Genomic DNA, 57,671 nt, shown 5'->3' with positions numbered 1-57,671 from the left:
CGCTCTTTTGACAGTATCCGAACGCCTTGCCCTTTACTGGCCCTGTCGGGAGATTGCAGCCCTGACGGGTTTGACCCTCGGGACCGGCTATGTGTTGCTGACTGGTGCTCATCTTCCAAGTGTTCGAGCTTTGGGCATGGCGGTTCTGGTCACGCTGGCCCTGCTGACGGGGCGGCGCGTTCTGTCCATGCGGTCTCTGGCCATTATCGCGCTCGCCATTCTGCTGGTCTCGCCGGTATCGGTGCTGGATGTGTCCTTCCAGATGTCCTTCGCTGCCGTGATGGGTCTGATTGCGGGGTACGAAGCTCTTCGCGACCCCCTCACGAGGCTAAGAGGCGAGGGAGGAACAGGGCGTGTCATCCTGTCACACCTGACTGCTCTGTCCTTGACAAGTCTGCTCGCAGGGTTGGCAACGCTCCCAGTCAGCATGGCGCATTTTGGGGCATTTCAGCCGTGGTTCGTTCTGGCAAATCTTCTTGCGGTCCCAATGGCGGCCGTTTGGATCATGCCTGCCGGACTGATCTCCCTGCTGCTCATGCCGATCCATGCCTCCGCGCTTCCATTGACCATCATGGGATGGGGCATCCGGATCGTTCAAACCATCGCCAGAACCGTCGCTGCGTTTCCGATGGCGCATGAGCCCGTGCCTTACATGCCGGGCGGGGGACTCCTCATTATTCTTCTGGGTCTGTGCCTGCTCTGCCTGTGGAAAGGACGCGCGCGCCTCGCCGGACTTGTGCCAATTACAATAGGATTGCTTTCAATCTGGCTGGCCCCACGACCGGATATTCTGGTCTCGTCTGATGCCGGCCTGATCGCTGTTCGGGCAGACGGCGTTCTGCAAGCTGGCCCCCATAGCAGTCTGGAACGCCTGACCTTTCAGGATTGGCAGCAGGCTCTGGCACTTCCAGCGGGGAGCTTGCCTCCAGACTGCCAGGGCCTTTGTCGCATGACTGTCAAAGGACAGACAGTTCTTCTACGGACCAAAGATCCGTCAGACGGAGCAGTCCCCCCTTCTGCGCAAGACTGTCAGGGCGTCAGTTTGTTCATCAGCGTATCGCCCGCCCGCAATGCTTGCCCCGGCGTCCCGTTCATTGACCGTTTCTCGGTCTGGAAGAATGGCGCCTATGCCGTGTCTCTCCGTCACGGCGCGCTTGTCCTGATCTCGGATCGAATCTGGCGGGGAGACCGTCCATGGGTGCCAGCCATTGGCTCGCACGGCATGCCCAATTTGCCACTGGCTCAGGCGGAATAAGTTCCGATCAGGCCACTTCTTTGGTCCGTGGTGGTGTCAGACGCTTGTCCGGATACAGGCACCATTGCGTTGCCGGGCAGCGCCAGCATTCAGGTGCGCGGGCTTTGCAGACATAACGCCCATGCAGGATCAGCCAGTGATGGGCTGGTCGCAGCATATCCTTGGGAATACGCGCGACCAGACCATCCTCCACCTGCCGCGTCGTTTTCCCTGGTGCCAGGCCAGTTCGGTTTCCAATCCGGAAGATATGCGTATCGACCGCCATGGTATCGGCCCCGAACGCAACATTCATCACCACATTGGCCGTCTTCCGCCCGACACCCGCCAGCGCCTCAAGAGACTTGCGATCAGCAGGGACTTCCCCGCCATGCCGCTCCAGAAGCTGCTCGCACAGCAGAGCCACGTTATGAGCCTTGGCGCGCCATAAGCCGATCGTCTTGATGTACTGCGCGATCCCGGATTCCCCGAGTTCTGCCATGCTTTTCGGATCGGGCGCGCGTTCAAATAGCCCCTTGGTCGCCTTGTTGACGGACTTGTCCGTCGCCTGAGCAGACAACACCACACTCACCAGAAGCTCGAACGTATTGCGGAAGATCAGCTCACTTTCCGCATCCGGGTTGGCTTCGGCCAGAGCCGTAATGAAAGTCTTGGCCGCGGCCTTGCTCATGGGTCTGGGGGCGTCTGTCATGGCTGAAACTCCGCGCGGGCTGTTGCGTCTGATCGGGACTGTCCGGCAAGATACGCCAAACATCTGAAAATTTCATGCCATCAGGCCGTTGTCCTTGAGGGACAAGACGGCGGAGCTCTTCGTGTCCGATACCTCTACGCATCTTACCGGCCAGAAACAGGAAGGCCGGAAAATCGACGTTTCCTTTACAGAAGTCCTGTCCTTCGTCTGCCGCCGCTGGCTGGCACATCCGGTCCTGCTTGCCTGGACACTGGCCGGTGTGGCCCTCGCCACACTGGCAGATGTCGTCACACCGATTCTGGCGGGCCGTCTCGTCTCGGATATTTCCAAACATGCCGCCGGGCCGACGATTCCAAAAACCGATGAGCTTCTGAGCCTGCGCAACGATGCCTTCCTGATGGTTGGGGGTTTGATCGCGCTGGGCCTGATCGGCCTGTACGGGCGTCGCTCGTCTTTCGTCGGTATTTCGCACCTCACGCTTGCGATCATGCACAAGGTGCTCAATCAGGCCTTCGAGCGGGTGCAGAGGTTCTCCACGGACTGGCACGCCAACACCTTTGCCGGTTCAACCGTCCGCCGCCTGACCCGTGGCATGTGGGCGATTGATACGCTGGACGATACACTTTTGCTGATGATTGGCCCGGAAGTCATGGTTCTTGGCGGCACAACGGCCGTTCTCATGTTCCGCTCGCCGCTCATGGGCTCCGTTCTGGCGGTGTCGGTCGTTCTGTTCGCATGGCTCTCGATTAATCTCACCCTCCGCTACGTCGCTCCCAGCGCCCGTGCTTCCAATGAATGGGACACGAAGATGGGTGCCGCCATCGCAGACTCCGTGACCTGCAATCCGGTGGTCAAAGCGTTCGGTGCAGAACTCCGCGAAGAGAAACGGCTGGATACGATTGTGCAGGGCTGGCGGGAGCGCACGCTCCGTACATGGCTCCGGGGCACCAACAGCGCCAACATTCAGGCGCTGGCCTCTCTCGTGATGCGGATGCTCATGATCGGTCTGGCCGTCATGCTGTGGTGGCAGGGCAAGGCTGGCCCGGGGGATGTAGCCTATGTGCTGACCATGATGTTCCTCGTGCAGGGCTATCTGCGGGATCTGGGACAGCAGGTCAGTCAGGTGCAGCGTTCCGTCAACGAGATGGAAGAACTCATCGCTATTTTCCGCCGTGATTCCGCCATTCAGGACGCGCCCAATGCGGAAGAGGCCCGCTTCACGCAGGGTGAAATCCACTTTGAGCACGTCATGTTCCAGTATCCGGGACAGGATAAACCGCTCTATCAGGATCTCAACATTGATATTGCACCCGGCTCACGGGTGGCTCTCGTTGGACCCAGCGGATCAGGCAAGACCACTCTGACCAAACTCCTTCAGCGCCTGTACGACGTGAACAGCGGACGCATCACGGTGGATGGTCAGGATATTGCGCAGGTCACGCAGTCTTCCCTGCGGTCTCACATCGCCATCGTGCCGCAGGAGCCGGTCCTGTTTCACCGGACGCTCGCGGAAAACATTGCCTATGCCCGACCCGGTGCATCTCTGGAGGAGATCAAGGAAGCAGCCCGTCAGGCCAATGCGGCGGCTTTCATTGAGCGTCTGCCGGAAGGCTACAACACGATGGTCGGTGAGCGCGGTGTGAAGCTGTCTGGCGGTGAGCGTCAGCGCGTCGCTATCGCCCGTGCGTTCCTTGCGGATGCGCCAATCCTGATCTTCGATGAAGCGACCTCCAGTCTTGATTCGGAATCGGAATCTCTTGTGCAGGAGGCCATGCGTCGCCTCATGAAGAACCGCACCGTCATCGTCGTGGCGCATCGTCTTTCAACCGTCATGGAACTGGACCGGATCCTGGTCTTCAGCCGTGGCGAACTGAAAGAAGACGGCACCCACACCGAACTTGTGGCGAAAGACGGCGGTATCTATCGCCGCCTGTTCGAACTTCAGTCGCTCGAAGGCTGAAGTTTCGCTCACATCTGCGAGAGTGTAAGGGTCTTTCTTGCATGACAGAACGTTTCCCCTCAGCCTGACTGCTGCTGAGGGAAACACATCATGACACTTCGTTCCGCCTTTGCCGGATTGCTTCTGGCCACGCCAGCTACATTTCTGGCACTCCCGGCACAGGCCGAACCCGTGGCGTTCGATCATGCCCGCCTGATTGACGGAACGGGCGACCCGGTTCGCGAGAACGTCACGGTGGTCATTAACGATGGGCGCATCGTGTCCGTTGGAAGCCCTGCTCCGGCGGAAGCACAGCATGTCGATCTGAGTGGCAAAACGCTTTTGCCCGCCCTCATCAGCGATCACAGTCATGTCGGCATCATCAAGGGAACGTCTGGCGGGAGCGACAACTACACCCGTGAGAACATTCTCGCAGCCCTGAAAAAATACAGTGACTACGGTGTCCTGACCGTGACGTCCTTGGGTTTGAACCGTTCCCCGCTCTTCGACGATCTCCGAAAAGAGCAGCACGCTGGCAAAAATCCGGGAGCCGATCTGTTTGGCGTGGATCAGGGGATTGGCGCGCCAAATGGCGCTCCTCCGGCAGCGATGGTCAAAGGTCTTGGTCCCGATCAGGTCTATCGCCCCTCAACGCCGCAGGAAGCCCGTCAAGACGTGGACCGCATGGTTGCGGAACATACGGATCTGGTGAAGCTGTGGGTGGATGATTTCCGGAATGGCGTCCCGAACGGCAAGACGCTTCCCAAAATGTCGCCGGAGATCTATCGCGCCGTCATTGACGAGGCCCATGAACACAACACCCGGGTGGCTGTACATATCCACGATCTCGATATTGCCAAGGCCGTCGTTGATGCCGGGGCCAATATTCTGGCCCATGGCGTCCGGGATCAACCAGTCGATCAGGCGCTCATCAGCGCCATGAAGGCAAAAGGTGTCTGGTACATCGCGACGCTGGATCTGGATGAAGCAAACTATCTTTTCGCCGAGCATCCGGACCTGCTCAATATTCCCTTCGTCGCCGCCGCGATTGACCCGGTTCTCATGGCTCAGCTTTCCAATGCCGAATGGCGCCAGAAAACACAGGCTAATCCTCTCACGGCAGCTTCCCACAAGGCTGTTGTCCTGAATCAGAAGAACCTGCTCACCCTTTATCGTGCTGGTGTGAAAATCGGTTTCGGCACGGATTCAGGCGCCGCTCCCACGCGGCTGCCGGGCTTTGCCGAACATCGTGAACTGGCTCTGACCGTCGAAGCGGGGCTGACCCCTCTGGAAGCGATCCATCTTGCAACTGGAAATGCCGCAGAACTTCTGGAACTGGACGACCGTGGCGTGATCCAGCCGGGGCGTCGGGCCGATCTGCTCATCGTGCGAGGCGCACCAGACAAAACCATTGCCGATATCGATCAGGTGGATCAGGTCTGGCAGCGCGGCGTTCTGGTCAGTCATGGTCCTGTGCATTGAAGGACATTCTGTCCGACTTTGAACGGACCAGAAGCCGCTCTCACATGGATCATCAGGAATAACGATTGCGTAGAAATGTCATTAATCTTCAGTAAGAATCGTTACAGGAGCACCTTTTACGATAGCAGTTTTCTGTTTTATATCCCTCGTTGCCGTTTCCACTCCGGGACGGCCTCGTTTCTGCGGAGTGGGCAAGACCCGGATGCTGGCTGAGAATGACAGCCTTCCATCGGATAACCTTACCCATGATCTGCAACAGAACTGTCACCGGTCTGAGATTTGCGCACTCGACCGCAAGAAAAAGCCATATCCCCTATGGCTTGGAAAGAGCGCATGCCTGCTATCGAGCACTTAACGCCTGACCCTGACCTCCATCTTCTTCTGGAGGATGGAGCCCTTATTCGTCCTGCCCGCTGGCAGGGACATCATGCTCTGTTCATGCTTCCCAAAGTTCCACCGCGTCTCTGGATCCTTTCCCGATTAAAAAGTGGTTTCAGCCGGTTTGAAAACCGTGGGGTGTTGATAGGGGATCTTACTTTTTATGATGAATTCGGTGCCCATCGTCTCACCACCCACCTGACATCCTGCCCTGCAGAGGGGTGGGGCCCGCAACAAAGCCCTCTGACACGCTGGACCAGTGGCAAAGCCCTGCTGGAGTTCGACTGTCCCCCCAGCAGCACAGCCGTCATGATGTCCATGGAGATCTGTTCGGAAGGCCCCTATCGTCTGTGGCCTCACGAAGAACCCCAGTCTCCTGTTACATAGGAGGCGGTTCAGCCTTCCACGCACGCCTTCAGAAACAGTTCAAAAGCGCGGCCACGATGGCTGAGGGCGTTCTTTTCGCTCTCAGCCATCTCGGCAAAAGTCCGCGTTTCGCCTTCTGGTACGAACATGGGATCGTAGCCATGCCCCTGTTCCCCGCGCGGAGGCCAAACCGTCTGGCCATGACACTCACCGACAACCGACTGCGTTTCTCCATCCGGCCATGCAAGACAGAGGGCCGCGACGAAAGACGCACCATGATCGGTCGTATCGCCCATTTCCCGATGCACCCGCTCCATGGCAATGCTCATATCCTTGGTCGGTCCACCCCAGCGCGCTGAATAGACGCCGGGCTGGCCGCCCAATGCGGAAACACAGAAACCGGAATCATCAGCCAATGCGGGCATGCCAGAAGCTCGCGCCGCAGCAAGAGCCTTGATTTCGGAATTACCAACGAACGTATCAGCCGTTTCTTCCGGTTCCGGCAGGTTCAGTTCCCCAGCAGACACGACCGTAATGCCGCTTTCTGCCAGAAGGGTAGAGAATTCGCGCAGCTTCCCGGCATTGTGGCTGGCAAGAACGATTTTTGATCCACGGGACAGACGACGCATCACAGGGTCTCCAGTGCAGCATTCTGGGCTTCGAACAGTTTGGCTGTGCCAAGACGTGCGAGGCGTAGCAGTTCAAAAAAATCATGGTCCTGAAAGGGAGACGTTTCCGCCGTACCCTGAATTTCCACGATGCCACCCTCGGCCGTCAGAACAAAATTCGTGTCGGCCTGTGCTGCGCTGTCTTCAATGTAATCCAGATCCAGCACGGCTCCGGCCTCTGTCAACCCGCAGGAAACAGCGGCGACCTGTGATGTGATGACGGAAGTGAGCTTAGCTTTTCGCAACGCCAGGGAAAGCGCCACCCAGGCACCGGTAATGGACGCGCAGCGTGTCCCGCCATCGGCGTTCAGCACGTCGCAGTCCAGTGTGATGGTCCGTTCGCCCAGTTTCTTCAGATTGACGCAGGGGCGTAGGGAACGGGCGATCAGCCGCTGGATTTCCTGCGTGCGGCCTGACTGCTTGCCCTTGGAGGCCTCCCGGTGTCCGCGTTGATGCGTGGCGCGCGGCAGCATGCCATACTCGGCATTGATCCAGCCCTGTCCCTTGTTGCGTAGGAAAGGGGGCACCTTGTTCTCAATCGACGCCGTGCAAAGCACTTCCGTTCCACCAACCCGGATCAGCGCAGACCCTTCCGCATGTCGGGCGAAGCCTGGCTCAATGGATACGGGGCGACCTTCGTCGCTGGCGCGGCCAGACGGACGCTTTGTCATGCGAAAAAATCCTCTCTTAGAAGCGAGTCCTGCCTCTACCGCGTTTGACGAGAACGCTTCCAGCCCCGACATACAGTTTTACCATGATGAGACCTGACCCTTCCTTCTTCCGCATGTCGAACTCCTTTCCTTCCGGGCTTGGGGACAGGGAAGCTGCGATTCTGAGGGAAATCGTCGAGGAATATGTCGAAACAGGTGCGCCGATCGGCAGCCGAACGCTGGCACAGCGCCTCAATCCAGCCTTGTCCCCTGCGACGATCCGCAACGTCATGGCTGATCTCGCACGGGCTGGCCTGCTGTTCAGCCCTCACGTTTCCGCAGGGCGCCTACCGACAGAAAAAGGCGTCAAACTCTTCGTGGAGGGTCTTCTTCAGTTCGGTGCCCTGACGGAAGAAGACCGTGCCAATATCGACAGCCGGCTGGACATCCACGGTCGCTCCTATCAGGAGACGCTTGCGGAAGCGTCCTCCATGCTGTCCGGGCTGTCTTCAGCCGCAGGGCTGGTATTGGCCCCAAAATCGGATGCCACCCTCAAGCATATTGAGTTCGTTGCCCTCGGTCCGGGCCGTGTTCTGGTTGTGCTCGTGAGTTCTGACGGGCAGGTGGAAAACCGGATTATCGAAACACCGCCCGGCCTTCCACATTCCGCCTTGGTTGAAGCGGGAAACTACCTGAACGCCCATCTCGGAGATCTGACGCTCGGCACCCTCAGGGAGCGGGTCAGCAAGGAAATGGATGCCAACCGTCATGAACTTGATGCTCTGACGGCCAGCGTGATTGAGAGCGGCCTCGCCACATGGGACGCGGATGGTGGAACGCTGTTCGTGCGCGGTCAGGGCAAGTTGCTGGCAGACATCACTGAAATCGAGCGCCTGACAACCATCCGAATGTTGTTCGATCATCTCGAAACCCAGGAAACCATGCTCCAGCTTCTGCAACTCGCAGACGCGTCGGAAGGGGTGAGGATCTATATCGGCAGCGAGAGCGGCATGTTCGGTATGTCCGGCGTGTCCATGATTGTGGCCCCCGCGCGGAATGAGGCTCAGAAAATCGTGGGTGCCATCGGGGTCATCGGGCCGACACGTCTGAATTACGGACGGATTGTTCCAGTCGTGGATTACACGGCCCGGATGGTCGGGCGCCTGCTGGGATAGTTGACTGCAACCCTTCCGCCTTTGCGTTGTTGAATCCCGCGTCCATCGGAAAGGAAAGAGTCCATGGCTACGATTGACGCAAAGAAGTCCGGTACGTTCCTCATTGGTGGTGACCTCAAGGTCCATCGCCTCGGATTTGGTGCCATGCGCATCACAGGCAAGGGCATCTGGGACGAACCACCAGACCATGAGGAAGTGGTTCAGACCCTTGAAAGCCTTCCAAAATTCGGCGTGGATTTCATCGACACAGCGGATTCCTACGGTCCCTTCGTTTCAGAAAACCTGATCCGCGAAGTGCTGTATCCCTACAAGAAGATGGTCATCGCCACGAAAGGCGGCCTGACCCGGCACGGCCCGGATATCTGGAAACCAGTCGGAAATCCGGACTATCTGCGACAGTGTGTCCTTATGTCCATGCGACGACTGGGCGTAGAACGCATAGACCTCTGGCAGCTTCATCGCATTGGGCCGGATTGTCCGGCAGAAAAGCAATTCGAGGCGATCGCCAAATTTCGCGAGGAAGGCCTGATCCGGCATGTCGGCCTGTCGGAAGTAAGCGTGAAAGACATCAAACTCGCGCAGAAATACTTTCCGGTCTCTACCGTTCAGAACCGCTTCAATCTTGTGGACCGCAAGTCCGAAGACGTGCTGGATTTCTGCACCAAGGAAAACATCGGGTTCATCCCGTGGGCACCTCTGGCTGCCGGAGAACTCGCCAAACCGGGCACCGACATGGACAAGATCGCCCATCGGCATCGTGCAGATGCGGGCCAGATTGCCCTTGCCTGGCTGCTCAAACGCTCGCCAGTCATTCTGCCTATTCCGGGGACAGGCAGCAGAGCACATCTGGAATCCAATGTCCGGGCAGCGTCCCTGAAACTTAATGATGAAGAGTTCGCTACGCTGGATCGGCAAGGTCAGGACGTCTGGCAGAAAACCGCCGCATGACCATAATGATCATGAACCGCTGAAAACCGTCACAAAATGACCCTTTTCAGCGGGGGCGACGAACGGCTCGTTTCAGTGCTATGCAGATTTCATGACGCGCCGTTCCATTCGCTCCCGTAATCCGCAAGACCCCAGGGCCAGTATGCCCCGTGGGCCACGTTTCCGTCGTTTCCGCCAGTCTCTTGCGATTGTTGCCGGCGTTGGGCTGGTTGGCATTGCGGGCGTGGGTGTGCTCGGCTGGACCACATACGCCAAACTTGTGGCTGATCTGCCAAGCGTGGATAGCCTGCGGGCTTACCAGCCGCCAACAGTCAGCCGGATCTACGCGTCTGACGAACGGCTGATGGCCCAGCTTGCCAATGAGCGGCGGATTTTCGTCCCAATTGACGCTATTCCGGACAAAGTCAAGCGCGCCTTCTTGTCCACGGAAGACCATAACTTTTACACCCATGGCGGTGTGGACGTGATGGCGATTGCCCGTGCCGGCATGACGGACGTGTTCGCCCGTCACGGACGTCGCCCGCTTGGTGCGTCCACCATTACGCAGCAGGTCGCCAAGGTCATGCTGCTTAACAGCAACGTCCTGACCATTGATCGCAAGATCAAGGAAGCCCTGCTGGCGATGAAGATGGAGCAGGTCCTGTCCAAGGACAAGATTCTCGAAATCTATCTGAACGGCATTTATCTGGGGAACGGTGCCTTCGGTGTCGCCGCCGCCGCCCAGACCTATTTCAATAAGCCGCTCGATCAGCTGGATGATGCGGAAGCTGCCTCTCTGGCTGCTCTTCCCAAATCCCCGACGAATTACAACCCGTTCCTGCACCCGCAAACGGCTCTGATGCGCCGGAACATCGTGCTGGATCTGATGGCCGATAACGGCGTCATCAGCCGCGAGCAGGCAGAGCAGGACAAGAAAGAGCCTCTGGTTCCGCAGCAGAAGCAGCGTTTTGGTCCTCTTCCGGATTCCGAATGGTTCGGCGCGGAAGTTCGTCGTCAGTTGATTAGCCAGTATGGCGAAGACAAGGCCCTTCAGGGGGGCCTTGAGATCCATACAAGTCTGGATCAGCCCCTTCAGGCTTCAGCCACGAAGCTGCTACATGAAGGGCTGATGAACTATGACCGCAGCCGCAGTGGCTGGCGCGGCCCGGTTCGTCATCTGGACGGAATTGACGCTGAAGGGTGGGAAGACAGCCTGAACAGGGTCTCGGCCCCCGCCGGAATGCTGCGTGAATGGCGGCTGGGCGTCGTGCTGCCTGGTGCTTCCAAAGTCGGCTGGATCGAAGAGGGTGTCTCAAAGACCGGTCCACTTTTGACGACGGATCTCTCCTGGGCCAGACGGATGCACCCGCTGCGCGCTGGCGATGTCATCATGATCGAACCGCAGGAAAGCGGTTCCGCTGCCCTACGTCAGATTCCGCAGGTTGAAGGCGCTGTCGTGACGATGGACGTCCGCACCGGGCGCGTGCTGGCCCTTGTCGGTGGCTGGTCCTTCCACGAAAGCCAGTTCAACCGTGCGACACAGGCGCTGCGTCAGCCGGGTTCGTCTTTCAAGCCCTTCGTCTATCTGACGGCCATGGAGCAGGGGATTTCCCCTTCCGAGAAGTTCGATGATTCGCCGGTGTCTTATGGAGACTGGCACCCAAAGAACTACGAACACGACAACTGGGGCCCAACAACCCTTCATGACGCGCTACGTGAGAGCCGGAATCTCGTGACCATCCGTGTTGCTGCCCATCTGGGTATGAAGGCTGTGGCGGATACGGCCATCAAGGCGGGTCTCGTGGATCAGATGCCGCATGTGCTCCCCGCTGCTCTGGGCGCGGTCGAAACGACGGTGCTCAAGGAAGCGGCAGCCTATGCCAGCATCGCCAATGGCGGCCATGTCGTTACCCCTACGCTGGTGGACGATATTCAGGACCGTCTCGGCAATATCGTCTGGCGCGCACCCGGTCTGACACTGGGCACAACATTGCAGGCCCCGCCTGCGCCGCCGGTGGATCCTGCATCTCCCACGATCACGCCAACAGCGCCGGATGGCCAGCCTGCGACAGTCCCGCCAACCCCGGTCCAGCCTGCGCAGCCTGTTCCCGGCAGCGTGTCTGTTCCGTCGCTCACCGATACGCGTCCTGTTCTCGCAAGCGAAGCCAGCACCTATCAGATCACGGCCATGCTTCAGGACGTAATTGCCCGCGGTACGGGGCGTATGGCGGGCGTCGGAATTGATCGACCCATCGCAGGCAAGACAGGCACCAGTCAGGACTTCCACGACGCATGGTTCGCAGGCTTCTCGCCGGATATCGTGACAGTCGTCTGGGTTGGGTTCGATACGCCGCAGACGCTTGGCAAAAATGCAGATGGCGGTCGTATCGCTGGCCCGATCTGGAACAAGATCATGAAAGTCGCGCTGGCTAATCGTCCAAGGCTCGATTTCCGGGTCCCGGCGGATATTACGCTGGCGTCCTATAATACAGGTCGCATTACGGCAACGGACGGATTTAAGGCGGATCAGGTTCCGGGTGCCTCTGTGGCTCTGCATGGCTTCGGCGCCGGTACGGAAGCGCTGACAGCAGCGGATACGGGAGCCGATACCGTTATTTCCGATTCCGAGAGCGATATGGGGGATGCTGGTCCGCAGAGTGCTGGTCCGACGTCCAATCCCAAGGCGCAGGCTCAGAAACCTGCTCCCTCTGATGGTGACATTGGTGTAGGTGGTCTGTACTGAGTGCAGCCACATCACCTCGATGGAATGGAGGAATTATTATGTCGGCCGAGACCGAAGCGCTCTCCGAACAGATCAAGCAGTCGGTGGCACTGCTGAGGAGGCATCTTTAACTGGGATGTCGCTACAACACGCCTTGCGGAACTGAACCACCGCGCGGAAGACCCAGACCTTTGGAATGATGCGGATGCTGCCCAGAAGTTGATGCGTGAGCGGACAACGCTTGCCAATCAGATCGAGGGTGTCCAGCAGATTGAACAGGATGTCGAAGGCACTCTGGAACTTGTCGAACTCGCTGAAATGGAGAACGACACGGATCTGGTGCAGGAAGCCATCACAACCCTGCGCGGACTGGCCGCAGAGGTTCAGAAGCGCGAAATCGAAAGCCTTCTCTCTGGCGAGGCAGATTCCAATGACTGCTACGTTGAAGTGAACGCCGGCGCAGGTGGAACGGAAGCCCAGGACTGGGCGGAAATGATCCTGCGCATGTACACGCGCTGGGCGGAACAGCACGGCTACAAGGTCACCTTCATTGAAAGCAGTGAAGGCGAACAGGCAGGAATCAAGTCTGCGACCATCCAGATCAGTGGCCATAACGCCTATGGTTGGATGAAGACGGAAGCTGGTGTGCATCGCCTCGTGCGGATCTCGCCGTTTGATGCTGCTGCCCGTCGTCAGACGTCCTTCGCCTCTGTCTGGGTCTATCCGGTGGTCGATGATTCCATTGAAGTGGAGATCAACGATTCGGACCTTCGTGTCGATACCTTCCGTGCCTCTGGCGCGGGCGGTCAGCACGTGAACAAGACCGACTCGGCTATCCGTATTACTCATATTCCCACCGGGATTGTGGTGGCCTGTCAGACGGACCGCTCCCAGCATCGTAACCGTGCCAAGGCAATGGAAATGCTGAGAGCCCGGATGTACGAGGCCGAACTGCAAAAGCGTGAAGCCGCGGCTGCCCAGACAGAAGCGGCCAAGACGGATATCGGCTGGGGCCACCAGATCCGCTCCTACGTCCTGGCGCCGTATCAGTTGGTCAAGGATCTGCGTACGAACGTGGAGAAGGGTAACCCGGACGCTGTGCTGGATGGCGCGCTGGATGACTTCATGTCTGCTTCTCTGGCCCAGAGAGTGGGTGCAACACGATCGGAAGCAAGCGCATCAGCCCAGTGACGGTCCGTCGCGCATTAAAATGAAACCAAAAGGCTGGTGTGGCGTAACGAATACGCTGCTCCAGCCTTTTTGTTATAATTCTGTTACATGCCTTGAGGATTTTGATTTTTTCAGGGCAGAAAAGAAGCGGAAAAGTGTACTTTTTCGCACCTTCACGCGCATTTATTAGTGCCAAACGATCGAAAGATGAGAGTTTTTCGTTTCGGGAAAGGCAATAATCAGCTTGACACCATGGCCCTAAGGCTGCCCAATCAGCATATCGGGTATGTTCTCACGACATGCGACGAATCACACGTCCGTGAGGTGAGGGAACTCGATGCAACACAAGATCGAGATTCCACACTCTCAAGGTGTGGATCGATTGTCGGTGTCAGTGAGGGGTAAGAAGGTTACGACATGAAGAGCTACGCCGCACAGCAGCGCAAGCCGACGGACTACATTGTCGCGATCGTCGTGGCCGTGCTGGCTATGGGCGCGGTAATCTATGCGCTCATGAGCGGTGCTGTGGGCAAACTCGTCCACGAAAAGCCGCCCATCAAGACGGAAGTGATCAAGGAGCAGCCCAAGCCGCCTCCGCCACCTCCGCCGCCGCCACCGCCGCAGATGGAGCAGCCACCGCCGCCGTATATTCCGCCACCGAAGATCAGCGTTCCGCCGCCGCCAAAGGCGATCCAGCGGGTCACGCATGCCAAGCCGCCGCATCCGGTTCCGCCGAGCCCGACGCCTGCACCTGAGCCCGTCCCGGCTCCTCCGCAGGGCCCGCCAGCTCCGGCAGTTCCAGATCACACGGCTGGTGCGTCGCCGATCAACGGTGCAAAGCCGGAATATCCGGAAGAAGCACAGGAAGAGAACCGCGAAGGTAAAGTCACGGCTTCCTGCGATATTCTTCCGAACGGTCACACGGCGAACTGCTCGATCGTCAGCTCAACGGGTGGTCACGAGTTTGTGGAAAGTGCGCTCGACTTCCTTCGTCGGGCCCGGTACCAGCCTGCCGTCGTCAACGGCGCTCCGGTCACCGAGCATCACCACATTCTGCACGTCGACTTTACGATGGGCGACGACTGATCCGTCAGCCAGTAGTCTAAAATAAGATTGTCCTTCCGGTTTCCCAGGATCCGGAGGGGCTCAGGAAAGGGCCGGTCCCCATATGGCCGGCACCCCAGACAGCTCCGAAAACGGGCATCTCTAACGAGGATATGGAGTTCATGACCAGACTGTTCCGCCTTCCTGCTCTTGCCGTTCCGACGAAGGCGCGCGCCGTCCGGGCCAGCGCCATGGCCCTGACGCTGGCCCTGGCCTCGGGTGCGATCGCTCCGGCTATTGCTTACGCCCAGCCAGCTCCTGCTGATCAGAGCGCACCGGCTGACCCGTCCGCCACGCCGCCGGCTGCTCCTTCAGACCCGTCTGCTGCTCCGGCTGCTTCCGCACCGACCGATGCTGGCGCCCCTGCTGCAACGCCAGGCGACGCTCCGGCTGCTGATTCGTCGGCTCCGGCAACGGCTCCTGCTGACCAGGCGCCTGCTGCTGCTGCGACCCCGGGTGAAAGCGCCTCCGCTGCTCCGGAAGCTCCGGCTCCTCAGGGCAACCCTTATGGCCTCGGCGCCCTGTGGGCCAATGGTGACGTGATCGCTCGTGGCGTTCTGATCATCATGGTGATCATGTCCGCTGGTACCTGGATCATCATGGTCATGAAGTTCCTGGAACAGGGCCGTCTGTTTGCGGCTTCCAAGGAAGCATCCCGTGAATTCTGGACCAAGCCTTCCGTCCAGCAGGGTGCAGCTTCCCTGAAGGCATCTTCTCCGTTCCGCTACATTGCCGAGACCGGCATTGTTGCTGCTGAACATCACGAAGGCTCCATGCGTGATGCCATCGATCTGCATTCCTGGACCGAAATGTCCATCGGTCGTGCGGTTGATACGATCAACACCCGTCTGCAGGGCGGCCTCGCCTTCCTCGGTACGGTTGGTTCCACGTCTCCGTTCGTTGGTCTGTTCGGTACGGTTTGGGGTATTTACCACGCCCTGACAGCTATCGGCATTGCCGGTCAGGCTTCCATCGACAAGGTTGCTGGCCCGGTTGGTGAGTCCCTCATCATGACGGCTATCGGTCTTGCAACGGCTGTTCCTGCTGTTCTCGGCTACAACCTTCTGGTTCGCCGCAACAAGGGCGCCATGGACCGCGTTCGCAACTTCGCTGCTGACGTCCAGTCCGTTCTGATCGGTGGCTTCCGTCACGGTGTTGCTCCGGAAGATCACACGCCGACCACCATCACCACCAGCCAGCGGGTCTGATACTATGGGAATGAACGTCGGAGGAGGCGGCGGTGACGACGAAGTGGTGTCGGCAATCAACACCACTCCCCTCGTCGACGTCATGCTGGTGCTGCTGATCATCTTCTTGATCACCATCCCGGTTGCCACACACTCAGTGAAGGTCAAGCTGCCGGTTGATGCGAATCAACCGACACAGACCAAGCCGGGGAACGTTGTTCTGGCTGTGACCTCAACAGGTCAGGTTTACTGGAACACCACCCCGGTCAAGACACACGATGATCTGCTGAACCGCCTCGTTGAGGTGGCCAAGCAGAAGCCGCAGCCGCAGGTTCAGATCCGCGGTGACGGCGCTGCCAAGTATCTGGCAGTAGGCCAGGTGGTCGCTACCGCTCAGGAAGCCGGTATCGCCCATGTGGACTTTATCACCGAGCAGCCTCACTCGAACTGAGGTTTTGCCGGTCCGTCTGAAAACGGGCCGGCACCCTCTTTTACGTCACCCTTTTGGAGAACCGCCGTCATGGGCATGAGCGTCGGATCGGACAGCACGCACGAAGACGAAGGTATCGTCGATATCAACACCACGCCGCTGATCGACGTGATGCTGGTGCTGCTGATCATGCTGATCATCACCATCCCGCTGCAGACTCACTCGGTGGCCATTGATCTGCCCCAGGGCAATCCTCCGCCATCCACCGAGCAGCCCAAGCTGGTTACAGTCAGCATTGGCTACGACAACAGCATTTCTTGGAACAGTGAACCGGTTACGTCCGAAGCAGCACTGCAGGCCCATTTTGAAGCCGCAGCTGCAGAAGGTGACCAGCCTGAAGTCCATATTCACCCTGACCGTCTTGCAGACTACAAAACAGTTGCCCACGTCATGGCTGATGCACAGCGTCTTGGCGTGACCAAACTGGGTATCGTTGGTCTGGATCAGTTCATGGAAGGACAGTAATTCGTGTTTTTGTCCCTTAACCGCCGTCTGGGCGCCCGCTCCCTTCTGCTGGCTGGCGCTATTGGTACCGCTCTCATTGCTGGGCCTGTTGCCCATGCAGACGATGTGCTGGGTCAAGCTGTCGGCAAGGATCTTCAGCAGGCGCAGAGTGCTCTTGCCTCGAAGAGCTACGATAAGGCCATGGCTGCGGTAGATGCTGCAGATGCGGTCAAGGGCAAGACGGATTACGAGTCTTACACGATTGCCCAGATGCGTGCGGCAGTTGCAGCTCAGTCCGGTAATGTGGACGCTGCGACGAAAGCATATGATGTTCTCATCAACAGCGCCCGCACGCCGAAGGCGGCCAAGGGCCAGATGCTGATGGCTCAGGCGACGATGGCCTACAGCGCCAAGAAATACGCCGCTGCCATCCCCCCGACAGAGCGTTACCTGAAAGAACATGGTCCGGATCCCCGCATGCAAACCATGCTGATCCAGTGCTATTACTTGCAGGGCGACTGGAAGGGTACGGCCAAGGCGGCTCAGGAGCAGGTGGATGCCACGATCAAAGCTGGCAAGACGCCCGCTGAGAACCAGCTTCAGATGCTTGCTACGGCCTACACGAATCTGAAGGATGCGGACGCAAAGACGCATGCCTATGTTCTTCTGGCCAAATACTATTCCAAGCCTGATTATTGGGCTGTTCTGATCCATGATCTGGTGGCGAACCCAAATCTGGCACCCCCGCTCGTGTTCTATGTTGAGCGCCTACGTCTAGCGACTGGCGTCCTGAAAGATCCGTCCGATTATCAGGATATGGGCGAGCGCGCTGTACAGATGGGTCTTTCCCAACTGGCACTCAACCTGCTCAATCAGGGTTACGCCAACAAGTCTCTGGGGAATGGCCCATCAGCTGCAGCTGATGCCAAATTCCACGCTTTCGTTGCTCAGCGTGCTGCAGCTGATCGCGCTCAGTTGGCGCAGGCTGCCGCTGCGGCGTCTACAGCTCCAACTGCAGGTCCAGCCCTGACGACGGGGTACAATCTTGTGCTGAATGGTCAGGCGGATCAGGGCCTTGCTCTGATGAAGACTGGTCTTGGCAAGAACCCGCGCTATCCGGATCTTGCACAAGTCGAATACGGTATGGCGCAGATGGATGCTGGGCAGAAAGCCGAAGCCATTAAGACGTTTGAAAGTGTCTCGAGTAATGGTCCTGCAAAGGACGTTGCAGAGCTTTGGGCCCTTCTGTTGTCTCGTCCTGCTGCTCACTGACGGCAGTTGTGATCTTGGGTCATGGAAAGCGTCGGGAGGAATCCCGGCGCTTTTTTTTGTTCAGAATGGCAAGATTGAATCCATGACCTGCTGTCCGTAACGCGGAGTCTGGATCTGGGTGATGGTGCCCCGGCCGCCGTAGGAAATCCGTGCTTCTGCCATGCGGTCATGGGTTACGGTATTGTCGGCCGTAATATCCTGTGGTCTGACAATGCCGCTCACGCCGAGTTCCCGCAGTTCGCTGTTTACCCGGACTTCCTGTTTGCCCATTACCACGAAGTTTCCGTTTGGCAGAACCTGCGTAATGGTTCCTGCCAGACGCAATGTGACCGTCTCGTTGCGGATGATCTTGCCTGTCGCACTGCTGTCGCTACTGCTGGCTGTATTGAGACTGTCGGCACCCGTTACAGCGCTGATAATTTTTCCCTTGATCCCAAATAGATTCGGGATTCCAAATTTCTCATCAGCCGCTCTATTTGCTGTCGTGCCATTATTGAAGGCAGCATTATCAGTAATGTCCACAATGATGGTGACCAGGTCTCCAACCTGGGAAGCCCGTTGATCTTTGAAGAAGGCGCGGCTTCCACTACGCCACAGACTTGAAGCTTCCGGTGGGGGGGCTCTCAACGGAGGCATGGGCATCGTCACAGGGCGATAACTGGCTGCCAATGTGGGATCGCTGATGGACGTCATTCTGGGTGGTCGGCCTACTTCCGACAATTGAGCCAGAGAATTGCAGGCAGACAGTGCCGGGAGCAGGCTCACTAGGCCCAGACAGCGCATAACACTACGAGATGGAAGCAACATGTGTGGGATAATTCCGCCTGTTCCGAACAGAAGTATCCAACCATAAGCTTTGTAAAAAACAGGTTAACTCGAGAGGATTTCAGCCTCTAAGTCGCGTTTTTGGGTATTTGTGAAGATGTAAATATCCACATTCAATATCCGTATCGAAAACGATATTCCCCGAAAAAAAATCGTTTCTGAGCAACTGAAGGCAGGCTGTTTGGGGTGCAAAAACTCCAATTGGGAACCGGGAGCATGACAGACCGTTTCTAAGGCTTCAATTCGCTCTGCGGAGGATGACCTAAGTGCGTAAATCAATTCTGCTTCTTCTTGCTTTGTCTGTGTCCTGTGTCACGCTGACGGCTTGTGAACATCACCGGACGTTTGGTGAAAAAGTACGTGACACTGTAGACCCGCCAAAGGGGCCGATCGAGAAGGCAGGGCGTTCAGTTGACCGGACGCTTGGAAACTAAGCTCTTCTAATGGGCTGGAGCTTGTCTCTTGCCCATTTGCGGAATGTGGTCGAAAGAAGGGGTATGGCGGAACGGCCGTGCCCCTTTTTGCTGTCGTCTGGTCGCCTGCAAAGGAGAATGATCCATGCCGTCCGTTCTGAAAAAACCCATTTTGATAACCTGTAGAGCGATCCGTTTTTCTCCTGGGCAAGGATGAAAGCGGTTATGCGTATTCTTCTCACCGGTGGTCATGGGTTCGTCGGGACGCACCTGAAAATACGTCTGAAAGAGCGCCTTCCAGATCATGTGCTGATCGAGGGGCAAATGGATATTCTGGACCGTGAGGCTGTAGAGCGCGTTGTTCAGGATACCCGGCCGGATGCCTGCATCCACTTGGCGGCAGTGTCATCCGTTCTGGAAGCCAGTCAGGATACACGTCATGCCTGGCAGGTGAATCTTGATGGCACCATGAATCTTGCTGAAACATTTCAGCAGCATGCACGGCATATCCGCTTTGTTTTTGTGTCGTCCGCCGAAATTTACGGAGCGTCTTTTGCAGAGGATAAACCCCTGGATGAGACAGCGACAGTCGCACCGCTGAACACCTATGCCGCAAGCAAGGCAGCGGCTGATATGGCCGTGGGAATGCTTGCAAAGGAAGGTCTGCATGTTGTTCGGATGCGTCCCTTCACCCAGGCAGGAAGTGGACAGGATGCGAATGCCATTCTCCCATTTCTGGCGGCTCAGGTCGCGCGTATTGAAGCGCATCAACAGTCTGACATCCTCCTCGGCCACCCGAATGCTGGTTATGATATCCTGAATGTCCGCGATGCCTGCGATGCTTATATTGACGCTCTGGCGCTCCCGGAGCCGCCGCTTGATGGCACGGTGCTGAATATCTGTAGTGGTCAGACAAGGACTGCCAATTCTATCCTGAGTGATCTGATGGAGCTGGCGGATATAAAGGCAGAGATTCGGATTGACCCGACGCATCCTGCGCCTTCAGGTCTGGAAAACATGCAGGGTAATCCGCAGGAGGCGGAACAGCTTTTAGGATGGACGCCTCAGATTTCGTGGAAAAATACGCTTGAGGAAGTTCTGAACGACTGGCGGTGGCGCATTCGATCCTGAAGTCTCAGGGCAACAATTCCATCGTCCAGTCGAGAAGAGTTTTTTCCGACGTGACTTGATAGGCCGGCATGCCTGCGGCTGCAGCGGCCTGAAGATCGGTTTCCTGATCGCCGATCAGGAAACAGTCGGCAGGATGGACATCCCATTTCATCAGCAAATCCTGAATCATTCCTGGGGCAGGTTTTCTCCACTCACTGTCCTGTCGATAGTGTTCAACCGGTGCGGTGGGATGGAAAGGGCAGTATCGCCAGTCATCAATGGTGGCCCCTTCTGATCGGATAGAGGCAATAGCCCAACTCATCAGGCTTTTGACGTCATCTTCGCGATAATATCCCCGTGCCACGCCAGACTGGTTGGTAACGATGAAAATATGGTGCCCACTGCGGGCAATTCGGCGGAGAGCGGAAAACGTGCCGGTAATCCATTCAAAGCGTTCCCGCGCGCCGATATAACCGTGATCGTAGTTCAGCACTCCATCCCGATCCAGAAATACCGCAGGGCGGTGCAATGGATAGGCAGAGAAGGGAAGGGCGTCCGGTGATAGAACTTGGGAGGCTACGGAAATCGTCTCGCTGTATGCGTGTAGCAGATCTGTAAGGGATTCCGAGTCTGGTACAGCTCTCAGTGCCTGTTTGCTCAGAAGCGTCAACGCTGGTGTCCCATTCGGGTCCACGATACTTCGTGGCGTCTCCAGATGTGCGGTCATCAATGGGAGCAGCGGGAAGACAGCGCCATCGCAAAGACGGTCTCCTCGTGCCAGAAAAAACGTCTCCGGCAGCAGAGCGGCAACCTGCTGCAAGGCTTCAACCGTGAAGGTTGGAAGAGTGTATGTTGTCAGAGTCCCCTGTAGAGGAAGTTTCTCATGGAGGCATGGGAGAAAGTCTGATGTTCCCGCCGTTGTGAGTAGTGTAACATCAGTTATGCCGAAGCGCTGATAATCCCGGAGAACGCGAAAGAGAAACGACTGTCCCGCATAAGAGCGCAGGGCTTCTCCAATGTTTGGAAGAAGCAGGACGCATTGCGTAACTCTCGAAATCATACGTTAGGCGTTTGAGGGCATAGAGCGCGTTCTACAAGAGCGCAGACAATATGGGCTGCTGCGATATGCATCTGCTGAATCAGAGGTGTCCAGCCAGACGGAACACGCAGGACGAAATCGGCATCCGGAAGCTCGACACAGTTTTCGCCGGTGAAAACGACGGTTGTGATGTTCTGTGAACGCGCGGCTTTGAGAGCCTGTACGATATTCGGGGAGCGGCCCGAGGTCGTAATGCCCAGAAAGACGTCGCCTTTCCGCCCTAGCGCCAGAACCTGCCGGGAAAAGACATGATCAAAACCGTAATCGTTTCCAATGGCCGTCAGACCGGACGTATCCGTCGTCAAAGCAATGGCAGCAAGCGGGCGACGGTCATACATCAGACGGGCCGTGAATTCGCCAGCAATATGCTGGGCATCTGCTGCGCTGCCACCGTTACCGGCTACCAGAAGTTTTCCATCTTTTTCCAGTGCGGAGGTGATGGTTAAAGCAATGCCCGCCATCATGTCCGCGCAGGCTTCATGCTTGGAAAAGGCGACCATGGTTTCAGCAGACTGGCGGAGGTAATCCTGAAGATAGTCCCGCTCGGAGGCTGGGAGACTGTTCAGCAGGTCGGATGTCGGGAACTTGGACATCAGGAATGGAAACTCCGCAGGTCAGGTCAAAAAAATGTGTGGAGACCTTTTTCAGGTCACCTCATGATGAGAGACAGAGGGTTTTGAAGAGCATCTGTCAAGCAAGGCCTTTTATGAAACTACCTGTTTCTTTCGCGCTCAAGATCGGAACAGTTGCCTGAGGCAGGGCGTTGAACGGGTCTATCCGCCAGGAGACGATCCCGATGTCGCAACATCTTGCCGAAAATTTTTCCAACAGTTCCGTGACGGCTTTGAGAGCGAGTGAAACCAATACGTCGCAGAAGGAAAAATGGTGGAAAGAAGCTGTCGTCTATCAGGTGTACACAAGGTCTTTCAGGGACAGTAACGGTGATGGCATAGGCGATCTCCCCGGTTTGATAGACAGGCTGGATTACCTGAAATCCCTTGGGGTGCAGGTCATCTGGCTGGCCCCGCATTATGATACGCCCAATGTCGATAACGGCTATGATATCCGTAATTACAGAGCGATTGATCCTCTCCAGGGCACTATGGAAGATTTCGACCGGCTTGTTGCAGGCCTGCATGAGCGGGGAATGAAACTAATTGTGGATCTGGTCATCAATCATACCAGCGATCAGCATGAATGGTTTCGCCAAAGCCGATCGGGGCCGGATAATCCTTACCGTGACTTCTATATCTGGCGCGATGGGCGTGATGATGGGCCGCCCAATAACTACCTATCGATATTCGGAGGCTCTGCCTGGGAAAAAGACGAGGCGAGCGGGCAGTATTATCTGCACTATTTTGCCAAGGAACAGCCTGATCTGAACTGGGAAAATCCCAAGGTCCGTCAGGAAGTGTATGACATCATGCGCTTCTGGCTCGACAAGGGAGTGTCTGGGTTCCGGATGGATTCCATCTGTTTCATCTCAAAACTCCCAGGACTGCGGGATCTGACATTAGCCGAAATGGAAAGCCTGGAGCATGTGTATGTTACAGGTCCCAAAATCCATGATTACCTTCAGGACATGCACCGTGAAGTTCTTGCCGGTCGTGATCTGCTGACGGTTGGGGAAGCATTTGGCGTGTCTTTTGAGAACACACCTGCGTTCGTTTCGGAAGCCCGCAACGAACTGACGATGGTGTTCCATTTCGAAATTGTTCGCCTTGGCCGACATGACTGGCGGGTACAGGATTGGACGATCAAAGATCTGAAAGCGGTTTTGCGAGGAGAAGATACCTCTTCAGGGCCGGATGGCTGGTTAACGTCTTTTCTGGAAAATCATGATAACCCACGTTCCGTGTCATGGTTTGGCGATCCGTCTCCAGAAGGTCATGGCCCGTCCGCCAAGGCGCTGGCCACTCTCCTGATTATGCGTCGCGGGACGCCCTATATCTATCAGGGTGAAGAAATTGGCATGACCAATATTCATTTCGATGGAATAGAGGATTTTCAGGACATCAACGCAAAAGGGATCTGGAACAACACGGTTGGCATCGGGAAAATGCCTGCTGAAGAGGTTCTTCATAGTCTGCGGAGAATTAGTCGTGACAATGCCCGCACCCCTATGCAGTGGGATGCCTCGGATCATGCCGGGTTCACGACAGGCTTACCGTGGTTCCGTGTGAACCCCAATTATACCGATATCAACGTCGCGCAGCAGGGTGCTAGTCCTGCCTCCATTCTGAACTACTACCGGGCGCTAATTCAGCTTCGCGCCAGCCAGAAAGCTCTGATTTACGGAGATTTTGAAGATATTGATCCGGATCATCCTTCCGTCATCGCTTTTACGAGGACGCTAGGGAGCGAGCAGTTTCTGGTTTTGATCAATATGTGCGGTGAAACCGAGCACTATATTCTGCCTCACGGGCTGAAGATTGCAGAAGTGCTGTTGGATAATATGTCCGCATCAGCCGGGAACGTCCTGCCAGATCTCAAGCCCTGGCAGGCCGGCATTTATCGGCTGGCACCGCCAGCAGAAATCTGAACAGATATCAGACCCACTACAAACTGCTCTCTGATACAGAAAATACCAGAGAGCAGGCGCAGGAGCAGAATCAGAAGCCCGTGGACACGGACACCAGAGCTGCAAAGCCACCACCAACAACATAAACCGGGCTGGCACCTTTGATCGTGCTGCCATAGACGCCTTTGGTCGCTTTGGCATTTCCGGTCGCACTGGATGCGCCGGAGAGATAATTGTTGTCACCTAGATTCACCAGATTGAGCTGGATGGTTGGGTGTTTTGCTGGACCAAGCTTCTGCATCCGATACCCTAACGTCATGTTGGATGTGACGTAGGAGTGAAGGGACTGATCGTTCATGAATGTTGTGTATTGCGTATCCACATAACGGAGCGCAAAATTCCCGAAGAACGTGCCGTTATCGTAACGCAATCCGATTGAGCCTGTGAATTTCGGAGAGCTCGGCGCTTTTTTTCCTGCAGTCGGCAGATAATCCGATCCGGCATTGTAATTGTTGTCGATCGTGGCATGCAGATACTGGCCGGACAGATACGGGCTAAAATGATGCCAGTTACCGAGTGCCAGTTCCGCCTGTACGCCACGCGCTGTTTCGCCCCCCACGTTCAGAGGCTCTGAAACAAGACTGTTGGTCCCTGGGAGATAGCCGTAGGACGTAACCTGATGATTGGTGATGTTGTAATTGAAGAACGAAATTGCAGCATTATAGAAGCCATGATGGCGATAGCCGATTTCTTCCCCAATTGAATATTCAGGCTTCAGGTTGCCCGGCTGCTCAACAGCTGTACTGGAGGATGGATCGAAAAGCTGGGAGTACACTTCTACCGAGCCCGGAGCACGGAAGGCGGTCGTTCCGTTGATATAGATCTGGTCGTGGTCCGTCAGTTTGTAAGATGCATAGAACTCCGGCATCGGCTCGAAGTAGTTCTTGGCGTTTTTGTAAGGGTCTGCCCCCGGAACAAGGTTTGTTCCTTGACGGGAGAGCATGGTTGCTTTGAAACCGCCGGTAATTTGCAGCCTGTCATGTAGAAGATGAATGGTATCTGCCAGATACAGCGTGTTGGACTGCTGCTTGAAGTTCAGATCCCATGGCGTCAGAATCCGGCCATCCGCCACGCGGATAGGGTCATTGTTGAACCCGGATACAGAATTGCCTTGAGCGTCGGTCTGAATGTAATTCGCCAGTTCTTCATGCTGGGTGTACGCGTACCAGTAGCCGAATGTCAGCGTATTGTACTTCGTGGACCAGACCAGAGACGTGTTCAGACCTGAAGACTTCTGGTTCCAGGGATCAACAGCCTGTGTCGTCGCCATTCCATCGGACGTGAGATTGGAAAGGTTGAGGTTACCTGCTGCTCCCGTCCCAAAATAGCTGTTGGTACTGCTGATGTTCTGACCCCAGACGGAAGGTCCGAACATATGGACGTAATAAGGCGCCACATTGAGCTTAAGATGATTGCTCAGGGTAAAATGGGATGGTGCCATGACGGTCATGGCGTTGTTGATGGTTTGGTTCAGACCATAATAATTGGCATCACCCAGCGTATAGTGACCGTCATAGTTATAGCTGCGGCCGTATTTGTTCCAAGCTGCCATCGTGGGGTTCATATAGGACGTATATTTGGTCGCGTTATAGCCAAACACGGCGGAAACGGAGTTCCCGTCGCCCCACTCCTTGATGAATTTTGCATCGGTATGATGGCGGGTACCACCACCCGGACCGCGCCAGTTGTTCCAGGACATATGGGAATAGGAAACGAAGCCGCGAATACCGGTATGACCGATCTCGCCGGTTTCAAGGCGCAGGAATTCCTTGTTTGTGCTGTGCGTTCCGCCAGTGAGGGATAGATAACCGCCAGCTTTATGGCTGGGGTTGATTTCCGACATCGTGATCTGGCCGCCCACCGCATTGTAGAGCGGAGCATCAACATCCGGAGAGCCCTGCGAAACTGTCACGGAGCCCAGATTTTCGGTATCAACAATCGTACCCGTATAAGGGGCATATCTGATGGGGTCGGCAATCGGAATACCTTCAAAAAGATAACCGATCTGCTCTTCGTTCATGCCGCGGATATTCAGGGAGTCACCGGAAACGCCCAGAGGATCCTGACTGTAGGTTACAACACCAGGCAGATTCCCAATCAGGGCCTGAACATTCGATGTCGGGCTCATCTTCGCAATGAAGTCGCGGGTGATGCCGCTTTGTGAACGGGGCGCAGTCTGCACCGGCATCAGGCCACCGCCGGGCGTCGTATTGCTGACACCGTCTCCATAGGCTGCGCCAGTGACGTGTACGCTTTCGTCGCTACGGGCTTCAAGGGTGGAAGGACTGTGGCGGAGCGCAGGTTTGGCTTTGGTGCCCGTCTGAGGTGCTGAACTTTTGGAAACAGTGTGAGCCCGCTGCGTATGGGACGTACGGGCTTCTGCGTATTCGCTGGCGGCCCCAATCACGACAGTTGAACACAGGAGGGCGATGCGGAAGCTGGTTTTGTTCATCGGCTGCTCATGAAATCTGAGGGCGACCGCGATCCCGTAACGGTTGCGGAACATCAGCAGCGTATGAATTGTGTAAAATTGTTGTCAATCAAAAACGATCAGATTCGTTCCTTTTTTTGATTTTGTTTTGATCATCCGGTCAGATTGCTGATTGAACGATGACGGTGAAGGCTTCAGTGGGCCCTTTTTCCGTTAACCCAGACTTCCGTAACGTGTAGATTTTCATCCAGAATCGTGAAATCTGCCAAAAGCTCAGGAGAAATCGCGCCGCGATCATGCAGTCCCAGATAGGCTGCCGCATTGGTGCTGACGAGTTTTGCTGCTTCCGGCAGAGACTTTCCGGCCTGTACGGCATTGCGCAAGGCCTGATCGAGTGTGAGCACACTGCCCGCCAAAGAGCCGCCGGGCAGACGAACAACACCATCCTGAATGAGCACATCCTGTCCACCCAGACTGCTTGGTCCCTCAGGCTCACCTGTGCCACGCATGGCGTCTGTTACGAACAGAAGGCGATCTCCCATCACGCGTGATGCCAGACGGAAACTGGCGGGATGAACATGATGCGTGTCGAAAATCATCTCGGCATAAGCCGTGTCACTGCACATCAGCGCCGTAACGGGACCAGGCTTGCGCCCTTCAATGGGAGACATGGCGTTGAAGAGATGCGTCGCACCAATCGTGCCGCCAGCACCGCACACCAGACAGATAGCGCGCTCCGCCCCATCATAGTCAGTTGTCGTGTGACCAAGGCTGACACGTACATCAGCCTGAGCGAAACTGCGCATTGCGCTTTCGGCATATTCAAGCTCAGGGGCGAGAGTGACGACACGAACACATCCCGTTGCAATCGCGTCCTGAACTTTGTCGGGAGACGGGGGAATTGCAAATGGAGGCTGTGCACCAAGTTTGTGCGGGCTGACGAATGGCCCTTCCAGATGTGCACCATGAATGCGCGGACCATTCTCGATGCCGCGTTGACAGACTTCTGCCACAGCCCTCAGAGCGTTCATGACGTCATTCCAGGGAGCGGTGATGGTTGTCGGCAGAATGGTGGTTGTGCCGTGGGCCATATGAAAGCGGGCCAGAGTCTCAATAGCCTCAACACCATCCATGGTGTCAGCGCCGCCACCACCATGAACATGCCCATCAATGAAGCCGGGAAGAATATAGCGCTTCCCAGCGTTTTTCAGAGGTTCCAGATCACGGATATGGCTGTCGAAGGTGACACGTCCCGGGACAATGCGATCACGGAGAACGAGGTTACCATCGAGATGAGAGGTCATTTTTTCTGGTCCAGTGGCAGGAGGCCCGTCTGTCCGTAACGGCGAGCGTAGAAAAGAACTGCGAGATAGGATGGCAGGACGAGGAGTGCAAACATCGCCTGAAAGCCGACATAAGGCTTCAGCAGAACATAGATCTGCGGAATGATCGCGCCACCGCTATACGCCATGACGAGTAGGGCCGAGGCTAATGGTGTCCATGGGCCAGCACCCCGAATGGCAATCGGGAAGATCGTCGGCATGATCATGGCGTTTGTGGCGCCGAGCAAAGCAACGCAAAGCACCGAGGGGTAACCATGCGTCAGGAAGGCCGCAATGGTCAGGATGCAGCCGCCAATACATGAAAATTCAAGAAAGCGTTCCTGCGTAATGATGCGTGGGACAACGACGAACCCGGCCACATATCCCGTCAGCATTCCGGCGAGGGTCAGAGAGGTGAAGAACTTGGTCTGGCTTAGTGGAAGACCAAAACCCTGCCCGTATGTCCCGATGGCGTCACCGGCCATGACTTCGATGCCGACATAGATGAACATGGCCGCAATGCCGAAGACGAGATGCGGCCGGAAGATCTTCTCACTGCTTCCGCTCACGCTTGGAAGGGACGGGGCTTGAAGTTCTGGGAGCGGAAAGAAAACCACGCCCACCGCAGCTACCAGCAGAACAACAGCCATGCTCATATACGGTGCATAAATGGCATGAACGAAGCTGTTCAAAATGGCGTCTCGCGCTTCTGGCGTTGCTGCAAGCTGTGCTTTTTCCGCGACATTTCCGATATCGCCCATAACGACTGTAGCCAGTACGATAGGCGCCAAAATGCCTGCGAATTTATTGCAAACACCCATGATGGCGATACGCTGGGCAGCGCGTTCCGAAGGGCCAAGCAGGCTGACCAATGGGTTGATGACGACCTGCATCAGTGCAAGGCCTGAACCCAGCACCAGAAGTCCGGCCAGTGCGCCGCCATAAATGCGCATGGAGACGAATTGCCCGAACAGAGCCACGCCCGCCGCACACAAAACCAGAGCCCCGGATAGACCACGGCGCAAACCCAGTGACCGGGCGACAAATGATGCGGGAATGGAGAACAGGAAATACGACAGGTAGAAGACCAGAGGCACCAGAAAGGCGCTGACGTCTCCCAGGGAGAACGCAACCCGGACAAATGAGATCAGCGGCCCGTTCAGCCAGGTCACAAAACCCATCATGAAGAAGATGGCGGCGGCAACACCAAGTGGACCAAGGCCGTATGAGCCAGTCAGGCTGTCCGGGGAACGGTTCATGTCACTTCGGCTCCACAGGCCTGATCGTACAGGCCAAGAACTGTGTCGATTGCGGAAAGAATGATGTCGCGCGGATGCCGTGGAAGCAGTTCGTCGCGGATTTTTTCGTACTGCACCGGCAGGAACTGGCTCAGAAGGGGATCTGGCAGCCCTGTTTCCTCAAGCTGGTGCAGAAGCGTTTCAACAGCCGCTTCCGCATCAGGCTGAGGCCAGTAATAGCGGATGCGGTCGCTATAGGCATAGTGACGGAGAATGGCGAGCTTGCCCTCGGTGCCTTCGTAATGGCCACGCCATTGTGCAGGCTGCTGCGTCATGATCCGTTCCATGACCGCCCGCAGGCTTTCCTGCTGCGGCAAAAGGACAGAGCGGATGCTGTCCAGCCCGTATAGGGCTTCACGCAGGGCAAAGGTCAGACCCGGTCCAACCTTCAGGAGAAGGAAGCCGTCTTCCACAAGCGCGCGCAGGGCGAGGAGGGGCTGATAATCGGTAGAATGGGCTTCGAAGATCTGGCCGGGCATCCGCTTTAGTGTTGCCGAAAGAGACTGCGCGCGTGGCCGGTCGTAAATCACGACATCTTCCACACCGAATTCCACGCCCGGCTGAACGACAAGCCCGATCACACGGCTCCAGACGTCATCGCCTAGAACCCGGCGGAACAGTGTTTCGTGAATCTGAAGTGTTGCAGTGGCAGCGTCCGGAGAGGTCGGCTCCAGATGGTCCAAAGCCTCAGCCGCACCGCCTGGAACAGGCACTTCTGTTCCGATGATATAGACGGCCTGACCGGGAGCCGCGCTTTCGGCGCGCTGTGCAAGGGCGCAGGCGCGTTCGGCAACGGTTTCATCGGAAAGCGCAACCGGTTCGCCCGCGCAGCCCATGCTGGCATCGAGATGCAGCTTGACGAAGCCCGCTTTCGCAAAGGCTTCGATCATGGTCAGGGCCTTGTCCATGGCCTCTTGCGGGGGCAGGGCTTTCCATGGATTGGGGCCAAGATGATCGCCACCCAATAGTACCAGATGTTCCGGGCAGCCGACCTTAGTGGCAATTCCAAGAACAAGATCCCGGAAATCTGCCGGGGTCATGCCAGTATAACCCCCATCCTGATTGACCTGATTGCAGGTCGCCTCGATCAGGACAGGCCGACCGGTTCTGGCCGCGCGCTGCAATGCGGCTTCCAGCACTAGCGGATGCGCGGAGCAGACGGAGGCCAAACCCTTGCGCTGTGCCGCGGGAACGGCTGGGTCATGGGCCTGTTTGACGAGGTTCAGGAAGGGGGAAATGCTCATGATCAGGCGATCGTCACAACTTTGGTGAGATGACGCGGTGCCAAGGTATCAAGCCCCTTGGAGCGCGCGACATATTCACCGAAAAGCTGAAGCACGGGCAGAACCACCAACGGACGGACATCTGCGCCTTCCTTCACGGACAGCGAGACTGTGCCGGGGCCGCCGAGGCCGAGAACGCGTGCGCCCTTGGCCATCAGATCCTTGGCCAGAATGCTCTCTTCTTCCAGCGTGTCAGGATGGTACAGGAAAACGACGAGTGAGCTGTCATCAATCAGGCTGATCGGGCCGTGACGGTATTCCAGCGGGTGATGCGCTTCCGTCTGGCTCAGGCTCATTTCCTGAAGCTTCAGGGAGCCTTCGCGTGCAACACCATAAAGCGCACCAGCGCCCAGGAACACGAAATGGGACCGACCTTCGATCAGCGCCTTGAGCTGTGGGTCGGCCTCGTTAAGGAGCTCTTCGGCAGCCTTCGTCGTCTCCGGTGTAACGGCAATACCCGCATAACGCAGGCCCATCAGCAGCATCAGACTGGCTGATGCCGTCATGACGATTCCTTCTTCAGCGTGCGTTTTAGCCAGAACGGTCTCGTCCGCGTTTTTTTCCAGGCTCGTGTCTTCCGCACAGGTGAACGCTGTGACGTGCAGTCCGTTCTTGCGGCTTTCGATGGCAGCGGCAACGGTTTCGGTGGATTCACCACTGCGGGAAAGCGCCAGAATGTTCGGGCGAATGCGCGAAGGCACATAATCCTGAGGGCGACGGGTCCATTCATTGCCAGCGACAGCGCGGGAGAACACTCCGTGTGCGTTCAGGCTGGCGGCAATAGAGTCTGCAATATGGACTGATGTGCCACAGCCAACAACGACCGTTACGGTTTCAGGGTCCGGGTGGACATCCCGCATGTCCACCTTGTTCCAGAGGGGAAACTGTTCGCGAATACCGCGTTCGGTAGCGTTCATGAGATAGCCTTTCAGGAGCCAAGTCCCGCAGCGCCAAGCGTACGGGCAAGAGATGTGATCCAGGACGCATCAGGCGTCCATCCAGCTTGACGGGCCGCAGTCAGGAGACCGCCGCCGATAGGAGGTAAAAGCGGAGAGACAGGCGTACCGCACTGCGCCGCGATGGCGTTGCGCAGGAACGGACTTTGAAGCGTGCCCCCCGCGTAGCTCCAGGGCAGTTCTACGTCCGGCATTTTGGTTCGTGCCGCCCGAATATGTACGGCCAGTTCGGTTGCGGCAGTATTCAGAAGGGCCGCGGCGGGTGTGCAGCCGTTTTCAGCCAATGTCGAAACATGGCGTGCCAAGGCAGCAACGGCGGAACGCGGATGCTCCAGATTGCCGTACCACTCAAGAAGGGCAGGGGTGCAGAGCTTTGGATCCGAGGGCAGACCCATGGCCATACAGAATGGTTCCAGAAATGCGAAATCCCGCGTGTTCCGGCCATCCAGAATATGGGTCAGAAGCGTCAGGGCATTGCGGCCGATCTGATAGGCGCTTCCTTCATCGCCAAACAGGCTTCCCCATCCGCCAACGCGGCAATGCTGACCTCGCCCATCCGAGGCCCAGGCCATGGAACCAGTGCCAGACAGAACAAGCACCCCCGGTTCGCCACCAAAAGCAGCGGAACAGGCCATATCCACATCGTTCGTCAGGGAATAGGGGATTTTGCCAAGACTCTCCGAAACAGCGTCTTCTTGTCGTGAGCAGAGTGTTGCGCTTTCACCGTAACCTGCAAGTCCCAGACCAACGGCCTGTGTCGAGGTGGGAAGTAACTTGAGCAGCCCCGTCAAGCGTTCCCGCCAGAGCGGCTGATCGAACGGATTTGTGCCACCGGTCTGCTCAACATTGGCGATTGTGCCGTCAGAGTTGAGCATCACAAGAAGGGTCTTGCTGCCGCCACCGTCAATCGCTGCGATACAGGGTTCAGTCACGGCAAAACTTTCCGGGGCCATTTGATCCTTTTCCGATATGACCGGTCGCAACGCGGTCATGTCAAGTCATCTTTGTGATCGAAATGTTCCAATTTCGATCATTTCATGCGTGCTTCCCAAAAAGCCTGAGCGTGACTAGAGTGGCTGCGTCATGGCCCACAGGGGAGAGCGACCTTGGCTTCCGACCGTCTGACGCAGATTCGTCACTATCTTTATCTGAACGGCATGACTGGCGTTCACGAACTGGCTGAGCAGGTCGATGCATCGCTTGCAACGATCAGGCGTGATCTCCAGCGACTGGAAGAGCAGGGTATTGTCATCCGGACACATGGTGGGGCGTCCCTCGCCGAGTCCGTTGATCGTGAAGTAGCGTTTGAAACCCGCGAAAATCAGGCTCTGGATCATAAGCGCGCTATTGCGGATGAGGCTTTCTCCTGTCTGAAGCGCGGTTCGGCGGTCTTTTTTGATGCTGGAACGACGGTATTGCAGCTCGCCCGGCGTCTGCGGATCGACCCGATGCCCCTGACGGTTTTTTCTAACAACATCACGGTGTCAGAGGCGCTGAGTGGAGTTGAAGGCGTCGAAATGATTCTTCTTGGTGGCCGTCTGCGTCATGCAAACCGCAGCCTTGTGGGGATTTTGGCGGAGCAGGCCATCGAAAATCTTTGGTTTGATCAAGTATTTCTGGGTGCCAGTGCCGTACAGCCTGACGATACAATTTCGACTCCGGATGGCGAGGAAGCAAGCCTGAACGCTGCCATGATGCGGCGTACGGAAGAGTGCTTCCTTCTCGTAGACAGCATGAAGTTCGGGCGTCGGTCCACTTACAAGGTCGGGCATCTGGACCAGGTGTCCTGCGTCTTTACGGATACGGAACTGGACCCGGGACAGGTTCAGGCTTTGCGGGAACGCGGGCACAAGCTTGTTCTTGCAGGGCATGCAGAAGGAAACAGCGATGACACTGAATGATCCGCGGATTGTAGCGGAAGTTGAGCCTCTGGCTGATCTTTATGAAAAGGCGCTCGGAGAAAACGATCTTCAGACGCTGGATGATCTCTTTTACGCTGGACCAGAGACAGTGCGTTACGGCGTTGGCGAAAATCTGTACGGTATCGAGGAAATTCGTGAGTTCCGAAAGAAGCGGCCCGGCGGTTCGCCCCCACGGGATGTTCTGCGGCGTGTGATTACAACGATCGGTCAGGATGCTGCTGTCGTGGATCTGGAGTTCCAGCGAAAGGGTGGCACGAAAATTGGCCGTCAGAGTCAGACATGGTTTCGTACACAGAACGGCTGGAAAATTCTCGCTGCCCATGTTTCCCTGATGGCAGACATATCCTGAAATTGCCCCTGAAGGAGCGAAAGTGGCGCCATGAGCCTGTCAGAAGATACCGAAATCAAGGTCCTTGCCGCCGCTAACAGGCTTGAGATTCCTACCGAATTTCATGAAGGGGTGCGTACAAACCTTGACCTTCTACGGTCGTACGCGACGCTGATTGAGGGCATGGACCTGTCCGACCGGCTTGAGCCAGCTTTCGAGTACGAGCCATGAGCGGTCTGCAGTTCCGGACGCTGGATATCGCCGCAAAGGTTCGGGGTGGTGACATTTCTGCGACTGAAGTTACCAAGGCTGTATTCGCGGATATTGCCCAGCGCGATGAGCACCTGAATTGCGTCACCCGACCGTTGACGGATCGTGCCATGGCAGCGGCTGCTGCGGTGGACGCTGCTGTTGCGGAAGGTCGTGATCCGGGAGCGCTGGCAGGTGTGCCGTTCGGGATCAAGGATCTGTTCGATGTGGCCGGTCAGGTGACAACGGCCGGATCGAAAGTTCTGGCCAATGATCCGCCTGCCACGCGGGATGCTGCCCTTGTCGCGCGCCTGATTGACGCTGGCGCCATTCCTGTTGCGCTGACGAACATGGACGAGTTCGCCTACGGCTTTGCAACAGACAACGCCCATTATGGTGTTACGCGGAATCCGCACGCGCCGGATCATCTGGCGGGGGGATCTTCGGGTGGGTCCGCCGCAGGCGTGGCGGCACGTTTGTTCTCGCTGGGGCTGGGATCCGACACGAACGGGTCTATTCGTGTTCCGGCTTCGCTGTGCGGAATCTGGGGACTGCGTGCGACGCAGGGACGGCTTCCTATTGAGGGGAGTTATCCGTTTGTCGCCAGCCTCGACACTGTTGGCCCGTTTGCCGACAGTGCGAGCGGTCTGCGTACCTGTTTCGAAGCACTGGCTCAGACTGAAAGTGAACCTGTCGATGTCGGGGCGCTGAAAGTGGCTCGTCTGGGCGGATGGTTCGCGGAGAACATGTCGGCTCCGATGGCAGATGCTGTGGACGCATTGGGCGAGCGTCTGGGTGCAACACAAACAGTCGAACTGCCGGAAGTGGCCCGTGCGCGGGCTTCGGCATTCGTCATCAGTGCATCGGAAGGTGCGGCTCTTCATCTGCATCGGTTGCGCACCCAGGCACAGGATTACGATCCCGCCGTTCGCGATCGCCTTCTGGCAGGCGCGCTTTTGCCCGCATCCCTGATTTTTCAGGCCCATCGTCTGCGGAACTGGTTCCGTGCCCGGATGCATGAGGCCTTTGCTGATGCGGATATCCTGCTGGCTCCAGCCGTTGTGGGGGAAGCGCCGCGCTTCGATCAGCCCTTGATTGAGGTGGGCGGCAAGATGGTTTCGGCACGCGCGAACCTTGGGCTTTATACCCAACCCCTTACACTGGCGGGTTTCCCGGTTCTGACGGTCCCTATGAAGACAGCGGGCCTTCCGTTGGGAGCACAGCTTATTGCACGCCCTGGCCGGGAAGACCTGCTTCTGGCTCTGGGCGAGTCCCTGGAACGGGACGGCAGCGCCGTTGCTCGTCTGGTCTGAGGATTAAAAAGAGAGCCGTCATTGAGGCGGCTCTCCTGCCAATTTTACCAGGCTGCGACAGCCCCATCACTTCTCGGGTCTGTCGCCCCTTCAAAACGTCCATTGCTGTGGCGAACGATCGCACCCGCATGTCCCATGACAGAGGACAGAGCGGGAAGTTCTTCAATGACGTGACCAGCTTTGTGGAGCGCCTGTACGACCTCCGGCGCAAAACCCGGCTCCAGTTTCAGGGACGTGCTTTCTTCGCCCCATGTCCGGCCAAGCAGCCAGCGCGGACGGCAAATGGCCTCCTGCAATGGCACCCCATAGCGTGCATATCGGCTGAAAATGGCAGCCTGCGTCTGTGGCTGTCCTTCCCCACCCATTGTTCCGTAAACCATTGTGCGTCCGTCTTTCAGGCGAGCAGCGGCAGGATTCAGGGTATGGAATGGTTTGGAACCCGGAAGCAGGCAGTTCCAGCCTGAGGGTTTGAGGCGGAAAGATGAACCGCGGTTCTGCCAGAACAGACCACTTTGGGGCAGCATCACACCAGAACCGAACTCAAAATACAGACTTTGGATCATGCTGACTGCGACGCCGTTGCTGTCAATCGCGCCCATCCACGTCGTATCGCCCCACTGGGTTTCTTCGGTCCAGGGGAAGGCTTCGGTCATCGAAATACGGGCTGCCATGCCTTCCAAGGCGTTCTGATCTGCCAGAAGAGCGCGAATGTCGGCTTCAGCGGTAGAGCGTCCGTCAATCTCGCGATTGCGATACCGGAAGGCCTGCTTGGTGGCCTCGATCAACCCATGCAGATATTCAAAGGTTTCCGGTCCTTTATGGTGGGAAAGGCGGTCTTCCAGGGCCAGAATTAACAGCGACGCTGCGCCCTGTGTGGGAGGCGCCATATTATAAAGCGTGCCCAAAGAAGTCTGGACTTCCAGAGGGGCTTTGACTTCGGCTTGATGAGTCAGAAAGTCGTCCAGACGGAGAGGGCTGCCTGCGACTTCAAGATCGGCGGCCATCCCCTTTGCCAGATCGCCTTCATAGAAGCTCCTTAGGCCATGCTGCACAAGGCTGCGAAGCGTTGCGGCAAGGAAAGGAGATGTCTGAATGCTTCCTTCTACCCATGGGGCATCCCCCGGAAGGCAGGTGGCGCGGAAGGTTGGATCACCAGACAGTTCAGCCTGTTTTGACTTGAGAAGACCCGCTTCACTCTCGGAAACCACGCGTCCTGTGCTGGCATAATGAATGGCATCGCGCAGAAGCCGCTCAAGAGGCAGATTGGGCTGATGTCCTGCGCTCTCCCTCAGTGCGGCTTCCCAGCCAGAGACCGTTCCCGCAACCGTATTTGCTGCCAGACCACCACGCCAGGGAATGATGCTGTGTCCAGCCTGTGCATAAAGATCAAGCGTTGCGTTGCGCGCGAGGCGACCACACGCATCAATCGCGATCGTTTTTCCATTGGGATATGAAATTACCCAGAACCCATCCCCGCCGAGACCAGTCATGTGTGGATAGACAGCGGCCAGGGCCGCGGCAGTTGCGACCACAGCCTCAATGGCCGTACCGCCATCTTTCAGAACATCAAGGCCTGCCTGACTGGCCAGATGGTGAGGAGATGTCACCATCCCGCGTAGAGAATTGGGTGTCTGCATGGGAAATACCGTCACGAGAGAGGGATGGGACGAAGGCGTGAAATGTGGTCACACAGCGTTCGAATCAGGAGGTCTTCCGGCCCCTGTGCTGTTTGATGACGCGTCGCGGCGATAAAATCGACGTCTGGAATAGGGGGTAGACTGTCAGGCTGGTAGACGGAGAGGCCCTCGGTTCCGCTAAGGAAGCTGGGTTGGGCTGTGACGCCATAGCCAGCGCGCACCGCAGCAAGAATGGCGCTGAGATTGCTGCTGGTGAAAGCAATATGCCAAGATTGCCCAGCACGATTGAGAGCCTCAATGGCAAGACGCCTCGTGACGCTGCCTTCAGGAAAGGTCACGAGGGGGAGGGATACGCCTTTTTCCGGCAGGGTCTCTTCCGGTCCAAACCATCTCAATTCTTCCGTCCAAAGCTTCTGGCCATGCGTTTCGGACGACCGACGCATTCCACAAAGCAGATCGATTTCGTTGTTTTCCAACAAGCGCGTCAACGACGCGCTGAGGCCAACGATCATGGTGATCTGAAGGGACGGATGAGCGGCACGGAACGTTCCCAGAATTTCGGGAAATCGCGTCAGGAGCAGGTCTTCCGTGACGCCCAGACGAATCGTGCCGCGTGGGATTCCCTTCCGAAAATAGGCAAACAGGTTGCTTTCAACCTGCAACAGTCTCTGGCCCAGCGAGACAAGGGCCATCCCGTCGTCCGTGAGCCTTACAGCCTTCGTACTGCGAGCAAGTAGGCGCGTTCCAAGCTGTTCCTCAAGCCGGCTGACATGCTGACTGATGGTGGACTGGCTGAAACCGAGCGTCTGGGCCGCAGACGTGAAATGCAGGGTTTCTGCGACAGCCAGAAATGAACGCAGATGCATGGGATCAAGATACGTTTGATCTTTCATGCGAATATGTGAGGGCAGTTTTATCACGCGGTCAACTTGATCTGATGCCGTTATGAGCGCACAGTTCGCACAAAACATGATTTCCTTCTGGCGGAGACAGAATGACAGTCCATGGAGCCCGCGCTGTTCAGCGGTGCCGCACCCTTGTTGAACCCCCTTTCAGCGAGGACGCTGGTCAACTTTTCCGTTACTGGCTCGGAACATCCTATCGGCATACGCTCGGCCAGGTCCAGATCTGGATGGAAGAGGCGGGAATGGCTGTGCGGCAGGATGCGGTCGGCAATCTGATCGGCCGTTATGAAGGAACGGACCCGGCCTCTCCAGTGCTCGTTATCGGCTCCCATCTGGATACTGTCCGGAACGGAGGCGCTTTTGACGGCAATCTGGGTGTCATGCTCGGAATTGAACTGGTGTCCGCATTGCGTGAAAACGATGTGCGTCTGCCATTTCCGATTGAAGTCATCGGGTTCGGGGATGAGGAGGGATCGCGCTTTCCCATTCCCATGATCTGTTCGCGGGCCATGACGGGTCTGATTGACGCCGTGCCGCAAGGTGTGACGGATGCTCAGGGCATGACAGTTGCGGACGCTATGGTGTCCTATGGTCTTGATCCGGCTCGGCTCAAGGATGCTGCGCGTCGGCCAGAGGACATTCTGGCTTTCATCGAACCGCATATCGAGCAGGGTCCATGCCTTGAAGCGGCGGACAGGCCCCTCGGTGTTGTCACGGCCATTGCGGCGCAGACCCGGCAGCGTGTAATTGTCAAAGGGCAGGCCGATCATGCCGGCACGACACCGATGCTGCTGCGTCGCGATGCACTGGCGGGCGCAGCTGAGATGATTCTGGCCGTTGAAAAGCGAGGCGCTTCTGGCTCTGGCAATCAGGTCGCGACGGTCGGACAGATGGATGTTACTCCCAATACGTCCAACGTCATTCCGGGCGACGTGTGGTTCTCGCTGGATATGCGGGCGGGGTCTAACGAGATTCGGGATCGTCTGGCCGAAGAAATCCGGTCCGATATCCGGCGGATTGCAGAACGTCGTGGGCTGGAGGTGTCATTCACGACACCACAACATCTTGCAGCATCCGCGTGCTCTCCTGAAATTGTCAGTCGTTTTGCTCATGCCATTGAGAAGGTGACGGGTGAGCCTGCCCCCCAACTCCTGAGTGGTGCGGGTCATGACAGCATGGCCATGGCGGGTTTTTGTCCGATGGGTATGCTGTTCATTCGCAGTCCGGGTGGATTGAGCCATCATCCGGATGAAACGGTGCTTGTGGAGGATGTCGAACTCGCCCACCGCGCCCTGCTTGCTTTCGTCAAGGAATTCCAGTCATGAGCCTGACTTACTCCCAGATTGATCCTCCCTCGCGCCTACTGATGGGTGCTGGGCCAGCCAACGTTCATCCGCGTATCCTGCGGGCCATGGCAACGGATGTGATTGGGCAGATGGACCCGGAAATGACGGCATACATGGACGAAACCATGGCGCTGTACCGGGAAGTCTTTCAGACGAAGAACCACTGGACGCTGCTGGTCAATGGTTCCGCCCGTTCCGCAATTGAGGCAGCTCTGGTGTCGCTGGTTTCGCCGGGCATGAAAGTTGTGATTCCGCGAATTGGCCGGTTCGGTCTGTTGCTGACCGAGATCGTTCATCGCTGTGGCGGTATTCCCTGCACAATTGATGTTGAATGGGGGCAGGTTGTCGATCCGGCTGCAGTTGAAGCGGCGATCATTGAACACAAGCCGGGACTGGTCGCTGCCGTTCATGGCGATACGTCCACAACGACAGCCCAGCCGCTCGAGGAAATTGGCGCCATTTGCCGTCGCCATAACGTACTGTTCTACGTGGATGCGACGGCAACACTGGGCGGCATGGAGTTCAAGACGGACGCGTGGAACATCGATGTCGCTACGGCTGGATTGCAGAAATGCCTTGGTGGGCCGCCGGGTTCCGCGCCCATCACGCTCTCTGACCGTGCCGTAAAGGCCATTTTGCGTCGTCGCCACGATGAGGCCGGGATTGCGACTGGTCAGCCACAGGGCGATGGACCGGTCATCCAGTCGAACTATTTCGATCTGGCGATGCTGATGAACTATTGGTCTCCGGCCCGGATGAACCATCACACCGAAGCGACCTCCATGCTCTATGCCTCCCGTGAGGCAGCCCGGATTGTGGTCGAGGAAGGTGTGCAGGCGCGGGTTGAGCGTCATACCCGGGCTGGGCGCGCCATGGTGGCCGGACTGCGGGCGATGGGCCTGCGTGTTTATGGTGACGATGCAACGCGCATGGCAAATGTGACAGGTGTGTGGGTGCCAGAGGGTGTGGACAATGCGCGTGTCCGGGAACTGATGCGCAAGGATTTCGAGATCGAAATCGTATCGTCCTTTGGTCCGCTGACAGGCAAAATCTGGCGGATCGGTGCCATGGGCGTGAATGCGCAGAAGCATAAGGTACTGCTCACGCTCGCTGCCTTCGAGGCGGTGCTCGCGGGCGAGGGCGTCAGCCTGCCGCGTGGTGCTGGTGTCGATGCCGCGCGTGCGGCATGGGACGCAGCCTGAAGGGCATTATGTCTTAGGGTGGTTCTTTCGACCTGAACCACTTTTCTTGCCGCCACCGCTTTCCTTGTTGACGGTGGCCCAGGCGCGGCGTTCGGCTTCTTTCTCCGAAACGCCGCGTTCTTCATAGCTTTCTTCGATATGCTGAGCCTGTCGTTTCTGCTTGTTCGTATAGGCCGACTTATCTCCGCGTGGCATGATGATGCCTCCTGAAAAGTGCGTTACCGTTTCAGGTGTACGCGGGCTAGGCGGGCCGGTTTCCCCAACTCTGCGGCAAAGCAGCGACGTTTTCACGAAATGGGAGTAATTTTTCCCTTTTCAGGGCTTGCAAAGAAAAAAATCGTCCGCTAGAACGCGCCTACCTCGATGGTAGCGCCGGTGTAGCTCAGCTGGTAGAGCACGTCATTCGTAATGATGGGGTCGGGAGTTCGAATCTCTTCTCCGGCACCATCGAGGTCTTCCTCAAAAATTCAGCCTCACTCTAGCAGTGCCAAGTGTTGCAATAGCTGAATTTTGTCATATTATTTCAAAAATAATCCTTCCGCAGCGTGCAAATCGTACGAAATGGTCCTACCTTGATCTTCGCATCCTGATGCGTAAGCCATGATGTTGCGTGCTGCACTGTCCTCTGATGGCTCCATGCGCTAGGGTAGGAGCGTCATGACTGACCGTTTTCACAAGCGCCTCTGGCAAAATGCCGTCAATCTCTCCCGGACGTCCCAGAAGCCTCACGACTCTCTTCACGTTGTAGAGGGGCTGCATGAGTGTTCGGTCTGCGGCCTGTTCCAGCGTGTTCCGAAGCTAAAACCCGGGTTTTTGGCGGAATGTCAGCGGTGTGGATCACAGATTGTCCGCCGACGAAAAACATCAGTCATTGGGGCCCCTGCGGCGTTCTGTGTGGCATCTGCTGCCTTATATGTGGCTTTGTTGATCAGTCCGCTCATGACTCTGAATGTTTATGGGCGGGAAAACACGGTCGCCCTGATGTCCGGCCCGATAGAGCTGAGCTACCAAGGGTATAATACCATGAGCCTCCTCGTGGGGCTTACAACACTGGCTATGCCCGGCGTTGTGATTGTTCTAATGGCGGCTGTTCTTTACGGCGCTTCGCGGCCTCATATGCCGGATTGGACCCCTAGACTTCTGACTTGGTACGACCGTCTGCGAGGCTGGTCGATGGTGGAAGTGTATGTTCTGGGTGTGCTCGTCGCCTATACCAAGCTGGTTGACCTTGCTCTCGTAGATTTACAGCCGGGCGTTTATCTTCTTGGTGGCCTGATGCTGACCATGGCGGCGATGGATTCCACTTTTGATGATGAGCTGATCTGGAACAATCGGGATTTGCGCAAAAGGGTAGATGGTCACCGCGGCAAGGTGCTGAACGTTGCGCAACTCGATGCGCATAAAGACCCGTTGCCTCCGGTCGAACACATGCTCTCCTGTCATGCCTGTGGGTTGGTCGTAGCCTTCGACCACGCGGTTCCGCAGGAAGCGGATATGGGGGACTGTCCTCGCTGTGACCAGATCCTTCGCCGCAGAAAGCGCCAGAGTTTGGCCTCTGCGAGCTGCTTTCTGGTTGCGGGCATTATCTTTTACATTCCGGCAAATATGCTGCCCGTCATGACTTATACGAAAGTGGGGCACGGTGCGCCGAGTACGATCATTAGTGGTGTGATTGAGCTCTGGCAGGCGGGAATGATACCGCTTTCGCTACTGGTGCTGTTTGCCAGCATTACCGTACCGGTTCTGAAGATTCTGGCGCTGAGCTTCATGATTATCAGTACCAAGCTCAGATCTCGCTGGCAGCTTCCGCTGCTTGGGAAACTGTATCGCCTGGTGGATATCATTGGCCGATGGTCGATGATCGACGTGTTCATGATTTCTATTCTTTGCGCTGTGGTGCATTTCGCTTTTCTGGCTAATGTCACAGCCGACCCTGGCATGATTTGTTTTGCACTCGTGGTCATTCTCACAATTTTTGCGGTTGAACTGTTTGATCCGCGAAGCATGTGGGATGCGGCCGGGCTGAACCAGTCTGTGCCTGAGGATGCTGCTGGGCAGGTTCGTCCGGATGCACCGATTCCTGATGGGCCTGTCCCGTCTTCCGATACCCTTCATATGGAGTCTGAACGCGCGTGAGCGATTCCCGAAATGATCGCGGGCAGCAGCCGGCATTGCCGGAGGAAGCTCCGGTGCGTCGTACCCGCTTTTCTCTGATCCTGCTGATTCCCGTGCTGGCAATTCTCATCTCCGGATGGCTTGCCTGGAAGCATTTTGCGACGCGCGGTCCGGAAATCACAATCACCTTCGATACGGCTGACGGGCTGACGCCAGGTCAGACGCAGGTGAAGAATAAAGCTGTGACTTTGGGGACGGTTCAGGAAATTACCTTGAGCAAAGACATGCGGCATGTGAACGTCAAAGTTCAGATGAACGCTAACAGCGCTCATATCCTGACAGACAACACACGGTTCTGGGTTGTTCGTCCTCGGATCAACGGAGCGAGCATCACAGGTCTGGATACGTTGATTTCCGGTGCCTACATCGCCATTGATCCTGGAACGCCCAATGGGCATTACCAAACTGAATTCCGGGGTCTTGAGTCGGTTCCTGGAGTACGTTCGGATCAGCCGGGAACGACATTCTGGCTGGTGTCACCTGCTCTCGGCTCGTTGGGGCAGGGGGCTCCAGTCTTCTTCCGTGATGTTCCTGTTGGCGAAGTTCTTGGCTACACGATGCCTCCCGGCGGAGAGGGGCCCATCGTCATACAGGTTTTCGTCAAGGCGCCTTATGACCATTATCTGCGGACAGACAGTCGGTTCTGGAATGTGTCGGGTATTCAGGTTGGGCTCGGTGCCGGTGGTCTGAAGGTGCAGATGCAGTCCATTCAGGCGCTGTTCTCTGGCGGTGTTGCCTTCGGGTTGCCTGATCGTCGTCGGGAGCTTGCAGCGCCTGTCGCGCCAGCCAATTCCGTTTTCAAGCTGTATACGAGTCAGGAAGACGCAGACAGCGCGCGTTATCATCAGCGCCTGCGTGTCGCCACTTACATCGATACGTCTGTAAAGGGGCTTGCAGCCGGTAGCCAAGTCAGCATGTTCGGGTTGCAGGTGGGAACGGTGACGGCCGTCAAGCTGCAGATTCCTTCGCCGCAGGATAAGCCGCGCGTTCGGGTGGAAATGCAGATCGAACCCGAGCGTATGATGCCGGAATGGAAAGAGAGCCAACTCGCACAGGCCAAGGAATATCTTGCGGCTTTTGTGGCTAATGGCATGCGAGCATCGGTGCAGAGTGCCAGCTTCCTGACGGGAGAGTCCATGATTGGGCTCCAGTTCGTCAAGAATGCCCCTCCTCTGGCACTGACCTACGAAGGCGATGTTGCAATCATGCCGAGCCAGCCAGGCGGGGTTGATGGCATTATGGATTCCGTCTCGACGATTACGGACAAGATTGCTGCGATGCCGCTCACCCAGATCGGGGAGCACGTCAATGATCTGATTGCTCATGCTGACGGGCGACTGAACAGTCGTGAAGTGACGCAGTCTCTCGTAGCGCTCCGCAATTCTCTTCAGCATCTGGATACGCTAACCAAGAATGCCAACCAGCACCTACCGGAGCTTCTGGCATCTCTGCAGGGGACGATGAATAACGCCCAGTCTCTTCTTGGAGCCTATGGTGGCGATACGGACTTTCATCGCAGCCTTCAGGGGATGATCACCCAGATGACACAGATGGCTCGGTCCCTGCGTCTTCTGACAGATTATCTGGACCACCATCCTTCCGCACTTATTACCGGCCGCAGGAACTGACCCATGGCACAGTTTTCGTCTTCTTCTACTCGTTTGCTGTTTGCAGGGTGCATGCTGGGTTTGATGGGTGGCTTGTCTGCCTGTAACAGTGATCCAAAGCTTTATACCCTGGCCCCGTTGCCGGGAGCCTCCCAGATGGGAGGCCCGGCAGTTGTTGAGGTTCGGACACCCGTGGTTGCGATGCGTCTGGATCGCGATACGATTGTCAGGGCAAACCAGGATTATCAGACCAAACTGGCATCGGGGGATAGCTGGAGCGAGGCTTTGCCGAATATGATCGCTCACACATTGACGACCGATCTGGCTCAGCGTCTGCCGGGGACGACCGTGTTTGCTCAGGACGATGCGGTGACAACAACGCCGTCAGCTTATGTCGAAGTGACGGTTCGTAATTTTGAAGCGGATGCGGCAGGGCATGCTTTGATCATGGGAATGCTGTCAGTGCATCCTGCTGGAAAGATGATTGGCCCGGTTCTCACGCAGCCCTTCGTCTGGAAGTCTTCTGAGACGGTGGACAAAGACACGGTGAAGCTGACTGCCGCTTTGAGTCAGGGGCTGTCCGTGTTGGCGGACCAGATTGCGGCTCAAGTAAGAGCGCTGCCAGCGCCTGTGAAGTGAGACTTTCGTATATAATCCAATAAAAAAGGCTCCCGGGTGGGAGCCTTTTTTTGTGCAGTGCAAACTACAATGGTGGAAGCCTAGAGCTTTTCGACCTGATTGTAGTCCAGATCCACCGGGGTCGAACGACCGAAGATGGAAACGCTGACCTTGAGACGCTGGCGCTCTTCGTCGACTTCCTCGATCATGCCGGTGAAGGACGTGAAAGGGCCATCGGCCACACGGATCTGTTCGCCGATCTCGAAGGTCAGAGCAGAACGCGGACGCTCCACACCTTCCTGAGCCTGCTTCATGATCCGGTCTGCTTCTGCAGAAGTAATAGGTGTCGGACGGTTGCGGGTTCCGAGGAAGCCTGTGACCTTTGGAGTGTCCTTGACGAGATGCCAGGCATCGTCCGTCAGTTCCATCTTTACGAGAACGTAGCCCGGAAAGAACTTGCGCTCGGCATTGACCTTACGGCCACGACGCATCTCGGTCACGTCTTCAGAAGGAACAAGAATTTGTTCGAAATGGTCAGACAGGCCTTTCTGTGCAGCCTGTTCCTGAATGTGGCTCGCGATCTTTTTCTCGAAGCCGGAATAGACATGCACAACGTACCAACGCTTTGCCATGGTGCGGACCTAGCCTCCAACGCCAAAAAGTTCGCGGACGCCCAGGCCGATAACCTGATCCACGATGAAGAAGAAGATGCAGGTCACAGTAACCATGGCCAGCACCGCACCCGTCGTGATGAGGGTGTTGCGATGTGTAGGCCAGGTAACCCGTTTTGCCTCATTGCGCACGTCCTTGAGGTACGTGCCCAGATTGAAGCCGGATCCGTTTTTGTGAGGCGCCGTCTTCCGCGACTCGTCTTTCGGGGTAGTGACCGACACCATCGTCCTCGAATCAAATGAAAATCCGCATCCCGGTGCCGGAAAAGCCATCCGGGAAAACGGGGTGGCAGGGGCGGAGGGTCTCGAACCCACAACCTTCGGTTTTGGAGACCGACGCTCTAGCCAATTGAGCTACGCCCCTATCATCGTGCGTGATCATTTACATGATACGCCAACGACAGTGGGCGGAAAAGATAATGTTCGGAGATGAAAGTCAAGGGCCTGAAGTGAAAATGGTATCATATTTTCATTTCCGACATTCCCCTCTTGCGGACACATCGAAAACTGGAGTATGACACCGGCGACCTAAGGGCGGGCGTAGCATAGTGGTAATGCAGTAGCCTTCCAAGCTTCTGAGGAGGGTTCGATTCCCTTCGCCCGCTCCATTAAGGTCCATCTCCTGACAATTTGTTTGATTCCTGCCGCGTAGCCAAGGCGGTGCGTGGCTGTGTAAGTTGCCTGACAAGTAGGACTAATTCTTATTTCCGGCTGCATGGCCATGAGGCTTTGAGAAAGCCGGTGACGCCCAGGTTGTGTCTTGCACGCATTTCCGAACAATTCTTGGGTCAAGTAAAGCTCCATGTGGCGATGCCAGCCTTTGACCTGGACGGTTTCACCCGCGTCGTCACACTCGTGGAACCGAAGTGTCCGTGTGGGCAATATTTTGTCCGCTGAGGGGGCGAGGTCTCCTCACGGAGGCGGGAAAATTGCAGTGCATAAAATACATCGCGCCATCAGTATTGGTTAGCGATCTTGGCGGGGTCGGTGCGTGGCGGTGGTAAGTGTCATATGGAAAATTGATATGGCCAATGGTGCTTGTACGAACCAAAACGGCAGGCAGAACCCGAAAAATGCAAACATGTGTAGTTCAGGGATCGGTTTGCGGGCTCCTCTCGGTTGCGCTTGATCGTGATCGCGTGCTAGAGGCGGCGCCAAGTGGAGGACCGGGTTTCAGACGAATCCTGTGCAGGGTCGTGTGTGCCTGATCCTATACGGATTTGGAAGCAAGGGACCGGATAAGCCGGTTCCGGCCGCATCCTGCGGCGGAAAAGTGAGACGGAACACGCGTGTGACGGTGACACAGGTGCCGCAGATGGGACCCACAGGGGGCTTGGCTCAACGCTATGCCCGGGCGCTTTACGACTATGCCTCGGAACAGGGAGCACTCTCTGACGTCCTGGCTCAGGTTCAGGGGCTTCGCGATGCGATTTCCCAGAGCGCTGATCTGCGGACATTCCTTGCAGATTCTCGCCTTGATGCACACCGCTCCAGCGAAGTCGCTGGCGCCCTGACTGAGAAGCTCGGTTTTGGGGATGCTGTCCGTCGTTTTGTAGGCGTCATTGCCGCAAACCGTCGCCTTGCTGATCTCGCTGCCATCCTGGATGGCGTGCTGGCTCTTGATGCCAGCCTTCGTGGCGAGACCGTTGCAGAAATCCGTTCCGCACAACCTCTTACAGACATGCAGCGTAGCCAGCTTCAGGCCCGTCTGGCCGAAGCTGGCTACAGCCGCGTGTCCATGATCGAACGTACGGATGCTTCCTTGATCGGTGGCATGACGGTACGTGTCGGTTCTACACTGTTTGATACTTCGATCGCCGGGCGCCTGACCCGCCTGCAGAACGCCATGAAGGGAGCCGCGTGATGGATATCCGTCCCGCTGAGATTTCGGACATCCTCAAGCAGCAGATCGCGTCTTTCGACAAGGTCGAGACCGTTTCCGAGACGGGCACGGTCCTGTCGATCGGTGACGGCATTGCTCGTGTGTACGGCCTGACGAATGTCATGGCTGGCGAAATGGTCGAGTTCGAAGGAACCGGCCTCAAGGGCATGGCTCTGAACCTCGAAGCTGACAATGTTGGCGTCGTGATTTTCGGTGACGGCGACGAAATCCGTGAAGGTGACACGGTTCTTCGTACGAAGGCTGTGGTCGAAGTTCCGGTTGGCAAGGGCCTTCTTGGTCGCGTTGTTGATGGTCTCGGTAACCCGATCGATGGTCGTGGCCCCCTGGTGGACGTGGAATACCGTCGCGCCGAGGTCAAGGCTCCCGGCATCATGCCGCGTCAGTCGGTCAGCGAGCCGATGCAGACGGGTATCAAGGCTATTGACGCCCTGGTTCCGATCGGGCGTGGCCAGCGTGAGCTGATCATTGGTGACCGTCAGACCGGCAAGACCGCAATTCTGGTGGACACGATTGTCGCCCAGAAGCCGGTCAATGCTGAAGGCGACCCGAAGAAGTCCTTGTACTGCATCTATGTTGCAGTCGGTCAGAAGCGTTCCACGGTTGCAAACCTGGTTCGTACGCTGACGGAACAGGGCGCAATGGAATACTCCATCGTTGTGGCTGCTACGGCCTCTGACGCTGCCCCGATGCAGTATCTGGCACCGTACACCGCCTGCACCATGGGCGAGTACTTCCGCGACAACGGCATGCATGCTCTGGCCTGCTACGATGACCTGTCCAAGCAGGCTGTCGCCTATCGCCAGATGTCCCTTCTTCTGCGTCGTCCGCCGGCACGTGAAGCGTTCCCGGGTGACGTGTTCTATCTGCACTCCCGTCTGCTCGAGCGTGCTGCCAAGATGTCCGACGCCAATGGCGGTGGCTCCCTGACGGCTCTGCCAGTCATTGAGACGCAGGCTGGCGATACGGCTGCTTACATCCCGACGAACGTGATCTCCATCACGGACGGTCAGATCTTCCTTGAGACGGATCTGTTCTACAAGGGCATCCGTCCGGCCGTGAACGTCGGTGGTTCCGTGTCCCGTGTTGGTTCTGCCGCCCAGATCAAGGCGATGAAGCAGGTCGCTGGCAAGATCAAGCTGGAGCTGGCTCAGTATCGTGAAATGGCTGCGTTCTCGCAGTTCGCTTCCGATCTCGATGCAGCAACCCGCAAGCAGCTTGAGCGTGGTGCACGCCTGGTTGAGCTCCTGAAGCAGCCCGAGACGTCTCCGCTGCCAGTTGAAGAGCAGGTTGTGGTTCTGTTCGCCGGAACACGCGGATATGTCGATCCGGTTGCTGTGGATAAGGTTGTGGCTTACGAAGCTGCCCTGCTGACAGAAATGCGTGGCGCTGGCGCCTCCATCCTGACGGCTATCCGCAACGATCGCCAGATCAAGCCGGAGACGGAAGGCAAGCTCAAGGAGCTGCTGGAAGCTTTCGGTAAGCGCTTTGCAGCCTGAGGATAGTCCATGCCCTCGCTGAAGGAACTGCGCGGTCGGATCACAGGCGTCAAATCGACGCGCAAGATCACGAACGCCATGAAAATGGTCGCAGCTTCAAAGCTGCGACGCGCCCAGTCCCAGGCTGAGGCGGCTCGTCCCTATGCTGAGGCCATGGGCCGCATGATGGCGGAACTGGCAGCGGCAAGTCGTGGGTCAGATGTGTCCAGCCTGCCTAAGCTTCTGGGCGGAACCGGTAAGGATCAGGTTCATCTTGTGGTGATCCTGACGTCTGATCGTGGTCTGGCCGGTGGCTTCAACGCCAATATCGTCCGAAGTGCGCGTCAGCTGATCCGCACATTGCAGGACGAAGGTCGGACTGTTCGTCTCCTGCCGGTTGGTCGCAAAGGTGCGGATATTCTTGCGAAGGAATATCCGGATCTGGTTGTCGAGCGTGTGGCTGGTACGGAAGGGCGTGATGTCGGCTTCGACAAGGCTGAGTATGTGGGCAAGAAAATTGTCTCCATGCTTGAGGCTGGCGAAATCGATCGCTGCACGTTGATCTACAACCGCTTTGTCAATGCGATGTCGCAGATTGCCATTCAGCTTCCGCTGGTGCCGCTGTCTGTTGCGGAAAATGACAACGTGGACACGTCTGCGGATGCAGCCCAATACGAATTCGAGCCCGATGAGGCTACGCTGCTGGCCAACCTCCTGCCACGCAATCTCCAGGTGCAGATTTTCTCTGCTCTTCTGGAAAGCGCAGCAGGTGAGCAGGGTGCGCGGATGACTGCCATGGACAATGCGAGCCGGAACGCCAGCAAGGCAATCGACCGTCTGTCCCAGAAGTACAACCGTACACGCCAGGCCAACATTACCAACGAACTGATCGAGATCATCTCCGGCGCAGAAGCCGTTTGAGATCACGCAGGAGACGAACCGATGTCTGAGACTCTTAACCCTTCTGCCCCGGCTGCAAACAATGTCGTCGGTCGTGTCACGCAGGTGCGTGGCCCGGTTGTCGATGTGCAGTTCGAAGGCACCCTCCCGCATATCCTGAACGCTCTTCATGTTCAGAACGGCGATCAAACGCTGGTTCTGGAAGTCGCGCAGGAAATCGGTGAGCGCCAGGTTCGCTGCATTGCCATGGACACGACGGACGGCCTGAGCCGTGGCGCCGAAGTCCGTGACACGGGCACGCAGATCATGGTTCCGGTTGGCCCGGCTACCCTCGGCCGTATCCTGAACGTCATTGGTGAAGCCATTGACGAGCGTGGCCCGATTGTCAGCGACAAGCATTTCCCGATCCATCGTAAGGCCCCGGCTTTCGAAGATCAGGCTGCTGCTTCCGAGATTCTCGTGACCGGCATCAAGGTCGTTGATCTTCTCTGCCCGTACCTGAAGGGTGGTAAGATCGGTCTGTTCGGCGGCGCTGGCGTTGGCAAGACGGTTATCATCCAGGAACTCATCAACAACATCGCGAAGGCACACGGTGGCGTGTCCGTGTTCGCAGGTGTGGGTGAGCGTACCCGTGAAGGTAACGACCTGTATTTCGAAATGCAGGACGCCGGCGTTATCAAGATCGGTGAAGACGGTTCCACGGAAGGCTCCAAGGTTGCGCTGGTCTATGGCCAGATGAACGAGCCGCCGGGAGCACGTGCCCGCGTTGCCCTGACGGGTCTGTCGCTTGCGGAATACTTCCGTGACGAAGAAGGTCAGGACGTTCTGTTCTTCGTGGACAACATCTTCCGCTTCACGCAGGCTGGCTCTGAAGTGTCCGCCCTGCTGGGCCGTATTCCTTCCGCCGTGGGCTATCAGCCGACGCTGGCAACGGAAATGGGCGCCCTTCAGGAGCGCATCACGTCCACAAAGAAGGGCTCCATCACGTCCGTTCAGGCCGTGTATGTCCCTGCTGACGATCTGACCGATCCGGCACCTGCTGCGACCTTTGCTCACCTTGATGCCACGACGGTTCTGAACCGTTCGATCGCAGAAATGGGCATCTATCCGGCTGTTGACCCGCTGGACTCCACGTCCCGCTCGCTCGATCCGAAGATCGTCGGTCAGGAACACTACGACATCGCTCGTAAGGTTCAGCAGACGCTCCAGACCTATAAGGGTCTGCAGGACATCATCGCGATCCTGGGCATGGATGAGCTGTCTGAAGAAGACAAGAAGATCGTTGGCCGCGCCCGTCGCATCCAGCGCTTCCTGTCCCAGCCGTTCCATGTGGCAGAAGTCTTCACGGGTGCACCTGGTAAGCTGGTGGCACTGGAAGACACGATCCGTTCCTTCAAGGCTGTTGTGAACGGTGAATATGATCACCTGCCAGAAGGCGCGTTCTACATGGTTGGCGACATCGACGAGGCCATCGCCAAGGCCGAAAAGATGAAGCAGGAGGCCTGATCCTGATGCCCCTACGCATCGAGATCGTCAGCCCGGAAAAGCGCCTTGTTGACCGTCAGGTCGACATGGCGGTGGTCCCGGGCATGGAGGGCGATATTGCAGCCATGCCGGACCGTGCACCGCTGATGCTTCAGCTGCGTGGTGGCGTTGTTGCCCTGTACGAAGGCGACAAGATTATCGATCGTTACTTCGTGAGCGGCGGTTTCGCAGATATGGGCGCAGAGCACTGCACCATTCTGGCTGATTCCGCCCAGCTCATGAGCGAACTGTCGGCCGATGAAGCGCGTGACCGTCTGCGCGATCTGGAGACCACATGGGCCCAGATCGAGCCGAACGATGTTGATACGCATGACCGCCTCAGCCGTGAAATCCAGAGCGTTCGCGCAGAACTGGAAGCGGCTGGAGGGGATGCTTCGGTCTAAGGCCGAGCTCATCATCTTTGAATAACAGAAAACCCGCCTGGTCAGTTTGACTGGGCGGGTTTTTCTTTGTCTGGCACCTTCCTGTATGCTCCTCCGAACTTTACCGAGTGATGGTGGCGCGTAATGACGGACTCCTCTCCTGAGACTGCAATCCTGACTGAAGATCTGGCTCCTGCCTCTCCGCAGTCGATTGAAAGCGTGACGGAAGAGGCCTCTGTGCCAGAGACAGAAGCAACACCAGAGCTACCTGCTGAACCCTGTCTTGAACTGAATGCGGTTCTTCGAGAGAGCGTCAGTAGTGCCCTCTGGGAAAACAGTGTTCCGGTTTTGCTGGAGCTTTCTCTTCGTAATCTCTCGGATCGTGAGTTCAGGGATCTCGAAATTACGTTGGATTGTCAGCCGAGTGTGCTGCGTCCCACATGCTGGCGGGTACAGTCTCTAGGGGCCGGACAGTTTCAGACGATAGATCGTCTGGATGTTGAACTTGATGGCGCGTTTCTTGCGTCTCTCAGTGAGGCGGCACGGGCAGAAGTCAGGCTGAGAGTTTCTGAAATCCAGCCAGATGGATCTCGGGAAGAACTTCTGGACCGTGTTTTTCCCCTGACGGTGCGTTGCCGGAGCGAATGGGGTGGCTTGCAGGGGCTACCGGACCTTCTGGCGGCTTTTGTTCTTCCTAATGATCCGGCCGTGGCAAAAATTCTTCGTTCGGCCTCTGCTCTTTTGCAGGAAGCAGGTCAGTCGCCGTCACTTGAGGGGTATCAGGGCGGTCGCAAACGCGCCTGGGAACAGGCACAGGCCATCTGGTGTGCAATTGCCGCGCTGAAGATTACCTATGTGAGCCCACCGGCGTCTTTTGTAGAAGATGGGCAACGGGTTCGCCTTCCAACCCAGATTGTCGAGGAGCGTCTGGCAACCTGTCTGGATACGGCCCTTCTGTTCGCAGGCTGCCTGGAAGCGATCGGGCTGAGGCCTTTGCTGATCATGCTTAAAGGTCATGCCTTTACAGGTTTCTGGCTGTCGCGCGAGCAGTCCGGCACATCTGTGCTGCAGGACTTGCCCGGCCTACGAAATCGTGTGGCCCTTGATGATGTCTGTGTTTTTGAGACGACCTTTGTGACCGCCGCGGCCTGTCCGACGTTTTCCAAAGCCTGTGAGAATGGGTTGGCCCAGCTTCAGGACGGGGAAGAGTCCTCAAAATTCGAAGACGTTATTGATATCCATCGCGCACGTTTGCGTCGTATTCGTCCGCTTTCACAGATTGTAGTGGCAGCAGAGACACCTGAAGCAGATCAGGCCGAAGAGACTGTTGCCCCGCTGTTGCAGGCAGCCCCGGCTCTTCGCGAAGAGTTGGGAGATCATGACGAGGAAGATACGCCCCAGAGTCGGCTGGAACGCTGGTGCAAGCGGCTTCTGGATATTTCAGGCCGTAGCCGGCTTCTGAATCTTCCTCGCTCTGAGAAACAGATTATCGAAATCTGCTGTGCGGACCCGGGGAAACTTGAAGATCGCCTTGCAGAAATGCGGGGAGGTGAGCGCAAGCCTGCTCTCAGGCTGCGTGCACGGCCAGAACTGATGGATGGGGCGGACCCCAGAAGTGCGAACATCCATCAGCACCGTCATCATGACGATCAGCATCGTACGATAGCGGCAGAAGCGCTGGAGCATGGCGAACTTCTGGTAGCGCGTGAAGAGGCCGGACTTCAGCTCGCCCTGACCGAGATTTATCGCAAGGCGAAAGCGGCTGAGCAGGAGGGAGGCGCGAACACGCTTTTCCTGACCTTGGGTGAATTGGTGTGGGAGCCGCGCGGGAAAGACCGCAAGGCTCGGGCACCATTGATTTTGGTGCCGGTCATTCTGGAGCGCAGCAGCGTAAACGCGCCTTTCCGCTTGCGGGCGCATACAGATGAAAGTCGGGTCAACGGCAGCCTTCTGGAAGTTCTGCGGCAGGATTTTGCCATGCGGTTTCCGGAGCTTGAAGGCGAACTGCCTCATGATGAAGCCGGGTTGGATGTCGGGAGAATTTTCGATATTTTCCGGGCCAAGATCCGCCAGCTCCCGCAATGGGAAGTTGAGGAACGCGTTTGCCTGACGACGCTGTCGTTCGCAAAATTCCTGATGTGGAAGGATCTGCAGGAACGTCAGGAAGCATTGCGGATCAATCCGGTGGCCAGCCGACTTCTGGATGGCGTGTCGGAAACAGAGGACGCTGGATCTGCCTTTCCGAAAGCGATGTTTGATGAAGCGTCGCCGCTGGACGATGTGCTGGATGAGGCATCGCTTCTGTGTCCGTTTGAAGCAGATTCTTCCCAACTTATGGCTGTGGCCCGGGCGGCTGCGGGTGAGAATTTTGTTCTGATCGGGCCGCCGGGAACCGGTAAAAGCCAGACGATTGCTAATATTATCGCGGACACATTGGGACGCGGTAAAACGGTTCTCTTCGTTGCGGAAAAGCGGACCGCGCTTGAGGTTGTGCGCAATCGTTTGCGCTCTGTGGGACTGGGTGAGTTCTGTCTGGACCTTTTTTCGCCTCAAGCAGGCCGCGGAGCCGTCCTGGAGCAGTTCCAGCAGGTGCAGTCCGTGCGGGAGGAATTTTCGGCGGCTGAATGGACCTCCGCTCAAAGTCGCCTCATGGCGGTCCGGCGGGATCTGAATGCGTATGTGCATGATCTTCACCGCCGATGGCGAAATGGCTGGACGCCCTATCGGGCTATTGGTGTTGTGCTGGAAGCGGACAGAAACGGGACTTATCCGATTGCGCTCAACTGGGCTGGCCCGGAAGTTCACACGGAGGAAGACTGGGAACGCCTGAAGAGCGTCACGAGCCTTCTTTCCAGTCTGTATCTTCGGTTTGGAAGAGAGGCGCTGTCACCGCGCCTTTCAGGGATCGAGCAGGAAGACTGGACGTCCCGTTGGCAGGACCAACTGCTTCAGCAGGCGCAGAAACTGAAATTGCAGGCGGAAAGTCTTTCCAAGGTCGCAAGAGAGCTTTGTCACGCTCTGGGCCTCGCGGGGGACGCTCTTTCATGGGTATTTCTGCAGCGCCTTGAACGCCTGTGTCAGCTGATCCGCCGACCTGAAGCTGCAGTTGGTGCTTGGGCGCTCTCGGACGATGCAGCGGAAAATGTAAAACCTGTTCTTGCCGAACAGAGTCGTGTCGCTCGACATCGCAGTCTGGTGCATGAACTTTCGGTCGATTGGGAACAGGCAAAAACGCTTCCACTGGCTGAACTCCAGCGCGCCTGGAAAGACTCCGAAGAAAAATGGCTTTTGTCCCGACGCAGTGCTCAGAAAGCGGTTCGCCGACAGTTGGAGGGCAGTGCAAAAGGGGCCTTGCCGGAAGATCTGGGGGACGAACTTAGCCGCCTGGTTGAACTGTCCGCGCTGGAGCAGTCTCTGACAGCGGCATTGCATCGCGAACATGTGGGTTCATTGTGGCAGGGGCTTTCTACAGATTTCGCCAGGATCGAAGCGACGCTGGCCTGGGGGACGGAAATGAGGGTGGCCTTGGCCAGTTGTGTTCCGGATGTCTCGGGGCTTTTGTCCGTACGGCGTCATCTCCGCGAGCTTCTGACAGAAGGGCGAGACCTGCTGGCCGAGAGCGGCCCAGTCGGGCAAAAAATATCGGTGTTCCAGCAGGCTTTCTCGGAAGCTGGCGCGGACATGCAAACACTGAACGAGTTGGCGGGCAGTGATGTTCTGGCCATTGAACCTGATGGTGGGGATTGGTTGAGCCGTCTGGGGCAGCGCCTTTCCGGCTGGATTGAACAGGGGCGCGGTCTACGAGACTGGTGTGCCTGGCGTAAAGCCTGCCATGAGGCCGAACATCTGGGTCTTGCGCCGATAGTGGATGCGTTGCTTGCAGAGCGCGTGGCTGCGGAAAGTCTTCAGGCTGTTCTGGAAGCAGCATACGCTCGATGGTGGCTGGCGGCGGCCGTTGATGAGCAACCGAGACTGCGGGGTTTTGTCGCTGCTGCTCACGAGGAGCAGATCGGGCAATTCCGGGCGTGGGATAAAGATGCTGCGGGTCTGGCTAAACGTCTGATCCGCGCGCGTTTGTGTGGCAGTCTTCCCGGCGAAGAGACGCGGCGGCAGGATGCACAATATGTGATGATCCATCGTGAGGCGCAGAAAAAAGCGCGTCATATGCCCATTCGTCAGTTGGCTTCCGTGGCGCCGCGGGCGGTTCGCGCGCTGACACCCTGCTTCATGATGAGCCCTCTTTCTGTGGCGCAGTATCTGCCGCCAGACAGTGAACCTTTTGATCTCGTCATCTTCGATGAGGCTTCCCAGATCCCGACATGGGATGCCATCGGTGCCATTGGTCGCGGGCGACAGGTCATTGTCGTGGGAGACCCAAAGCAGCTTCCACCGACCAGCTTCTTTTCCCGGAGTGAGAACGAGGAAGAGGACGGTGAGCTTTGCGACATGGAGTCGATTCTCGATGAATGTCGTGCGGCTGGTGTGCCGGAGATCAGCCTGAAATGGCATTACCGCAGCCGGCATGAGAGCCTGATCGCCTTCTCGAACATTCAGTATTACGGCGGGGATCTGATTACCTTCCCGTCAATCGTGACGAAGGATCAGGCCGTTTCATTTAGGTTTGTGGAGGACGGCAATTACCAACGTGGTGGAAGCCGAACCAATCCTGCCGAAGCGCGTGCGGTGGCGAATACTGTCGTGGCGCATCTGAAGAGTGACGGCGCAAAATCCATTGGTGTCGTGACGTTCAATGGAGAGCAGCAGACCCTCATCACGGATCTCCTTGAGAAGGCTCAGAGGGAGGATTCGTCTCTTGTCCCGTTCTTCAGCGAAGAGTGTGCAGAGCCAGTCCTGATCCGGAATCTGGAGAATGTGCAGGGTGAAGAGCGGGACATCATGTTCTTCTCTCTGACATACGCCCCTGAACTGAAAGGCGCTCCGTATGTGTCCTTCGGGCCGCTGAACCGGGCAGGGGGTGAACGACGTCTAAATGTGGCTGTCACGAGAGCGCGGGAAAAGCTGGTCGTGTTCGGGTCACTCCGGGCCGAACAGATCGACCCTTCCAGAAGCTCTGCCGAGGGCGTGCTGCATCTCCGCAAGTTCCTGACATTTGCCGAACATGGTGCAGGCGCTCTGACGGGTCTTCATCAGGGATCAGTAGGAGAGGCGGATAGTCGTTTCGAACTGGAAGTCGCAGCTTTGTTGAGGCAGCGCGGGTGGGACGTCCGTCCGCAGATTGGTGTTTCCCGGTTCCGGATTGATCTGGGTGTTGTGGACCCGGACATGCTCGGATGTTTCCTGGCCGGTGTTGAATGTGATGGCGCGACCTATCACCGGAGCGCCACTGCGAGGGATCGCGACAGATTGCGGCAGGCCGTTTTGGAAACTTTGGGATGGGTGATCCTGAGAGTCTGGTCCACTGATTGGTGGTTGAATGCATCCAGGGAAGTCGAAAGATTGGATCAGGCCTTGAAGCAGAGGCTTGAGGTCATCAGGACAGAACGTGCGCCCATAATCGAAGAGTGTCAGTTGTCCGAAGCTACCGAGCCGCAGTTGGCAGAGGGCGTGCATGAAGAACCGGTCCTTTATGCGGGCTTTGCGGTGGATGCTTCACAGGCGGCGGACGTTGTTAAGGCTGAGAGTGAGACAGACGGGGAGATTTGTGCGGTCGCTGATGGAAGCCGCTTTGGAGATGAGGATTATCTGCCAACGCTCCAAAATCTGATCCGTCAGACTATCGAACAATCAGGTGTTGTTCATGAAACAGCTCTGATCCAGCAGATTGCCAGACTTCATGGGTTTGCTCGGGCCGGTCGCCAGATTCGCGAGCGAGTGCTTACGGCCGTTCCGGCCACATTGGGGCGTACAGAGGAAGAAGTTGGGACGTTCTTCTGGGAAACGAAGGAAGCGCCTTATGGCCTTGTTATATTCCGTCGTCCGGCTGCAGGAGAAAGCATCGATCCAGCTCAACTGCCGCTTCAAATGCTGAAGGCACTGGCTGATGAGTTCCGTGCCAAGGGATTGGATGAAGAGAACGCCCTTGGGGAAATGAGAAAAGCCTGCGGTCTGGGGCGTATGGGCCCTGCAACGAGACTGCGCTTTCAGGAAGCGTGGCAGCTTTCTGGGGCGAATAAGGAACTTTGAGAAAAAAGAGACGTCAGAATGCATTTTCTGGCGTTTTTTTTTTAGTTTTTTAGTTTTGTTTTGTGAATGGAAAGTGTGTGTAAGGTTTGAATGTGTAGGGAAACTGTGGGTTTGTGGTGTGGATAACCTTGATA

At 57.0% G+C, this 57,671-nt stretch carries 48 protein-coding genes and 3 tRNA genes (1 of these 51 running past the window's edge); 33 read left to right on the top strand and 18 right to left on the bottom strand.

The features are described 5' to 3' along the window. Positions 1-1,255, top strand: the 3' portion of a protein-coding gene (locus HKD32_RS12590) for a ComEC/Rec2 family competence protein (RefSeq protein WP_061930664.1). Its footprint begins 824 nt before the window's first position; 1,255 of the gene's 2,079 nt are visible here — the last part of the coding sequence; the start codon falls outside the window, past its left edge; the stop codon is at positions 1,253-1,255. Positions 1,256-1,262: 7 nt separating this feature from the next. Here the strand turns inward: HKD32_RS12590 and nth are convergent, their stop codons facing one another. Further along, entirely contained in the window at positions 1,263-1,943 is a 681-nt protein-coding gene (nth, locus tag HKD32_RS12585) for an endonuclease III (protein WP_194258163.1), read from the bottom strand. A gap of 121 nt (positions 1,944-2,064) precedes the next feature. Here nth and HKD32_RS12580 point away from each other — a divergent pair, with 121 nt between their 5' ends. The 3 genes from HKD32_RS12580 to HKD32_RS12570 all read left to right on the top strand — a co-directional run bounded on the left by HKD32_RS12580 (position 2,065) and on the right by HKD32_RS12570 (position 6,129). Further along, positions 2,065-3,903 carry an ATP-binding cassette domain-containing protein gene (locus tag HKD32_RS12580; protein WP_194258162.1) on the top strand — a complete coding sequence of 613 codons (1,839 nt, stop codon included), beginning with the start codon at positions 2,065-2,067 and terminating at the stop codon, positions 3,901-3,903. 90 nt (positions 3,904-3,993) lie between these two features. Further along, positions 3,994-5,364, top strand: a complete 1,371-nt coding sequence (locus tag HKD32_RS12575) for an amidohydrolase family protein (RefSeq protein ID WP_061930501.1) — start codon at positions 3,994-3,996, stop codon at positions 5,362-5,364. Between the two features lie 333 nt (positions 5,365-5,697). Beyond that, positions 5,698-6,129 (top strand): hypothetical protein, encoded by a 432-nt coding sequence (locus HKD32_RS12570; protein ID WP_194258161.1) that lies wholly within the window; start codon positions 5,698-5,700, stop codon positions 6,127-6,129. 8 nt (positions 6,130-6,137) lie between these two features. On the opposite strand, the gene rdgB is transcribed toward HKD32_RS12570, so the two are convergent. Next, positions 6,138-6,737 carry an RdgB/HAM1 family non-canonical purine NTP pyrophosphatase gene (gene rdgB / locus HKD32_RS12565; RefSeq protein WP_194258160.1) on the bottom strand — a complete coding sequence of 200 codons (600 nt, stop codon included), beginning with the start codon at positions 6,735-6,737 and terminating at the stop codon, positions 6,138-6,140. Further along, on the bottom strand, positions 6,737-7,447 hold the full coding sequence (rph, locus tag HKD32_RS12560) for a ribonuclease PH (RefSeq protein WP_010503633.1): 711 nt from the start codon (positions 7,445-7,447) through the stop codon (positions 6,737-6,739). Before rph ends, rdgB begins: the two co-directional genes overlap by 1 nt. Positions 7,448-7,530: 83 nt before the next feature. Here rph and hrcA point away from each other — a divergent pair, with 83 nt between their 5' ends. The 9 genes from hrcA to HKD32_RS12515 all read left to right on the top strand — a co-directional run bounded on the left by hrcA (position 7,531) and on the right by HKD32_RS12515 (position 17,917). Next, positions 7,531-8,601: a heat-inducible transcriptional repressor HrcA gene (gene hrcA / locus HKD32_RS12555; RefSeq protein ID WP_194258159.1), complete on the top strand. Its 1,071-nt coding sequence runs from the start codon at positions 7,531-7,533 to the stop codon at positions 8,599-8,601. A gap of 63 nt (positions 8,602-8,664) precedes the next feature. Beyond that, positions 8,665-9,549, top strand: a complete 885-nt coding sequence (locus HKD32_RS12550) for an aldo/keto reductase (protein WP_061930493.1) — start codon at positions 8,665-8,667, stop codon at positions 9,547-9,549. A 91-nt stretch (positions 9,550-9,640) separates the two neighbouring features. Continuing rightward, entirely contained in the window at positions 9,641-12,271 is a 2,631-nt protein-coding gene (locus HKD32_RS12545) for a penicillin-binding protein 1A (protein WP_194258158.1), read from the top strand. Positions 12,272-12,309: 38 nt separating this feature from the next. Beyond that, positions 12,310-13,441 (top strand): peptide chain release factor 2 gene (gene prfB, locus HKD32_RS12540; RefSeq protein WP_099282324.1). Its coding sequence is split into 2 segments (ribosomal slippage): positions 12,310-12,378 and positions 12,380-13,441, totalling 1,131 coding nucleotides; the frame shifts between segments, so codons are not numbered across the junction. Positions 13,442-13,837: 396 nt separating this feature from the next. Next, the gene (locus tag HKD32_RS12535) at positions 13,838-14,506 is read left to right on the top strand and encodes an energy transducer TonB (protein ID WP_023944560.1); all 669 of its coding nucleotides are present in this window, start codon (positions 13,838-13,840) and stop codon (positions 14,504-14,506) included. Between the two features lie 140 nt (positions 14,507-14,646). Next, complete coding sequence (locus HKD32_RS12530) at positions 14,647-15,732, top strand: MotA/TolQ/ExbB proton channel family protein (protein ID WP_194258157.1); 1,086 nt, start codon at positions 14,647-14,649, stop codon at positions 15,730-15,732. 4 nt (positions 15,733-15,736) lie between these two features. Next, positions 15,737-16,162, top strand: coding sequence for an ExbD/TolR family protein (locus tag HKD32_RS12525; RefSeq protein WP_010503621.1), 426 nt, complete (start codon positions 15,737-15,739; stop codon positions 16,160-16,162). Between the two features lie 69 nt (positions 16,163-16,231). Next, positions 16,232-16,666 carry an ExbD/TolR family protein gene (locus HKD32_RS12520; protein ID WP_010503620.1) on the top strand — a complete coding sequence of 145 codons (435 nt, stop codon included), beginning with the start codon at positions 16,232-16,234 and terminating at the stop codon, positions 16,664-16,666. 3 nt (positions 16,667-16,669) lie between these two features. Next, complete coding sequence (locus tag HKD32_RS12515) at positions 16,670-17,917, top strand: hypothetical protein (protein ID WP_061930484.1); 1,248 nt, start codon at positions 16,670-16,672, stop codon at positions 17,915-17,917. A 60-nt stretch (positions 17,918-17,977) separates the two neighbouring features. On the opposite strand, the gene flgH is transcribed toward HKD32_RS12515, so the two are convergent. Next, complete coding sequence (gene flgH, locus HKD32_RS12510) at positions 17,978-18,724, bottom strand: flagellar basal body L-ring protein FlgH (protein ID WP_023944565.1); 747 nt, start codon at positions 18,722-18,724, stop codon at positions 17,978-17,980. A gap of 284 nt (positions 18,725-19,008) precedes the next feature. Here flgH and HKD32_RS12505 point away from each other — a divergent pair, with 284 nt between their 5' ends. Together HKD32_RS12505 and HKD32_RS12500 are read left to right on the top strand one after the other, a co-directional pair. Further along, on the top strand, positions 19,009-19,176 hold the full coding sequence (locus tag HKD32_RS12505; RefSeq protein WP_010503616.1) for a hypothetical protein: 168 nt from the start codon (positions 19,009-19,011) through the stop codon (positions 19,174-19,176). 204 nt (positions 19,177-19,380) lie between these two features. After that, positions 19,381-20,286, top strand: a complete 906-nt coding sequence (locus HKD32_RS12500; RefSeq protein ID WP_061930482.1) for an NAD-dependent epimerase/dehydratase family protein — start codon at positions 19,381-19,383, stop codon at positions 20,284-20,286. 4 nt (positions 20,287-20,290) lie between these two features. On the opposite strand, the gene HKD32_RS12495 is transcribed toward HKD32_RS12500, so the two are convergent. Together HKD32_RS12495 and HKD32_RS12490 are read right to left on the bottom strand one after the other, a co-directional pair. Further along, entirely contained in the window at positions 20,291-21,325 is a 1,035-nt protein-coding gene (locus HKD32_RS12495; RefSeq protein ID WP_194258156.1) for a D-glycero-alpha-D-manno-heptose-1,7-bisphosphate 7-phosphatase, read from the bottom strand. After that, a complete protein-coding gene (locus HKD32_RS12490; protein WP_061930477.1) occupies positions 21,322-21,957 on the bottom strand; it encodes a D-sedoheptulose 7-phosphate isomerase in 636 nt (211 codons plus the stop codon). Before HKD32_RS12490 ends, HKD32_RS12495 begins: the two co-directional genes overlap by 4 nt. Before the next feature lie 203 nt (positions 21,958-22,160). Between HKD32_RS12490 and HKD32_RS12485 the strand changes: the two genes are divergently transcribed. Then, positions 22,161-23,906 carry a glycoside hydrolase family 13 protein gene (locus tag HKD32_RS12485; protein ID WP_194258155.1) on the top strand — a complete coding sequence of 582 codons (1,746 nt, stop codon included), beginning with the start codon at positions 22,161-22,163 and terminating at the stop codon, positions 23,904-23,906. 70 nt (positions 23,907-23,976) lie between these two features. Here HKD32_RS12485 and HKD32_RS12480 read toward each other — a convergent pair whose 3' ends face one another. From HKD32_RS12480 to HKD32_RS12455, 6 genes are all read right to left on the bottom strand, one after another. After that, on the bottom strand, positions 23,977-26,397 hold the full coding sequence (locus HKD32_RS12480; protein ID WP_194258154.1) for a TonB-dependent receptor: 2,421 nt from the start codon (positions 26,395-26,397) through the stop codon (positions 23,977-23,979). Positions 26,398-26,570: 173 nt separating this feature from the next. Further along, complete coding sequence (gene nagA, locus HKD32_RS12475) at positions 26,571-27,680, bottom strand: N-acetylglucosamine-6-phosphate deacetylase (protein ID WP_194258153.1); 1,110 nt, start codon at positions 27,678-27,680, stop codon at positions 26,571-26,573. Beyond that, positions 27,677-28,957, bottom strand: a complete 1,281-nt coding sequence (gene gluP, locus HKD32_RS12470) for a glucose/galactose MFS transporter (RefSeq protein WP_194258152.1) — start codon at positions 28,955-28,957, stop codon at positions 27,677-27,679. Before gluP ends, nagA begins: the two co-directional genes overlap by 4 nt. Next, complete coding sequence (locus HKD32_RS12465; protein ID WP_061930463.1) at positions 28,954-30,240, bottom strand: D-tagatose-bisphosphate aldolase, class II, non-catalytic subunit; 1,287 nt, start codon at positions 30,238-30,240, stop codon at positions 28,954-28,956. Before HKD32_RS12465 ends, gluP begins: the two co-directional genes overlap by 4 nt. A gap of 2 nt (positions 30,241-30,242) precedes the next feature. After that, positions 30,243-31,196 (bottom strand): SIS domain-containing protein, encoded by a 954-nt coding sequence (locus HKD32_RS12460; RefSeq protein WP_061930460.1) that lies wholly within the window; start codon positions 31,194-31,196, stop codon positions 30,243-30,245. An 11-nt stretch (positions 31,197-31,207) separates the two neighbouring features. Continuing rightward, positions 31,208-32,188, bottom strand: a complete 981-nt coding sequence (locus HKD32_RS12455) for an N-acetylglucosamine kinase (protein ID WP_061930457.1) — start codon at positions 32,186-32,188, stop codon at positions 31,208-31,210. 153 nt (positions 32,189-32,341) lie between these two features. On the opposite strand from HKD32_RS12455, the gene HKD32_RS12450 reads away from it, so the two are divergent. From HKD32_RS12450 to HKD32_RS12435, 4 genes are read left to right on the top strand one after another with little or no spacing between them, the layout of a single operon-like run. Next, the gene (locus HKD32_RS12450; RefSeq protein ID WP_023944576.1) at positions 32,342-33,136 is read left to right on the top strand and encodes a DeoR/GlpR family DNA-binding transcription regulator; all 795 of its coding nucleotides are present in this window, start codon (positions 32,342-32,344) and stop codon (positions 33,134-33,136) included. Continuing rightward, positions 33,123-33,506, top strand: a complete 384-nt coding sequence (hpxZ, locus tag HKD32_RS12445) for an oxalurate catabolism protein HpxZ (protein WP_061930454.1) — start codon at positions 33,123-33,125, stop codon at positions 33,504-33,506. Before HKD32_RS12450 ends, hpxZ begins: the two co-directional genes overlap by 14 nt. Before the next feature lie 30 nt (positions 33,507-33,536). Then, positions 33,537-33,716 carry an AtzG-like protein gene (locus HKD32_RS12440; protein WP_061930451.1) on the top strand — a complete coding sequence of 60 codons (180 nt, stop codon included), beginning with the start codon at positions 33,537-33,539 and terminating at the stop codon, positions 33,714-33,716. Further along, positions 33,713-35,047, top strand: coding sequence for an AtzE family amidohydrolase (locus HKD32_RS12435; protein ID WP_061930447.1), 1,335 nt, complete (start codon positions 33,713-33,715; stop codon positions 35,045-35,047). The genes HKD32_RS12440 and HKD32_RS12435 overlap by 4 nt, the downstream gene beginning before the upstream one ends. A 44-nt stretch (positions 35,048-35,091) precedes the next feature. Here the strand turns inward: HKD32_RS12435 and HKD32_RS12430 are convergent, their stop codons facing one another. Further along, positions 35,092-36,657 carry a gamma-glutamyltransferase family protein gene (locus tag HKD32_RS12430; protein ID WP_061930444.1) on the bottom strand — a complete coding sequence of 522 codons (1,566 nt, stop codon included), beginning with the start codon at positions 36,655-36,657 and terminating at the stop codon, positions 35,092-35,094. 38 nt (positions 36,658-36,695) lie between these two features. Beyond that, positions 36,696-37,577: a LysR family transcriptional regulator gene (locus tag HKD32_RS12425; RefSeq protein WP_194258151.1), complete on the bottom strand. Its 882-nt coding sequence runs from the start codon at positions 37,575-37,577 to the stop codon at positions 36,696-36,698. Positions 37,578-37,678: 101 nt separating this feature from the next. Between HKD32_RS12425 and HKD32_RS12420 the strand changes: the two genes are divergently transcribed. Both HKD32_RS12420 and HKD32_RS12415 read left to right on the top strand, forming a co-directional pair. Next, a complete protein-coding gene (locus HKD32_RS12420) occupies positions 37,679-38,914 on the top strand; it encodes an allantoate amidohydrolase (protein ID WP_194258150.1) in 1,236 nt (411 codons plus the stop codon). After that, entirely contained in the window at positions 38,911-40,137 is a 1,227-nt protein-coding gene (locus HKD32_RS12415) for a pyridoxal-phosphate-dependent aminotransferase family protein (protein WP_194258149.1), read from the top strand. Before HKD32_RS12420 ends, HKD32_RS12415 begins: the two co-directional genes overlap by 4 nt. Before the next feature lie 6 nt (positions 40,138-40,143). Here the strand turns inward: HKD32_RS12415 and HKD32_RS12410 are convergent, their stop codons facing one another. Continuing rightward, on the bottom strand, positions 40,144-40,332 hold the full coding sequence (locus tag HKD32_RS12410) for a hypothetical protein (RefSeq protein WP_194258148.1): 189 nt from the start codon (positions 40,330-40,332) through the stop codon (positions 40,144-40,146). A 176-nt stretch (positions 40,333-40,508) separates the two neighbouring features. Here HKD32_RS12410 and HKD32_RS12405 point away from each other — a divergent pair. From HKD32_RS12405 to HKD32_RS12390, 4 genes are all read left to right on the top strand, one after another. After that, positions 40,509-40,584 (top strand) — tRNA-Thr (locus HKD32_RS12405). Positions 40,585-40,794: 210 nt separating this feature from the next. Beyond that, the gene (locus HKD32_RS12400; RefSeq protein WP_062017747.1) at positions 40,795-42,273 is read left to right on the top strand and encodes a paraquat-inducible protein A; all 1,479 of its coding nucleotides are present in this window, start codon (positions 40,795-40,797) and stop codon (positions 42,271-42,273) included. Continuing rightward, complete coding sequence (locus HKD32_RS12395) at positions 42,270-43,940, top strand: PqiB family protein (protein WP_034880915.1); 1,671 nt, start codon at positions 42,270-42,272, stop codon at positions 43,938-43,940. The genes HKD32_RS12400 and HKD32_RS12395 overlap by 4 nt, the downstream gene beginning before the upstream one ends. 3 nt (positions 43,941-43,943) lie before the next feature. Further along, entirely contained in the window at positions 43,944-44,558 is a 615-nt protein-coding gene (locus tag HKD32_RS12390) for a PqiC family protein (protein ID WP_061930433.1), read from the top strand. An 80-nt stretch (positions 44,559-44,638) separates the two neighbouring features. Here the strand turns inward: HKD32_RS12390 and nusG are convergent, their stop codons facing one another. From nusG to HKD32_RS12375, 3 genes are all read right to left on the bottom strand, one after another. Further along, a complete protein-coding gene (nusG, locus tag HKD32_RS12385; RefSeq protein ID WP_010503588.1) occupies positions 44,639-45,169 on the bottom strand; it encodes a transcription termination/antitermination protein NusG in 531 nt (176 codons plus the stop codon). 9 nt (positions 45,170-45,178) lie between these two features. Next, a complete protein-coding gene (gene secE, locus HKD32_RS12380; RefSeq protein ID WP_228119018.1) occupies positions 45,179-45,433 on the bottom strand; it encodes a preprotein translocase subunit SecE in 255 nt (84 codons plus the stop codon). A 62-nt stretch (positions 45,434-45,495) separates the two neighbouring features. Further along, positions 45,496-45,572 (bottom strand) — tRNA-Trp (locus HKD32_RS12375). Between the two features lie 170 nt (positions 45,573-45,742). On the opposite strand from HKD32_RS12375, the gene HKD32_RS12370 reads away from it, so the two are divergent. The 7 genes from HKD32_RS12370 to HKD32_RS12340 all read left to right on the top strand — a co-directional run bounded on the left by HKD32_RS12370 (position 45,743) and on the right by HKD32_RS12340 (position 57,537). Continuing rightward, positions 45,743-45,816 (top strand) — tRNA-Gly (locus HKD32_RS12370). Between the two features lie 683 nt (positions 45,817-46,499). Next, positions 46,500-47,072 carry an ATP synthase F1 subunit delta gene (gene atpH, locus HKD32_RS12365; protein ID WP_034880916.1) on the top strand — a complete coding sequence of 191 codons (573 nt, stop codon included), beginning with the start codon at positions 46,500-46,502 and terminating at the stop codon, positions 47,070-47,072. Continuing rightward, a complete protein-coding gene (atpA, locus tag HKD32_RS12360) occupies positions 47,072-48,607 on the top strand; it encodes a F0F1 ATP synthase subunit alpha (protein ID WP_010503583.1) in 1,536 nt (511 codons plus the stop codon). Before atpH ends, atpA begins: the two co-directional genes overlap by 1 nt. Before the next feature lie 9 nt (positions 48,608-48,616). Then, entirely contained in the window at positions 48,617-49,507 is an 891-nt protein-coding gene (locus HKD32_RS12355; protein ID WP_061930430.1) for a F0F1 ATP synthase subunit gamma, read from the top strand. Positions 49,508-49,528: 21 nt separating this feature from the next. Then, complete coding sequence (atpD, locus tag HKD32_RS12350; protein ID WP_010503579.1) at positions 49,529-50,992, top strand: F0F1 ATP synthase subunit beta; 1,464 nt, start codon at positions 49,529-49,531, stop codon at positions 50,990-50,992. 5 nt (positions 50,993-50,997) lie between these two features. Next, positions 50,998-51,414: an ATP synthase F1 subunit epsilon gene (gene atpC, locus HKD32_RS12345; RefSeq protein WP_061930427.1), complete on the top strand. Its 417-nt coding sequence runs from the start codon at positions 50,998-51,000 to the stop codon at positions 51,412-51,414. A gap of 123 nt (positions 51,415-51,537) precedes the next feature. Further along, on the top strand, positions 51,538-57,537 hold the full coding sequence (locus tag HKD32_RS12340) for a DUF3320 domain-containing protein (protein WP_061930424.1): 6,000 nt from the start codon (positions 51,538-51,540) through the stop codon (positions 57,535-57,537). Positions 57,538-57,671: the final 134 nt, after the last annotated feature.

The organism is Gluconobacter japonicus (assembly GCF_015244665.1).
Classification (GTDB): Bacteria; Pseudomonadota; Alphaproteobacteria; order Acetobacterales; family Acetobacteraceae; genus Gluconobacter; species Gluconobacter japonicus.
This window is presented reverse-complemented; position numbering and strand designations above follow the sequence as displayed.

Excerpts from the sequence above, each read along its gene's own strand:
- nth (WP_194258163.1), bottom strand. The coding sequence starts at position 1,943 with ATGACAGACGCCCCCAGACCCATGAGCAAGGCCGCGGCCAAGACTTTC.
- HKD32_RS12575 (WP_061930501.1), top strand. The coding sequence starts at position 3,994 with ATGACACTTCGTTCCGCCTTTGCCGGATTGCTTCTGGCCACGCCAGCT.
- HKD32_RS12570 (WP_194258161.1), top strand. The coding sequence starts at position 5,698 with ATGCCTGCTATCGAGCACTTAACGCCTGACCCTGACCTCCATCTTCTT.
- rdgB (WP_194258160.1), bottom strand. The coding sequence starts at position 6,737 with ATGCGTCGTCTGTCCCGTGGATCAAAAATCGTTCTTGCCAGCCACAAT.
- rph (WP_010503633.1), bottom strand. The coding sequence starts at position 7,447 with ATGACAAAGCGTCCGTCTGGCCGCGCCAGCGACGAAGGTCGCCCCGTA.
- hrcA (WP_194258159.1), top strand. The coding sequence starts at position 7,531 with ATGATGAGACCTGACCCTTCCTTCTTCCGCATGTCGAACTCCTTTCCT.
- HKD32_RS12550 (WP_061930493.1), top strand. The coding sequence starts at position 8,665 with ATGGCTACGATTGACGCAAAGAAGTCCGGTACGTTCCTCATTGGTGGT.
- HKD32_RS12545 (WP_194258158.1), top strand. The coding sequence starts at position 9,641 with ATGACGCGCCGTTCCATTCGCTCCCGTAATCCGCAAGACCCCAGGGCC.
- HKD32_RS12535 (WP_023944560.1), top strand. The coding sequence starts at position 13,838 with ATGAAGAGCTACGCCGCACAGCAGCGCAAGCCGACGGACTACATTGTC.
- HKD32_RS12530 (WP_194258157.1), top strand. The coding sequence starts at position 14,647 with ATGACCAGACTGTTCCGCCTTCCTGCTCTTGCCGTTCCGACGAAGGCG.
- HKD32_RS12525 (WP_010503621.1), top strand. The coding sequence starts at position 15,737 with ATGGGAATGAACGTCGGAGGAGGCGGCGGTGACGACGAAGTGGTGTCG.
- HKD32_RS12520 (WP_010503620.1), top strand. The coding sequence starts at position 16,232 with ATGGGCATGAGCGTCGGATCGGACAGCACGCACGAAGACGAAGGTATC.
- flgH (WP_023944565.1), bottom strand. The coding sequence starts at position 18,724 with ATGTTGCTTCCATCTCGTAGTGTTATGCGCTGTCTGGGCCTAGTGAGC.
- HKD32_RS12500 (WP_061930482.1), top strand. The coding sequence starts at position 19,381 with ATGCGTATTCTTCTCACCGGTGGTCATGGGTTCGTCGGGACGCACCTG.
- HKD32_RS12495 (WP_194258156.1), bottom strand. The coding sequence starts at position 21,325 with ATGATTTCGAGAGTTACGCAATGCGTCCTGCTTCTTCCAAACATTGGA.
- HKD32_RS12490 (WP_061930477.1), bottom strand. The coding sequence starts at position 21,957 with ATGTCCAAGTTCCCGACATCCGACCTGCTGAACAGTCTCCCAGCCTCC.
- HKD32_RS12485 (WP_194258155.1), top strand. The coding sequence starts at position 22,161 with ATGTCGCAACATCTTGCCGAAAATTTTTCCAACAGTTCCGTGACGGCT.
- HKD32_RS12480 (WP_194258154.1), bottom strand. The coding sequence starts at position 26,397 with ATGAACAAAACCAGCTTCCGCATCGCCCTCCTGTGTTCAACTGTCGTG.
- nagA (WP_194258153.1), bottom strand. The coding sequence starts at position 27,680 with ATGACCTCTCATCTCGATGGTAACCTCGTTCTCCGTGATCGCATTGTC.
- gluP (WP_194258152.1), bottom strand. The coding sequence starts at position 28,957 with ATGAACCGTTCCCCGGACAGCCTGACTGGCTCATACGGCCTTGGTCCA.
- HKD32_RS12465 (WP_061930463.1), bottom strand. The coding sequence starts at position 30,240 with ATGAGCATTTCCCCCTTCCTGAACCTCGTCAAACAGGCCCATGACCCA.
- HKD32_RS12460 (WP_061930460.1), bottom strand. The coding sequence starts at position 31,196 with ATGAACGCTACCGAACGCGGTATTCGCGAACAGTTTCCCCTCTGGAAC.
- HKD32_RS12455 (WP_061930457.1), bottom strand. The coding sequence starts at position 32,188 with ATGGCCCCGGAAAGTTTTGCCGTGACTGAACCCTGTATCGCAGCGATT.
- hpxZ (WP_061930454.1), top strand. The coding sequence starts at position 33,123 with ATGACACTGAATGATCCGCGGATTGTAGCGGAAGTTGAGCCTCTGGCT.
- HKD32_RS12440 (WP_061930451.1), top strand. The coding sequence starts at position 33,537 with ATGAGCCTGTCAGAAGATACCGAAATCAAGGTCCTTGCCGCCGCTAAC.
- HKD32_RS12435 (WP_061930447.1), top strand. The coding sequence starts at position 33,713 with ATGAGCGGTCTGCAGTTCCGGACGCTGGATATCGCCGCAAAGGTTCGG.
- HKD32_RS12430 (WP_061930444.1), bottom strand. The coding sequence starts at position 36,657 with ATGGTGACATCTCCTCACCATCTGGCCAGTCAGGCAGGCCTTGATGTT.
- HKD32_RS12425 (WP_194258151.1), bottom strand. The coding sequence starts at position 37,577 with ATGAAAGATCAAACGTATCTTGATCCCATGCATCTGCGTTCATTTCTG.
- HKD32_RS12420 (WP_194258150.1), top strand. The coding sequence starts at position 37,679 with ATGACAGTCCATGGAGCCCGCGCTGTTCAGCGGTGCCGCACCCTTGTT.
- HKD32_RS12415 (WP_194258149.1), top strand. The coding sequence starts at position 38,911 with ATGAGCCTGACTTACTCCCAGATTGATCCTCCCTCGCGCCTACTGATG.
- HKD32_RS12410 (WP_194258148.1), bottom strand. The coding sequence starts at position 40,332 with ATGCCACGCGGAGATAAGTCGGCCTATACGAACAAGCAGAAACGACAG.
- HKD32_RS12400 (WP_062017747.1), top strand. The coding sequence starts at position 40,795 with ATGACTGACCGTTTTCACAAGCGCCTCTGGCAAAATGCCGTCAATCTC.
- HKD32_RS12390 (WP_061930433.1), top strand. The coding sequence starts at position 43,944 with ATGGCACAGTTTTCGTCTTCTTCTACTCGTTTGCTGTTTGCAGGGTGC.
- nusG (WP_010503588.1), bottom strand. The coding sequence starts at position 45,169 with ATGGCAAAGCGTTGGTACGTTGTGCATGTCTATTCCGGCTTCGAGAAA.
- secE (WP_228119018.1), bottom strand. The coding sequence starts at position 45,433 with ATGGTGTCGGTCACTACCCCGAAAGACGAGTCGCGGAAGACGGCGCCT.
- atpA (WP_010503583.1), top strand. The coding sequence starts at position 47,072 with ATGGATATCCGTCCCGCTGAGATTTCGGACATCCTCAAGCAGCAGATC.
- HKD32_RS12355 (WP_061930430.1), top strand. The coding sequence starts at position 48,617 with ATGCCCTCGCTGAAGGAACTGCGCGGTCGGATCACAGGCGTCAAATCG.
- atpD (WP_010503579.1), top strand. The coding sequence starts at position 49,529 with ATGTCTGAGACTCTTAACCCTTCTGCCCCGGCTGCAAACAATGTCGTC.
- atpC (WP_061930427.1), top strand. The coding sequence starts at position 50,998 with ATGCCCCTACGCATCGAGATCGTCAGCCCGGAAAAGCGCCTTGTTGAC.
- HKD32_RS12340 (WP_061930424.1), top strand. The coding sequence starts at position 51,538 with ATGACGGACTCCTCTCCTGAGACTGCAATCCTGACTGAAGATCTGGCT.